The sequence below is a fragment of the Acinetobacter sp. TUM15071 genome (assembly GCF_008980925.1).
GTDB lineage: Bacteria > Pseudomonadota > Gammaproteobacteria > Pseudomonadales > Moraxellaceae > Acinetobacter > Acinetobacter dispersus.
In genome coordinates, this window is the sequence record NZ_BKGB01000001.1 from 403701 (window position 1) to 455616 (window position 51916).

Genomic DNA, 51916 nt, shown 5'->3' on the forward strand with positions numbered 1-51916 from the left:
AATGCACCAATCCAAAGTACTAACAGGCCTAAGCCAATCGCATCGATCCGCAGTTTTTCAGTTTTGGTTTCAGCAACCGATAACAAACGTATTGCCGCTAAAACACAGAAAATACCAACAGGAATATTGATAAAGAAAATCCAGTGCCAAGACAGATTATCACTGATGAGTCCGCCAAGAATCGGTCCGAGAATCGGCCCAATCACCGTAGTCATTGCCCAGAGCCCCATTGCCTGCGCATGTTTTTCAGGTGGGAAAATCCGCATCAATAGGGTTTGGCTAAGTGGCATGAGTGGCCCACCACACAGACCTTGTCCGATACGGAAAAATACCAACATTTCCAGCGAAGTCGCTAAACCACATAGGAAGGAAAAGATGGTAAAGCCAATCAGCCCAAAAACAAACACGCGTACTGTGCCAAAGCGGCCAGCGAGCCAACCCGTTAAAGGTACACAAATCGCTTCTGCAACGGCATAGGAGGTAATCACCCATGTCCCTTGTGAACTGGAAACCGCAAGGTTCCCAGTAATATGAGGCACAGACACGTTGGCAATGGTGGTATCCAGTACCACCATAAAATTTGAAAGGGCGATCACAAACGCGGCAAGTATTAAGCGCCCGCCACTCAGTTCTGCAAATGGATTTTGCGTTTTCATGGCTGATTACTTCGAAGCGAGATCAATATCCGCTTGCATCGACAACCCTACACGCAATGGATGTTCTGCAAGTTCTTTCGGATCAAGGCTGATACGCACAGGTAAACGCTGTACTACTTTAATCCAGTTCCCTGTGGCATTTTGTGCAGGAATCAAGGCAAACGCTGCTCCTGTTCCACCTGAGAAACCTTGTACCGTACCGTGATAAACCACGTCATCACCATATAAGTCAGAGCGTAAAGTCACTTTCTGCCCTGCTTTGACTTTCGCCAATTGGCTTTCTTTGTAGTTGGCATCGACATACAGTGCAGAGACAGGCACCACCGACATCATTACGGTTCCAGGCGCAACCCGTTGTCCAATCTGAATATTACGGCGGGCGATGACACCATCAACAGGCGCACGAATCACCGTACGCTCTAAATCCAATGCGGCTTGTTCCACATGTGCTTTCGCCACTAATACATCAGGCGTTGAGGCTTCATTCACCCCTTGAATCAAGGCTTCGTTTGCAGCAAAAGTACTTTCAGCCGCTTTACGGCTTGATGTTGCTTGCGCCAAACCTGCTTGAGCCAAATCCAGACTTGCTTTTGCTGTTGAAACCGCACTTTGTGCCTTGCTTAATTCCTCTTTAGAGATTGCACCCGATGCAGCCAGTTCATTACGACGATTCAATTCCAATGCAGCACGATCATAATCAGCTTGTGCTTTGGTCACTTGTGCCTGTTCGCTGGTGATTTCATCATTACGAACCACAACCTGAGAATTTAAAGAACTGCTATTGGCTTGGCTTTGTTTATATTGACGTTGCGCTTTAGCCAGTTCTGCCTGCGCTTGTGCCAATTGAATCTTGGCATCACGTTCATCAATACGTACCAATACATCGCCTTGTTTGACCTGTTGAGTCTCTTTGACCAAGACTTCAGCCACTTGCCCGCTGACCATTGAGGTAATTTGTGCAGTTTCTGCACCGACATAAGCATTATCGGTACTGACCGAATGATTAAAGAATAACACCCAAATGCCATACAGAATTGCAGCGAGAATGAGAATGAGTGCGAAAAATCCGAGGAATTTTTTACGTTTTGCTTTCATTGCATCATCTGATGCCGAATCTGAAGCAGCATCCTGTTGGTTGGCTTGAGCGTCAGTCATAAGTTATTCCTGAAAATTAAAGAGATTTTTAACTTTTGGTTTAATCAGCCGATCAGTTTAATTTTGAAAACTTAACTGAAGGTTAAAAAACCAAAAATGAAAAATAAGAACAAAAACCATTTCGCATTTTAACGATAAAAAATCACATGACGAGATTAAAAAAAATAACTGATGCGTTCAATTCTTATAAATTGATATTTTAACGATGATAAGAAACTTAAAGTTTGGGTTCTAAGCAAGAGATTTTCGTAATCCTCTCTGATACAGCAATGCTTAACATACCTATAAAGCATGAAGATATATGTGGAATAGGCTTGTGTATTTGGCTGGATTTGTTCTAATGAACTCAGGTGGAATAATGATTTTTTGCACAGCAACCCATTCTTCCACGCGAGAAAAACGCGGTCATTTATGGATCAGAATGGCATTTTTCTTGCTGCTAAAACAACAAACACTTAGCCAGGTGAAAGGACGATGACATCACTCAGCCGAAATATGGATCTTATCCATCATTCGCATCAGGCCGATTTTGCTCAAGATCTGATGTCAATGATCTGTGGTGAACACCGCTTGGATACCCTATGTCGAGAAACACTCGATTTTCATTATGACGGGATTCGTTTACCGCATAAAAAAATGGCGATCGGAACCATCAGTTATGGCGCCAATGTCGCCATCAATATTGCCAACCTGAAAGCCTATAGCATCAGCCTGCCCTTTCATGGCAAACAAACGCTGAGTATCCGTGGCGCAAAATACCAATCCGACGCACAAACGGGTTTGATTGTCTCCAATCAAGATTTACAGGACTTGGTTATTAATCAGGACTGTCAAAAATTTCAGGTGGTGATTCCTGAAAATAGCCTGCAACTGGTCCTGTCCGAACTGCTGAATCAACCGATTGAAGAAGCCATCGTATTTAATCCTGAAATTTCATTATCGATGACTGGCTTGATGCAGGCATGGTGGAACAATATTGAAAACTTTTTACAGTTAAAATCACACTATGCCGACTTTTCAGGTCTACCCATGTTTTCTGAGGACTATGAAAATTTTGTGATTAAAGCCCTGCTGCTATCTCAGGAAAATAATTATTCTGCAGCCTTACATGAACGTTGCAACCGAGGCGAGCCAGCATACCTGCGCAAAGTAAAAAACTTTATCATTCAGCATGCCCATGAAGCCCTCAATGCCGAAAGCTTACACACGTTGGCAGGTGTGTCTAAATCCAAACTCTATGCAGAGTTTCAGCAGCACTATGGTCTGAGTCCGATGGCCTATCTGCGTAAATATCGGTTACAACAAATTTATAAAATATTGAGTAATACCGCCAAACATCAAAAAATTTCCATCTCCAAACTGGCTTATGACTGGGGCTTTAATCATCTCAGCCGCTTCGCTCAGGAATATAAAGATGAATTTGGAGAAAAACCGAGCGAAACCCGAAATAAACATGAGTGAACATTCTTAAATAAAAAAAGCCCAGTCAACGTACTGGGCTTTTTTATCCATTAATTAACTGGTGCTTAACACTGGATTGGCTTTGTTGTTCTGACGCATGGCTTTTAAACTCAAGGCAATGAAAGCAATAAAGGTCGGCAAGGCCAGCAAATAGAAAATTCCGCCAAGGCTAATCTCGTAAGTAAAAATATAAGAACCAAAGAATGCCCCAAAGATGGCACCAACGCGACCAATCCCATGCATCCAAGATACCCCAACCGCACGACATTGCGACGGATAAAATAATGCTGCCAAAGGTAGCAATGATGATTGAGCGCCTGTCAGCAATGCCCCAATCAGGAAAATACTGATGCCAAGCAATAGGATGCTAGAACTGACGAAGCCTGCAACAATAAACATGATAAATGCAGTCAGGTAAGCATATTTAATCACCAGAGTTGGATTCAGTTTATCCATATACCAGCCCATGATGACAGCACCAATCACCCCACCAAAAGGGAAAATCGCGGCAATTAAACTAAACTGTTGTGTACTGAACCCTGCGGTTTTTAAAATGGTTGGCATCCAGCTGGTTAGCAGATAGAACACCAAAAGGCTCATAAAACAGCACAGCCATAACATCACAGAACCCCACAGATATTTGCCTAAAACTGTTTTGACTGGGCTTTCACTGCGATCTACATCAAGGTGTGGCAACTCGATTTTAACGGTGTCGGTAAATGCATGACCTTGAATCTTTGCCAAAATCTGTTGCGCTTTCGCTTGCTGCTCTCGTTTAATCAGATACGGGACTGATTCTGGCAATTTCAGTAATAACACCACCACGAGGAACAACGGAATAATGCCACCCAAAATCACCACTTTGGCCCACCCGAGATTTTCCAACAAATAGGCAGACAACAGACCACCACAGGAAATTCCCAACATAAATCCACAACCCGCCAAACCAGTCAGAAAGGCTTTGCGTTTCGCAGGCATATATTCAGAAACGATGGTACTGATGTTTGGCATCGCTGCACCCAAACCCACACCGGTAATAAAGCGGTAAATCATCAAGTCCTGCGTGGAAGAAGCAAAACCACACAAGATGGTAAATAAGGAAAATAATAAGGTCGTGAATACAATCACCCCTTTGCGTCCAAACCGATCTGCCAATGGCCCTGAAATAATTGCACCGATCGACATCCCCACCAGTGCCGCGCTGAGTACAGGTGCCAATTCAGGCTTGCTGATACCCCAATCATCCAATAAGGCGGGTGCGATAAAACCAATAATTCCTGTATCTAAACCATCGCAAAAAAACACCAAGAAACCCAGTGTAAATACCAGCCATTGCAATGGCGATAAGCGGTCACGATTGATTACTGTATTAACATCAACTGTCTTCATCTTTATTCCCTTAAAAGCAAATTCTGTTAAAACTTCTGTTGGTTGGATCAATTAAATATCTGCAGTCAATCTCCCCTTCAGAATTATCTGCATGCATCCCATATTTTTAATGTTGAGGATGATGTTTTTGATGAATGAAAAAAGGGATGGTCATTACGATGTTCCATCCCTTTCTCTATTAAGCATCAAGTGCAATACGTGCACTATTGCTTTGTAAAAACTTCTCGCTATAGAGACGGTAATTCGTTAATGCTTGCTCATCCAGCCAACTTTTGACCGCTTCGATCATCGGCGGTGGCCCGCATAAATACATATCAAAAGCCTGTTCTGCCAGTTGCTCCCGATTCAGATGCTGATGGATATAACCTGTTTTGCCTTTCCAAGTCTCTGAAGCTTGGGTGACGATGGGTTGATAGTTAAAATGTGGCATTCGTTCTGCATAGGCCTGTAAACGTGACTGTTCGCATAAGTCGGTTGCCTGATTGACGCCGTAATACAACTGAATCGCAGGTGCATCGGCTTGCTCGGCAATATTGTCTAGCATACCTAAAAAGGCGGATAGACCTGTGCCACCTGCAATAAACACCAATGGTCGTTGCACTTCACGCAAATAGAAACTGCCCAAAGGTGCTTCCATCATGATGGTCTGACCGACTTGGCAGCGTTCACGTAAATAATTACTCATCACCCCATCAGGCAATAAACGAATTAAAAATTGCAGTTGATTGTCTGGATTGGGGCGATTGGCAAAGGAATAAGAACGCCAATCCTCTGTTTCAGGAATCTGCAAACGCGCATATTGACCCGGCAGAAACTCAAGTTGCTTGGTATATGAACTGGCATCGACATGCAAGATGGCGGTAGTCTCAGACACCAGTTCAAGCTTAGTCACTTTGCTGGCAATTTTTAAGGTTTCACCTGCATGGCACATCTCGGAGCTATGATCAAAATAAAAGGCAGCATTGGATTTGACCCGTGTTTGGCAGGCCAGCATTTTACGCTCAGCCAAATCACGCTCGCTCAAGGCATCTTCATCGACATATTCCTGTTCATAGATACCAGTTTCGCATTGGCCCTGACAGGTCCCGCACACGCCTTCACGACAATCCAATGGTAAATTGATGCCCTGACGAATGGCAGCATTCAACAGTAACTCATCCTCTTGGACTGAAATAAAAAAGGTTTTGCCATCGGCAAAATTAAGTGCAACTGAATGTCCCATCATGATGCTCCCTTAAACATGATAAAAATCTAAGACCGAATCAATTTTGTCATTCAGCAAAATCGTGTGTTGACGGCGAATACGGAATCCTTCTGCCATAGGTCTTAACAGATAAGTGGCATGTCCATAGAAACAACCTTCCAGTCCTTGACGGTTATATAAAGTGCTCCAACCGACTTTGGCTTCAATCAAACCCTCTGGCAGAGTTTTGACCTGTACATTTTGAATACTGTGCTGGGTGCGTGGTAATGGTGTGGCCGATGCGGCTTTGCCGGTACGGATACGAAATACGCGGTCTTCCAGACCTGAGCGATCAGCATAATAGATATAAGACAAGCCCTGATTCGGATCTTCGACATATCGATGGTCATCAATCCATTGTGGAATGTGATATTCGCTATCTTCATCATACAATTCCAGATAGGCATCCCAATCATAGCGATCACACAGTTCAGACTTCTGATATAAAAATTGTGAAACAGCAAAATGTAATTCAGCAGTCATGGCTTAGACCTCCTCTGTCACAGTATCTAACTGGTAGGTAATATCCTGCATTTTTAAGGCCTTGCGATTTAAGCCATCCAGCATTAAGCGCTGCCATTGACCGTGCTGATTAACATACAAGCCTTCATGCGTCAGTTCACGACCCGTGATCACAGGTTGAATCCCGAGATCCTGTGCATTCTGCGTCAGCTCATAACACCATTTATGCTGTCCACGAGAAATATCACTCCAGCGCTCCAAACATGCTTGGAAGCCTTTTTGCTGTTCACGGAACTCCACTAGATCATCAGGCGTACCTAAGCCAGAAACATTGAAAAAGTCTTCAAACTGGCGAATGCGGTTACGACGTGCCTCAGTCGACTCGCCTTTTACTGCCAGACATTGACTAATCACTTCGGTTTTATTCCACGCCACAGGACGGACAATCCGCAGTTGAGAACTGATTTGATCCATAAAGAATAAGCTTGGATATAGGTTTAGATTTCTTAGTCGATGCATGGCCCATTCCGCACGCTTAGCACCATATTTTTCCAGAAGATAAGGCATCACCGTGTCATAACCAGGACGCACGGCTGGATTTGGCATGTCACTGAATAGGACACTGTGACCGTTTTTAAAACTGAACCAGCCATCATCGGTTTGGTTATCGCCCGCACCTAATTTGCTGTAATCCAAGGTATCCAGATCATCGCCTTTGGCCGCATTGACCTGTTGGCGATGTTGTACGGTTGAGACATAGTTATAGTGCACGGTACTGACGTGATAGCCATCCAGACCATTTTCATTTTGCAGCTTCCAGTTTCCTGCAAAGGTATAGGCAGACTTGCCTTGCAGGACTTCCAACTCACCTGTTGGCGACTGCTCCACCATTAAATCGAGGAATACTTTGGCATCCCCCAAAAAGTCTTCAAGGGTATCTGTGGCTTGTGTATCCAGACTGACAAAAACAAAACCACGGTAGCTGGCAATGCGTCCCTGTTTGAGACCACGACTCGACTTATCGAAATCTTCACAATATTCAGCAGGTGCTTTGACCTTGACCAGACGGCCATCAGACTTATAACACCACGCATGGAACGGACAGGTAAAGGTCGATTGATTGCCTTTGGCCACACGGGTTAAGGTTGCACCACGATGCTCACAGGCATTGACCATGGCATGCAGTTGACCTTGGCCATCGCGGCTAATAATCAGTGGTTGACGTCCAATTTGAACCGTTAAAAAGTCATGATTGTTGGGAATTTCACTTTCGTGACAGGCATAAATCCATACTTTTTCAAAGATCAACTCCATTTCCAAATCGAAAAGCTCAGCTTCTGTGAACATCTCGCGTGCGATACGGAATACACCCTCTTGCGGGCGAAAATCCAAACATCCTGTGATGAAATCTTGCCATTCTGCAATATTACGTGGAGCCATTTTTATCTCCTCCAATCCATAAAAACCTTTTCATGATTGAAGCCTGATTTATGGCTCAGCTCTATCCACTTTTTCCAGATCTCTATCCAGTTTGGGAATTATTTGGGGATTGCTCTATTGCAAGATAATGAAGCCAATTGAGGTGGAAATATTCCTACCTCAATCTGACTTATCGAATGATATTTTAGGGAAGATAGGCCGTTAATTTTTAATCGCCCGTGTTGCCAAAAAGGTTGGCATAAATTGATCCACTAAAAAGCGTGGTTGTGGTTGATCATCTTCATAAAAGCTTTGAATAAGAAAACCTGCGGCCAGTTGCCCCTGAATTAAATCCGTTAGGCTATGTCCAAACACCACTGCCTCACCTGCTTGCAGTTTGGCATTGAGTGCCTCTGCACCCAGATCTTGAAGATCGGAATAAGGTAATCTATAAATCGGGCGAATCAGCCCCTGTTTGGCATATTCAGGATTGCGATCTGCAATAAAAACCACAGGATTATAAAAACTGGCGATCAAAACCCCTTGCGGTTTGAGTACCCGATAGCATTCCCGCCATACCGCTTCAACATCGGCAACATACAGGTTTGAAATCGGCTGGATGATCAGATCAAATTCAGCATCCTGAAATGCCTGCAAATCACACATATCTCCCTGCACGGTCTTGAGCAAAAGCTCTTCCCGTTCCGCAACCATTCGGTCTTGCTGCAATTGTTGATCAGAAAGATCAAAGACCGTAACTTTCGCGCCCGCAGCCGCCAACACAGGTGCTTGTTGACCACCTGCAGAGGCTAAGCACAGAATTTTTTTTCCGACAATATCACCGAGCCATGCTTTGGATAATGGTCTTGAAGTGATATGTAGCTCCCAATCACCATGACGTGCTGCGCGAATCAGTTCATGACTGACGGGACGTGACCAAGCTTGCTGTTCTCTCGCCTGCTGATCCCAAGCTGCACGATTATGGCTGAGAAAATCGAAATGATGGATTGGCTTTGCCACAATGAAGCTCCCTTTTCTGACGCTTAAATCGTTCAAGATAGAAATACGATATCAATGCGAAAAAAGGAAGCGGAGTTCAGGACAGAAGCTACTGCCTAAAAGACAGCTGAGCTTGTGCCATCTAAATTAATAGGCATAAGACGCAATCGCGGTTGCAATCGCTTTACCTTCATCATTAACCATGGTCATGCGCATAGTGCATCCTTTACGTCCCAAACGTAAGGTTTCGGCACGCGCAATAAAATATTTACCACGCCCTGGCGCCAGATAATCCACCCGCATATCTACCGTGGCTAAGCGTGATACTTTTTTGATGGTATCAGGCAAATCTTCTGGTGAGGCGCGGCGATAGAGCTGCTCCATGGCTGCCACACCACCAATACTGTCCAGAATCGTGGCAGCCACGCCACCATGTAAAATCTGAAATGCCAGATTCCCGACCAGTTCTGGCTGCATCTCCACATAGGCTTCAATTTGATCATCGACCACTCGCATGACCATGCCACTGTATTTAAAAAATGGACAGGCATTGAATGCCTTACACAGCTGTTTCAAGACCACTTGGTGATCTGCCTTGGCACCTAGCTGAATATTCCCAGTCCAGTTTTTCTTTACATCATTCATACGCGGCCTACACTCAATGGAAAGAATAACTTTCCATTATTTTGCACAAATCTAAAAATATGGGGCTACAATAGCGGGGTTCTGTAATTGGGTAACAGCGCTAAGCTCTCCCTAGCCTGACTTAATACCTCAATTATTCCTATAGTGTAATACTGAACATCGAGATTGTTATGACTTATACGTTCAATCGTCCAGCTTTTCCTGCGACTCGCATGCGCCGTATCCGTAAAAATGACCAACTTCGTGCCATGGTCAGCGAAACTCATTTAACTGCGAATCATTTGATTTATCCAGTGTTTGTATTACCAGGACAGCAACAAACCCAAGACATTCCAAGCATGCCAAATGTGCAACGATTGTCAGCTGATTTATTACTTAAAAAAGCAGAAGCCTTGCTTGAACTCGGGGTCTCAAAACTTGCCTTATTCCCTGTCACACCACAACAAGATAAAAGCTTAACAGCGGAAGCCGCTTGGGATGACAATGGCTTGGTTCAGACGACCTGTCGCCTACTTAAAAAAGAATTACCAGAGATGGTCTTGATTACCGATGGTGCTCTTGATCCTTATACCACGCATGGTCAGGACGGTATTATTGATGACACGGGTTATGTACTTAATGATGAAACCGTTGAATGCTTAGTGAAACAAGCACTCAGTCATGCTGCGGCTGGTGCCGATGTAATTGCCCCGAGTGACATGATGGATGGTCGTATCGGTGCGATCCGCCAAGCACTAGAGCAAAACGATTTTATCTACACCAACATCATGGCCTATTCAGCAAAATATGCCTCAAGCTTCTACGGTCCTTTCCGTGATGCCGTTGGTTCTGCCAGCAACCTGAAAGGTGGCAATAAATACAATTACCAAATGGACGTAGGCAACCGTGCTGAAGCACTGCATGAAATTGCGCTGGATCTGCAAGAAGGTGCGGATATGGTGATTGTCAAACCGGGTATGCCTTATCTGGATGTGGTTCGTGAAGTTAAAGATACTTTTGGTGTGCCGACCTTTATCTATCAAGTCAGTGGTGAATACGCCATGCTTGCGGGCGCAATTCAAAACGGTTGGCTCTCTGACAGCGTGATTCTAGAATCGTTGATGTGCTGCCGTCGTGCAGGTGCAGATGGGATCTGGACGTATTTTGCGGAAGATGCAGCTCGTAAATTAAAAGAGATGAGATAGAAGTTATATTTCATCTATCTGAAAATGATAGTATCTACTCCAGAGTCTTGTTGAGCTCTCATCCTTATTTCTGGATTAGCCTTCGGCTCGACCTACTTTTCTTTCGGGAAAAGTAGGCAAAACCATTGTCATTCGCAAAACCTGTTCACTTCTTACATTTTTCTGATATTGGGGATGTATAACAGGACTTCTCTTAGCGTATATCACGCAGGTTGCGAATGACGTCTTCCGTGTAGCAAATTTCAAGATACGTTTTATCTTCGAAACCACTTAAATTAAAGTTATGCATATTGCCATCATTGGTGCGGGTATTAGTGGCTTAATGTCAGCATTGGAACTTGCTGAACAAGGCTGCTCTGTCGATATTTTTGACCAACAACTTGCAGGTCAAGCTGCCTCATGGGCGGGTGGAGGTATCCTCTCACCCATGTATCCTTGGCGTTATGCGCCCGAAGTCAATCAGCTGGCCCAATACGGCAAACAGCTCTACCAAACATGGAATGAAAAACTACTTCCCATCACTGGTATTGATTTTCAGATCCACGATACAGGCATGCTGATCTTTGATCAGGAAGATTTCGAGATCGGCTTAAATTATGCCTCTCGATACCAAGAACCGATGCAGCAATGCGAACTGCTCAATCGCCCCAAACTCGAAAAGATTAATCCCTATATTTCCCAGAAATTCCAACAAGCAATCTATTTCCCCCAACTGTCCAATGTTCGTAATCCACGTTTATTACAATCGTTAATTTGCTACTTAAAACAACACCCTGCGGTACGTTTTTTTGAGCAGTGCCCTATTGAAAAATTAATGATTCAAAATAAAAAAGTTCAAGGGATTGAAACCGAAGATGGCCAGAAATTTAGCGCAGATCATGTCGTAATTACGTCAGGGGCATGGAGTCAGCAATGGCAGCAACAAATCCAACGTAATATCCCCGTGCATCCCGTACAAGGACAAATGCTGTTATTTAAAACCCCTGAAAATTGGCTACCGACCATGTGCATGAATCAGGTGATGTATCTGATTCCACGTCAAGATGGTCACATCGTCTGTGGTTCAAGTATGGCAGAGACTGGTTTTAGTACTGCGGTGGATGAACACACTCAACAGGATATTCTCAATGCTTGTTTAGAGATGGTGCCTGAATTAGCGCAATTCCCGATTGTAAAACGCTGGGCAGGTTTACGCCCAAGCTCTCCACAGGGCATTCCCTATATCGGCGCAATGCCTGAACTAGAAAATCTTTGGGCCAATTTTGGACATTTCCGCAATGGTCTGTGTATGGGTCCTGGTTCAGCTCGTCTGCTACGTCAACTCATTTTAGGACAAGAGACGCTGGTTGATCCGAATGCTTACTCACCTTCGCGCTTAAAGCGACAAGATTTAATTTCTTGCTAAAATTTCAGTTAATGCCACATTTAAATCTGGATATTGAAATTGAAAGCCCTGTTCCAGCAAGGTCTTCGGCACGACATATTGACCATTTAAAATAAGCTGTGCTTGCTCGCCAAGCATCGATGTAAATACGCACTTAGGCATTCGCATAAAAGGTTTGCGCTTTAAAATGCGGGCAGCCGTTTGAGCAAATTGTTGTTGATTGATTTGTTCAGGTGCGACAAGGTTATACACCTTTTGACTGTGATTGGATTGCAATAGAAAAACCATGGCATTCAGTACATCTTGGATATGAATCCACACCATTGGTTGCTGCCCCGAGCCAATTTTTGCAACCGCATTCAATCGAATCGGTAACAGCATTTGTGGCAAAATCCCGCCCTGTCCAAAAACCACACCTAAACGAATGATCTTGGTATTTTGTTGACTAAATTTTAAAGCGGCTTGCTCCCACTTTTGACAAAGTTCAGACATAAAAATCGCTTGCGGTGGGGTATTTTCATCACAAATAAGCTTCCACTGTTCTTGTGGATCAATACCGTAATAACCAATCGCAGAACCAGAAATAATAGATTTCGGAAAAATTTGCCGTTGTTCCAGCCATTGATACAGTTGCTCTGTCACCGCAACACGGCTATGTACTAATTGCTGTCTACGTTGTTCCGTCCAACGTTTTGCACCAATATTTTCACCAGCCAGATTAATCACATAATCAATTTGTTGCGTTTCAATTTGATCAAGAACATTCACCCATCGTAGTGCTGAATGCTGAGAAACTCGATTTGGCTGTCTAGTCAGTGCAATGATTTGATATTGTTGTTCCAATAAAAAAGGCAACAAATGTGAGCCAATAAATCCACTTGCGCCTGTGATTAAAACCGTCTGTTTTTGCATTGCACCCTCATCCTGCATGATATTGATCAGCTCGATACCTCAGTCTTAGCAGAATGAAAGTGAATTACAAGTGAACTTTGTTCAACTAGTTGAACATTTTATTGGCCATTCTCTGTGCTTGCGGTCCATAAAACCAATAGGTAATTAAGAATAACGGTACAGCAATCACAAACCACATCGCCAACACCGTCAGCAAAAATTGGGGCTGTTTCAGATAGAGTAAAAAGTTCTGCCAAACTTCGGGATCTTTCCGTGCAAAAATAAACAGACCGAGAAGTAAGCCACATGCGTTATAGCCCCAAAAGATCAGACTAAAGCCGATACTTAAACGTTTCCGTTCCTGTGACGTCGGTGCACGGCGTTGTTGTTTGAGAAATTTGAATAAAATAACAATGATCGCAATTAAATAAGGAACCGCAGTCAACACGCCACCAATACTATTTGGTAAAATAGCGGCCAGTACGCCTGCCAACAATGTTGCAGTAAAACAAATTATAAAAAACCAGATATAGTACAAACGCAATGAAATCATAAAGATAAACCTAATTAGACTGGCTTTAGAAAATAATTATAAATTTTTTTCACTTTTTTTTCATTTTTATGTCAACCAATCCTCAACCAGTAGCGTTATATAAGGTACAAGGTCGCAGCAACCGATTGTACATTGCACGGCATCCGCAATGTTTTCGGTGACCTTTCATTATGACTCTCCATCTTTAACAATGGTTGTGTTAGCAGCCAGAACCATTGAAAAAGATTTTGACCGACGATTTATCATCACTCGAATCGTCGGTTTTTATTTGCCTGCAATTTGGGTTTGATTAGGTATTGGCTACATACATTTTAATCAGTCCCCCCTCCTCTTCAGTGACCGTGGTTAAAAATATCCAACCACACTTTTCATAAAAATCATCTAGGTCAGTCACTAAATAAAGCTTTTCAAATCCTAAACTTTTCATTTCTATACAGGCAAAATCCAGCAGCTGTTTGGCGATATTTTGCTTTCGATAAATTTCCTCAACAAACAAAGCACATAGGTTTGGACTGAGGTCTTTGCGCTCATGGAAATCATTATCGATCACCCCAGTGCCAGCAATGATGTGCTGATGTTCATTCAAAATCACATACCATTGCGGAATTCCGTCTGGCTGTTCAATCGAGGTTTGTATGCTGTCTCGATAGGCCTCAACAGGAATCCCCCATTTATCTGAAAACCACATTGCAGCCTGTTCTCGTAATTCAGGATGATTTGCTAATTTAATAATATTCATCAATACAGAATTAACCTCTTATATCTTGCTCAAATGTATTCAATGCGATTTTATGATCAAACCGCAAAATGCGCAGCTGCTTACATAAATCTCTCGTCTTTCAATTCCATATCTCTTTAGAATAATTATACGATTATAAAAATTAAGGACAGATTGAATGAACAACATTATTTATTTTGAAATTCAGTCATCAGATCCACAGCGTGACATTCACTTTTATCAATCCGTATTTGGCTGGAAATTTGAAAAAGTAGAAGGCCTATCCATTGAATATTATCGTATCGCAACCACAGGAATTCATGGCGGTTTATTACAACGTCCTGTAGCAACACCAGCAACAGGATGTGGAACCAATGCCTTTACCTGTAGTATAGAGGTGGCAAATTTCGATGAAACTGCAGCTAAAATTTTAAGTTTAGGTGGGATTATCGCCATGGATAAATTCGCGATTCCGAACCGCTGCTGGCAAGGCTATTTCATCGACCTCGATCATAATACCTTTGGGATTTGCGAAATCGATGAACAGGCGCAATAACTTGCTAAATTCAAGTTAAATTAAAATGATTACCGCCCCTTAAACTGCGGTGACCGTTTTTCTAACATGGCGCGAACCCCTTCTTGAGCATCTTCGGATACAAACAGCGGCATCAAATAATTGTTCATTTTTTCAAATGCAACTGTTTGGCCTTCCACGACTGCATCGGTAGCAGATGCCAATAAAGCTTGCACCGCCAACGGTGCGGCACTACAAATCTCTTTGGCAATTACCAAGGCACGTTCAAGTTGTTGCCCTGATTCCACCACTTCAGACAAGAGATTCAGCTCATAAGCCGTTTTGCTATTAAAAGTTTTACCCGTCAATAAATAAGGCATCGCTTTTTGCCAACCGGCAGCTTGTACAAAACGTACCGTTGCACCGCCAAAAGGCATAATCCCTCGTTGCACTTCGAGCTGACCAAATACTGTATTTTCACTGGCAATCACCACATCTGCATTCAGCATTAATTCGACTCCAGCGGTATAACAAATCCCTTGGACTGCCACCACCACAGGTTTGGTTCGATGTCGCCCGCCCGTTCCCCACGGATTAATCTGATCAGCCTCAAAATTAAAAATACCTTGTGAAATTTTGGACTGTAATTCCACTAGATCTAAGCCCGCAGTAAAGTGCTCACCATGCGCAAAAATCACGGCACAGCGCAGTTCAGGCTGATTTTCATATTCGGTTAAGGCTTGAGATAAATCATGAATCATATGGCTATCAAAAGCATTGCGTTTTTCCACACGATCCAGACCAATCAACATGATCTGATCCATGATTTCGCGGCTTACTTTACCTAAGCTCATTTTATCTTCCTTATTGTTAAAATAATGGCATTGAGATCAAACTAGAGCATCGTTGAAAAATGATCAAGGCACATCTTGTTGTGCTTTTCTGCTCATCAAGGCTCTCCCTTCCACCTGAATACGTGCTACCTTATTCTGGTTTATTTTATTTTTAGATTCATTTATGACCGTGCGTTTTTTTCATACGTCTGACTGGCATTTGGGGCAGTTTTTTTATAATCATTCCCGCCACTACGAACATGAACAATTTCTGGCATGGTTACTTGAGCAGATCAAAGCCAAACAACCGCATGCATTATTGATTGCGGGCGATATCTTTGATGTGATCAACCCGAGCTCACAGGCACAAAAACAACTCTATCAATTCCTGGCCGATGCACATGAGCTTGCCCCACATATGCAAACTTTGATGATTGCAGGCAATCACGACTCAGGCTATCGCATTGAACAAGTTGAACCCTTATTAGCAAAATACAATGCGAAAACGGTTGGTGTGATTCGTTGGAATCAAGATAAAACCCTCGATTTAGAACGTTTAATTTTGCCAATTTATGATGAACAAAAGCAGATTGTGGCATGGTGTATTGCCCTGCCATTCCTACGTTCAGCTGAAATCACAGGCTTTAATGAGCACACCACCAATAGCCAAAATGCAATTGCTTATCTACATCAGCAACTGATTGCTGAAGCCAAACGTCGTAAAACCGATGATCAGGCTCTGATTCTAATGTCACATGCACATATGCAAGGTGGAGAAACTTCGGACTCAGAACGTCCGATTATTATTGGCAATGAAGAAGCACTTTCTACCAGCCTGTTTGATGACAGTATCGATTATGTGGCGCTTGGACATCTGCATAAACCGCAAAAGGTACAGCATCCCCATATTCGTTATAGTGGTTCTCCAATTCCACTGTCATTTAGTGAAATCAACTATAAGCACCAAGTGGTCGAAGTCACCATTGACCCCACAAAAAGTGAAGACACGTTTAACTTTGAAGCTTTAGCGATACCACGAAGTATTCAACTGCATAAAATTAAAGATGAACTCACTGTAGTTATGCAACGCCTTCGTAATCTGCCAAATGAACCGATCGAAAATCTCGAGCATCGCGAATATGTCGATATCGAATATCATACCGCGACACCACCGCAGCCTAATCTACGACAACAATTTGAAGATGCCTTGCCCAAAGATCGGTATCGACTGGTGCGGATTTCCAGACAATATCTCTCCAATGAAAGTAATGCAGGGAGTAAGCAAACTATTAGCTTAGAACCACCGACACCCGAAAAACTATTTCAGCAAATTTGGGAGAAAAAGGGCTATCACGCCGATGATGAAGTCACTCAAGACTTTATGAGTTTGGTCGCAGAAGCGCAAAAGCAACTTGAAGATGATCAGACTGTTTAAGGACCTGCCATGAAAATTTTATCAATTCGACTGAAAAATTTGGCATCTCTGGCAGATGAGCATTTTATTGATTTTGAAACTGAGCCTTTAGCCAGTGCGGGACTGATTGCCATTGTCGGAAAAACTGGTGCGGGTAAATCTACGATTTTAGATGCCATGTGTCTGGCGTTATTTAATAAAATTCCCCGCCTCAAAGAAAGTGACGGCAAGTTGTTAGATGTCGATGGTTCTGAGCTACTCACCAACTCCCCTTTAACGGTTCTACGTCGCGGTACAGGACATGGTTTTGCTGAACTGTGTTTTGTAGCACAAGACCAGAAACATTACCTCGCACGTTGGGAAATTAAACGTGCCCGTGAAAATGCCAGTGGCAAACTGCAAAGTGTACAACGCTCGCTCAAATGCCTGACTGACGGTGTAGTGATTGCAGATAAAACCAAAGCGGTTGAAGCGCATATTCAACAAATTACTCAACTGAGTTTTGAGCAATTCACCCGTGCGGTATTGTTGGCACAGTCCGAGGTCACCGCTTTTTTAAAGGCACGAGATAATGAGCGTGGTGAATTACTCGAATATCTGACCAATTCCAGTATTTTTGCCAAAATTGGACAACTAGCTTATGCAAAGACCAAAGAAATCGCTGATCAGCGCAAGCAACTAGAAAATGTGCTCGGTCATATTGAAATCCGTTCAGATGAAGAAGTTGCCGAGTTACAAGTTCAATTCCAGCAAGTACAACAACAGGTTCAACAGTTGGAAGCCGACAAAGTTCAGCTCAATCAACAGCAACAATGGTTTGAACAGCAACAGAAACTCGAAACTGAAATCACACTGAAACAACAACAGCATGACATCCAAATTCAAGCACATCAGGCTTTAGCCGCAGATCGCAATCGACTCAACCAACTCGAAACCTTCTCAGGCATTCGTCCGATTGTGTTCCAACAGCAACAGCTAGAAAAAGCACTACAACAGCTTGAACCACAGATTCAACACAAGCAGCAGCACTTTACCGCTTTAAGTACCCAATTTGAGCAAGAAAAAGCGGCTTATACGCAGGCTGAAACGGCCTTACAGCAATTTCAGAGTTTTGAACAAAACCATCAGCATGAACTCACTCAAGTGCGCAAATATGTACAGGAACGTGAATACATTGCCAATGAATATAAAAAAACCAAAGTCCGCCTAAACCAAAACGAAGCGCAACAACAACCATTGCTTGAGCAACAGCAGCAATTTGAACAAAGTCGCCACAGTCTATACCTACAACAACAAAGCTGCTCTGAACAACTGCAAAAGAGTGCACAATTCTCCACTTTAGATAAAGGCTTGAATGCACATATTCAGCAGCTGCAGCAATTTATTCTGCAAAACCAAAAAGTCGAACAGAATTTAGGTTCGATTCAACAGGCTCAGTCCAAGCTTGAACAAGATCAGATCGTGTTGAATGAGCTCATTCAAAAATTTGGCACACCACAACAGATTGAAAGCCATCTTGAACAGAAACAAAAACTCAGAGAACAACAACAGGCCCGACTGAATCAACTGGATCTGATTCAACAAAAACTACAGCATTATTTTGAACTTAAAAAAGAACGTGATGAACTAAGCCATAAGCTCAGTAGCACGCAGCTACAACATCAGCAGCTGGACCAACAACTGCAAACTAGCCAAGGCGAATTCCAGTCTGCAAAAACTGAACGGGAAAAATTGCAGCAGATATTGCAACAACAGCGTTTATTACATGCTGAAAATATTGAACATCTCCGTGCAGAACTCAAACATGGTGAAGCCTGTCTGGTCTGTGGCAGCACCGAACACCCCTATCGTGATGATGCCAGTCAGCTCTCCAAAGCCTTGTATGAGCTGCAACAACAGCAAGAGCAACAGGCCATTCAACAGGAACAACAATTTTTCCAGCTTTGGCAAAATACACAACAGCAATTTACCCAGATTCGTACCGAACTGACGCAATTGCAATCCGCAGTGCAACAAGCAGATGACAAATTCAAGCTGCAACATCAGGAATTAGTCAAACATGCAGCACAGTTCGAGATCCTACTAGATTTAACTCAGTCGCATGCGGAAATCACTACAGTTCAACAGCAATACATCAATGAGGCAACCCAGTTCAAACAGCAGATTGAAATTGAATTACAGCAACTGCATCAGGCCAATAAAGACCACTATCACCTGACTCAAACGATTCAAAATATCCGCTATCAACTCGAAAGCGTACAGCAGTCACAGCAACAGATTCAACATGTCATGGAGTGCCTGAGCAGCGATGAACAAAGCTTATGGCAGCAGCAAACACTGAGCTACGCCCAACAGCTAGCACAACGTTTACAGCAACGCATTCAACAACTAGAACAAGCTGAAACACTCAGCAAACAGCAGCAGCAGCTTGAACAGCAACTGAATCTATTAAAGTCCAATTTAACAAGTTTGCTGACTCAACATGCCGAGTTTAATCAGCAACTCAAAGACATCGAGATCAAAGGTAAACAAAATACAGAATCAGCGCATCAATTAATTGTGGCAATGACAGGTTTAACTGAACTGAAAGCCAATGAATGGTTAAACCAACACGATCAGCAGCGTCAGCAACTCCAAAATCAATACCAGCAGATCAAGCAGCGTTTTGAACAGGCTCGTCAAAGCTTTGAACAGCAGAAAAATGAACTGGAACAGCTCAAAGCCCAACAGCAGCAGCAACAAGCTACCCTTGTCCAATCCAAGACTGAAATTCGAGCCTGGTTAGACCAGCATCCTGAATTTGAAGAACATCTATTAGCTGATTTACTTACTATTCGTACTGAACAAGAACAGCACATTCGAACATCGCTACAACATGCAGAACGTTTGCTCAATGAGGCCGCCTCTGCATTGAAAACGCTGCAACAGCAATTACAGACACATCAGCAGCAACAGCCTGAGATTCAACATGAACAATTGATCGAATTGATTCAGTTAAATCAGGAAAAACTACAACAGCAACTCGAACAACGTGATCAATATAAAGTTCAACTCGAATTACATCAGCAAAACCTTGCCAAGCAAAAACAATTTGCCGAGCAGATCCAGCAAATTCAGCAACAGGAACATCGCTGGAATAAGATTTCCAGTTTGATGGGCGATGCCAATGGCAAGAAATTCCGTGATTTGGCCCAACAATATAATCTGGATATTCTGCTTGAATATGCTAACCAACAACTCACAATGTTGTCACAGCGTTATACCTTAAAACGTTTGGATAATTCCCTCAGCCTAGCCATCATTGACCATGATATGGATGGAGAAACTCGTTCAGTGGCTTCTCTGTCTGGTGGTGAGTCCTTCCTCACTGCTCTTGCGATTTCCTTGGCAATTGCCAATATAGCGTCTGGTTCGATGAAAATAGAATCCCTATTCATTGATGAAGGTTTTGGGACGCTGGATGCCTCATCCTTGCACATGGTGATGAATGCGTTGGATCAATTGCAAAGTCAGGGTCGTAAAGTGATTTTAATTTCGCATATTCAGGAAATGCATGAACGGATTCCTGTACAGATTCAGGTACAACCTGTTGGATCAGGTTCGAGTCGGATTGAAGTAGTTGGTTAAAGCATTTTATGATGATTGAATAATCACAGTATTGAGATCTAATGAATCAGAAGAAAGCTGTTATCTTTGACCTTGATCAAACCTTACTGGATAGAACAACCTCCTTAAAAAAATTCTTAAGGTGGCAGATCAATTTTTTCCAATTAGTTCCTACTATGAAAAAGGAGTTCTTCATTCAGCGTTTTCTTGAACTGGATGATAATGGCAAAATTTGGAAAGATAGAGTTTATGAACAACTTATTCATGAGTTTTCAATTGATCGTGTTTCACGAGATACCCTATTAGCAAGCTATATTAATGATTTTAATAAATTTTCATGTTGCTTTGAGAGTGTAGAAAATACGATTATTAAATTGAAAGAACAAGGTTATCTGATTGGATTAATTTCTAATGGTAGAACACCCTTTCAAGAACATAATTTTTATGCCCTAGGTCTGACGGAGTTCTTTTCAAGCATTATTGTTTCTGAGGCCGTTGGACTTAGGAAACCAGACCCCGCAATTTTTCTCTTATCATGTCGGCAGCTTAACGTCAGTCCTCAAGATTGCACCTTTGTCGGCGATAATGAATTAGCAGATATACAAGGTGCAAAAGCTGTAGGAATGAAAACAATTTTCTTTCATCCTGATCCACGGATATCATCATTAATGGCTGATGCAAATTTACACGATTATGCAAGACTCATCGAAATTCTGGAAAACCTATAACCATACTTTCAAGTGAATATCAGCAAATAATCATTTTTAGCTTTTGACTGAATAATCCCTTGCACCAAACAATGCAGTTCCTATTCTTACCATCGTAGAACCCGCTGCAATCGCAGCGTCCAGATCAGCCGACATTCCCATACTCAAGGTATCCCAATCTTGCGGCTGTGTATGCTGGGATTTCACCTGATCAAATAGTGCTTTGGAATCTGCAAATGCAGCATGATTTTCAGGCGCTGGAATGACCATCAAACCACGTAAACGGATATTTGGAAGTTGGCTAATTTGCTGAACCAGTTCAGCAACCTCTGTAGGTCGACAACCATCTTTAGAATCTTGCCCATCAATATTGACTTGCAGACAAAGGTTTAAAGGTGTTTGCTGATCTAAACGTTGACTGGATAAGCGCTCTGCAATAATCAACCGATCGACGCCATGTACCCAATCAAATTTTTCTGCTAAATGTTTGGTTTTATTACGCTGCACATGTCCAATAAAATGCCATTCGATCTCTAATTCTTTTAATTCCTCAATTTTTTCTAGTGCTTCCTGTAAATAGTTTTCACCAAAACTGCGCTGCCCGACTCCATACATTTCGCGAAGGCTTGAAGCAGGATGGGTCTTGGAAACCGCCAACAACTGCACTGTTGCAGGATCACGTTGAACACGCTGACAGGCTTGTTCTATTTGATTTAAAACAGATTGGCGGGATTGTTGCGATTGATTCATTGACACAGTTCTCATTTACGAAATCTTTTTTTGCTTTCCATTCTTTAAGGTGTTGGTAAGCCCGAATGAAAGCCTTATATTATTCTACAAAATAATGAGACATTTTAGTTTGTTTCGGGGAAATTATGGATATTACAGAACTACTCGCCTTTTCGGTCAAAAACGGTGCTTCAGATCTACACCTTTCAGCGGGTATGCCTCCTATGATTCGTGTGGATGGTGAAGTTCGCCGTATTAACTTACCAGCACTTGAACATAAAGATGTACATCGCTTGGTGTACGACATTATGAATGATAAACAACGTCGTGACTTTGAAGAAGATTTAGAAACTGACTTCTCATTTGAAGTGCCGAATATTGCTCGTTTCCGTGTTAACGCATTCAACCAAAACCGTGGTGCAGGTGCGGTGTTCCGTACCATTCCATCTAAAGTTCTGACCATGGAAGATTTAGGACTCGGCACAATTTTCAAAGAAATCTGTGATTATCCACGTGGGATTGTGCTTGTGACAGGTCCAACGGGTTCTGGTAAATCCACTACACTTGCGGCGATGATCGACTATATTAACGAAAATCGTTATGACCATATTTTAACGGTCGAAGATCCAATTGAATTTGTACACCAATCGAAAAAATGCCTAATCAACCAACGTGAAGTACATCGCGATACCCATGGCTTTAATGCTGCACTTCGCTCAGCACTACGTGAAGACCCAGACATTATTCTAGTCGGTGAGATGCGTGACTTAGAAACCATTCGCTTGGCGCTTACAGCGGCAGAAACAGGTCACTTGGTGTTTGGTACACTACATACCACCTCTGCTGCTAAAACCATTGACCGTGTCATCGATGTATTCCCTGCAGAAGAAAAAGACATGGTACGTGCCATGCTCTCTGAATCTCTACAAGCTGTGATTTCTCAAACACTATTGAAAAAGAATGGTGGTGGTCGTGTGGCTGCTCATGAAATCATGATCGGTATTCCTGCGATCCGTAACCTTGTACGTGAAAACAAAGTCGCACAAATGTATTCTGCGATCCAAACAGGTGCCAACTACGGTATGACCACTTTGGATCAAAGCCTGAAAACACTGGTGTCTAAAGGCTTAATTAGCCCACAAACTGCTCGTACTGTTGCAAAACAACCCGAATCATTCCTATAAGAATAAATGGATTAGAGAAATATCATGGATTTTAATGATTTACTCAACTTGATGATTCAACAAAATGCATCGGACTTATTTGTCACTGCGGATGTTGAACCTTCAATGAAAATTAACGGGCAGATCGTGCCTGTCTCTAAATCGAAACTTTCGGGGGAAATTGTAGGTCAACTGGTTCAATCCATTATGACCGACAAACAACGTAAAGAATTTGCAGAGACACGTGAATGTAACTTCGCGATCATGAACCGTGAAAAGACTGCGCGTTTCCGTGTCAGTGCTTTTCAGCAACGTGATATGCCAGGCATGGTACTGCGTAAGATTGAAACGCATATTCCAAGCATGGACGACTTGAAGCTACCTGAAGTGCTGAAAGAATTGGCGATGACCAAACGTGGCATCATCATCTTTGTTGGTGCAACAGGGACAGGTAAATCGACCTCTTTGGCATCGATGATTGGTTTCCGTAATCAAAACTCGAAAGGTCATATCATCACCATTGAAGACCCGATCGAATTTGTGCATCAACATGCAGGCTGTATTGTGACGCAGCGTGAAGTCGGGATTGATACAGATTCATTTGAAGTGGCATTGAAAAATACGCTACGTCAGGCACCAGATGTGATCTTGATTGGTGAGATTCGTTCGCGTGAAACTATGGACTATGCGATTGCTTTCGCAGAAACTGGTCACTTGGTACTCGCTACCTTGCACGCCAACAATGCCAACCAAGCCTTAGACCGTATTATTCACTTCTTTGAAGCTGACCGTCATAGTCAGCTGTACATGGACTTGTCACTCAACTTAAAAGCACTCGTCGCACAACAATTGATTCCAACCCCAGACGGTAATTCACGTCGTGCTGCCATTGAGATTTTGATTAATACACCGCTTTTAGCTGACTATATCCGTAAGGGTGAAATTCATGAGATTAAAGATCTGATGAAACGTTCACGCGAATTGGGAATGCAAACCTTTGACCAAGCTCTATTCGACCTTTATAAGGCAGGACAGATCACCTATAAAGATGCTTTAAAACATGCGGATTCGCCAAACGACTTACGCCTCACCATCAAACTGTCAGAAGAAGGTGCAGACCAGTTATTGAGTGCCAGCCGCAACATCACCTTTGATGGTCAGTAATTCAAATTAAGCCATTAAAAAAGGGAAGGTTTTTGTAACCTTCCCTTTTTTATTTGTTCAATTTTCGTGAACACTTAGATTTTTTACTCAATACAACTTATTTTTTACGATAAGCCTCTTGGCATTCTGCATCACTACAGTAGCCATATAGATTCAAAGAGTGTCCAGTTAAGGCAAAACCATGTTGGTCTGCAACTGAATGTTGCTCTTTCTCGATAATATCATTTGTAAATTCAATAACTTTATTACAGTTTAAGCAAACAAGGTGATCGTGATGATCTTCCTGCATGATTTCGAAAACAGAGTGATTGTTTTCAAAATGATGACGCTGAATAATGCCCGCAGCTTCGAATTGTGTTAATACACGGTAAACTGTCGCTAAGCCAACATCTTCACCTTGTTCAAGCAAAGTTTTATAAATATCTTCAGCACTCAAATGATGTTGTTTTGAATTTTCTAATAATTCCAAAATCTTAATACGAGGAAGGGTAACTTTAAGTCCAGCTTTGCGTAAGTCTTGATTAGAAATCGGCATAAAAAAAGGTCTCTCAACAAATCTTAAGTTGGAATAGGCAATAGAGTTTAGATGCAGTATGATCTATCCTTGAATCAAATGCATCATCATTTATCAGGATAGTGTAGCAAAATGCAAAAAATCATGCTGGCGTTGTTCGTCACTACAGTACTTAGCGGTTGTTCAGTCTTTGGTGTTTATAAAGTTGATATTCCACAGGGAACACCATTAACCAAAGCACAAGCTTCTCAAGTACAAGTGGGCATGAGCTTTCAGCAAGTCCGTTTCTTGCTTGGTAGTCCAACAGTGACAGATCCACTGAACCCGCAACGTTGGGACTACATCTACAACTATATCCCAGGCACTTATGCGAAAAAAGCAAAAATACCTGCGGCGCACGGTCAACATTTAAAAGTTTATTTTGATGCGAATGGTAACGTAGAACGCTTAGAAGGTTTAGATACGATTCCAGAATCACAACCTGGTTTACCGGCATCAAAAGAAGCTATTTTGACTGCGCCACCACTATAACGGCTTTCCAGTAAAAAGAAACCCCTCATCGAGTCAATCATGAGGGGTTTTACTTATCAGCTTTATGCCTTAAAGCGATTACCTTTGATAAATCGCCCAACGGGGTTCTTTGCTGCCCGCTTACGCCGAATATCATTCGGGTTAATGGTAAGTGCCCGATAGATTTCAACACGGTCACCTGCTTGCAGGACTGTATCCGCGTCAATTCTGCTACCAAATACACCTAACTGTAAAACTTCTGGTAGTGCCGCCTGTGCTGCTAAGCCACTGGCATCAATTGCCTGTTGGGCCGTCATTCCCTCGCTAAAGCTGACAGCAATATGGAATTGCTGTTCAGGACTTGAGAAAGCGACCCATACTTGTTTAGCCTGCTCCATTACAGCACTTGTCCAATCACAGCAATGATTGCTACGACAATTGAAAGTGGTAACACGATACGGATGGCAATACGCCAAATGTTATAAAACAGCTCATTGCTAAAACCCATTGCTTTACGCAGATGACTAATCTTCATAATCCAGCCAGCGAATACTGCATAAATCAAGCAAATCAGTAATCCCCAAAGCATGAGCAGGCTATTAAAGATTTGTTCTACTTGTGGTACAGCCCAAACAGCAATAGCTGCAAGCAAAATCACCCATTGAATCACGATCGCAAGCTGACGCTGTGCTAACTGTTCTTTTGCAAATTGAATTAAGAGTGCAGCTGACATGATGGCAGCAAACACCCATGCCAATGCAGGTAGCTGTGCTTGCACAGAGAAGAAGCCAAAGGCAATCACAGCAAGTAATTGCGCCACCCAAATTGGCAAGGCTGTACTTGTTGCGGCTTCCTGTTTTTTCACAGCAACTAAACTACTTTGCCAGTACAATCCAAGCCCTAAACCACTTGCAACTAAAGCAAGGACTGTTGCATTGCCCCACTCTTTAAACTCGATTCCGGTCCAATGCCAAGCCGTTAGATGTGTTCCCATGACATTGGCAAGAATAAATGCGGCAATCACACCAATTGTTGTCAAAGCAATTAAAAATTGGCGAGGAATAAAAGACAATCCAAGTGCAACAATAGCAAGAGCTGAAAAAACAATCTGATCTGATACAGCAAGCGCTAGCTGTTGGCTCACGACATGGGTTGCGGCAGTCAATACACTACCTGCAAAGAATGGAACAAATATAACAGCCAACCAGCCTACAATACGCCATCTCGGTGAAGCATCTGCATCACGTGTTAAGCTTGAAAGTGCTTGTAATGCTGTGGTCTGCGAACGCTTTGCTAAAGCAATTTCAAGATAACCGATGGGTAATGCCAACAGAATCATTGTGCCTAACCAAAGCAACCAGAAATCGAATTGACGATCGATTTGAATTCCAACAGTAGGTGCCAATGTCGTAATCATGACAAAAGATAGGCAAAACGCCATCACTGGCGCAAGCCAGCGTGACAGAGTTGTGTCCTGCATAATGCATTCCTTGAAAAATCTTTGAACTCATTGCACTTTATGGAGCTTGCAATGAAATATTCAATCTATTTTGCCTTCCTCAAGCCTGAAAATCAAAACAAAAGATCTCGAAAGAAAGAAGCAAATCACCTTACGGTGATTTGCTGCGCACGAATTATTATATTATTAAGTGGATCCCTTATGTATCACTCATACCACACTTATTATTATTTATCATAAGGGATCTTTTATTATTGTCTTATTATTATGAGAAGAAACGAGAAAACCAGTTTTTCCCTTTTTTCTTTTCATTTTCTTTAATGATTCCGATCATATTTTCTTTTACTGCGCCGACATAATCAGCATCATCATGTCGAATATGGTTAATTAACCATTTTGAGAGTGCTTCATGCAGCTCGCTATCAATTTCTTGCCCAAGTTCAAAACGCTGACGATAAGTCTCTATCTTTTTGATAAATAAGTCATGTACACGCTTATGTGGTACACGATATTTATAGTTTGCTTCTTCTTGCAAGCTTTCTTCAAAGGTAAAATGAGACTGGGTATAATCAATGATATTATCCAAAATACCTTTTAATTTTGCCCGATCATCACCCTCATTTAATTCATCAATTTCATTAATATAATCTAGAATACGACGATGCTGATCATCGATCACCTCGATTCCTGTATTATATTCGACAGACCATTTCATACCCATATCGAACCCCAAACCATATTTGATTTATTGAATAAGAATATAATATCGACAAATGAATTAAATAAAAACACAGCGTTTTTGTCAGAATTTAAATATTTTCAAAGAAATAAATTAACCCATTGTTTTGTATTTATTTTAATATTTATACCAATCAAAACACTCAAGTATTTTTTAACCAACAAGAAAAATTATCTATCTAATTTTATTGATATAACTAGAAAAAAATACACACAGACTCCACTAAGTAAAATCCTGCCAAATATATATTCCAGTTATATCTTATATATTAATACTGATCAGCTTTTGTTACTCGTTTTAATGCCGGATTTTCTGCCTCACGGATTAAACGCTCAACTCGAGTCAATGCATGCTGAATTGGTTTACCATGCTGGAATAAAATCATTTCCCCTGCATGATATGCAGTCCATGCTTCATTATGCGTTAACGGCTCAGTCGTGATCACTGCAACACGATCTTCTGGTGTAGTGATCTGACTAAAATCGACTTCCACGTCGAGATCAATTAAATGTGCAGGTTGAAATGGATACTCACGCACGAGCCAATGCAACTTCGTCGTTGCATAGCTAAATAATGCTTTACCATTGGAAAGACAAAAATTAAAGGTGCCATGCTCTGCAATTTGTGGCGAAATACGTTCCAACAGTGAGAAAATCTCTTCTAAACTTGGTTCTGTATAGCCAAATGCTTCAACCATCTGATCCAGTAAATAACAAAATGCTAGTTCACTGTCGGTATTACCTACAGGCTCAAATCGCCCACTTAGTTCAGGTTTGAAGTCATGCAAATCACCATTATGTGCAAAAATCCAATGTCTCCCCCATAGCTCACGCAAAAAGGGATGTGAGTTTTCGAGGTTGATTTTACCTTGTGTCGCTTTACGAATATGTGCAATGACGTTGCGAGACTTAATTGGATAATTACGAATCAGGTCAGCAATAGGAGATTCGACTGCAGATTGATTATCCACAAATAAGCGGCAAGCTTTATCTTCAAAAAAAGCGATCCCAAAACCATCACAATGATCAGAGGTTACCCCTGCACGTTGTGAAAACCCACGAAAAGAAAAAGTAATATCTGTCGGGGTGGCGCAATTCATTCCTAATAGCTGGCACATATCTTTAAACTATCAAACATCTACGCCTATTGTGCATGAGGGATAGATGGCTTGTAAATCTCAATATGTGCTCACTATTAGATTAAGAATGATAAGAGGTTCTGTTGATATTACACAGATGCTTGCGGCAGAGGGTATTTTTGGCTGATACGAGGCAGGGCTTGTAAAATTTAGTGACTCTAAATGAACAAGACATAACGACGTAGCGGCAAAAAATATCCCTGTCCCGTAGGGTTATGGCTAAAACAGCTCAAACGTCGGTATGAAACTTGATAAGGACCATCATAGTAGGTATTTCATGCATTGATTATGTTGTTTTAGCTCATAACGCAATGCATGGTTGAAGTATCAACAAAACCTTACTAACGTTGCACCATTTTGTTCATCACAAAAGAGGTCGCAATCTTATTCACTTCAAGGAAAACAAAATAATCCAAGCATTTAAAATCTTCATCATAAAATGCTTGTTTTGACAATTTCGATTGCATTCCCAGATAGGTCTGAAACAGTTTTGGCATGCGTTCATCTTGCGGGAAACTATAGTCAGGACGTTCTGGTTCAAAGCTACGTTTTGAGCGGATATCTATGGTTTGATGATCACCCAACTGTTGGATCTGACGGTGGGTGTAATAGGCACGTGCCAAGTTATCATCCAAATGGATACTGACACAGCCCATTAAGTATTTAGCACGCATTGACCAAAGTACTTTAGGGGTCAAGTTCAACCATAGCATGGATAGTGCTTTACCCGAGCGAAATTTAGGGTGTACACAAGTACGTCCAATCTCTAACACACTTGGTAAATGAGATAAATGCGGGACAATTTCAAACTCTTGAGCACTGTAACTCTGCCCGATTTCATAGCCTTGGAATAATTTAAGACGGGTATAAGCGACAATTTCACCTGTCCATTTTTCACGTAATACTGCATGCTCACAACCAAAATCATAAAGATCTTGATCTAAACCGTCTTCAAAACGCATCCCAAATTGATGGCTAAATTGCGTTGCTCTAAAGCGTTGTACTTCTTGTAATTCTTTTAAATTATCCACCCATTCAAAACGGAATTGATTTTGAGCTGGCTTGTGGCGTAAGGGTAAAGTCAATGTCTGGCGATATTGATTTAATTTTTCTAGCATAATGAAAGCTCCTTATGACTAGACCTACCTTAAATTGCTTAAATGACATTGCGATGACTAAAACATGAACAGGTCATGACAAAAAAGAGACCTGCTTGAGGTCTCTTTTCAAATCAATAGGATGAATTAATGTTTGGCACGATTGGTAATGAGTGTACCGACACCATGATCGGTGAAGATCTCTAATAAACTTGCATGAGGTACGCGACCATCAACAATATGCGCACTCACAACACCACCTTTAACAGCATCTAATGCACAACCCACCTTCGGAATCATGCCACCGTAAATCACACCCGTTTCGATCAAGCGATCGACTTCTTGTGTGCTTAAGCCTGTTAATAAGTTTTTATTTTCATCCAATACCCCTGTGATATTGGTGAGTAGAATCAACTTCTCTGCGCCTAGCGCTTCTGCAACTTTTCCAGCCACAAGATCTGCATTGATATTATAGGTATTACCTTCTTCATCCACACCCAATGGTGCAATCACTGGAATGAAATCACTTTGGGTAAACATTTCCAGTACATCAGTTTTTACACCAGTCACTTCACCGACCATGCCCAAATCAATTTGCGAAATAGAGCCGTCAGCTTCCTGTTTTTCCATCAATAATTTACGTGCACGCAGTAAATTACCATCTTTACCCGTTAAACCGATGGCACGACCGCCATGTTTATTAATCAGGTTCACGATCGATTTATTGACACTACCACCCAACACCATTTCGACCACTTCCATGGTCGCTTGGTCGGTCACGCGCATACCATCAATACGATCAGACTCTTGTCCTAAGCGTTTTAGCAATGAATCCACTTGTGGACCACCACCATGCACAACGATTGGGTTTAAACCCACTGTTTTTAACAACACGATGTCACGAGCAAATGAACTTTCCAATTCTGGATCAGTCATCGCATTACCACCATATTTTACAACCAACGTTTTTCCTGCAAATCGTTGGATATACGGCAAAGCTTCAATCAAAATTTTTGCTTTATCAATGCCGATATGCTCGTGTGGCATGCGTCTTCTCTCCTGTTTAGGCCTGTGCGAGTTCTTGTGCAATCTGTGGATATTGGTCTTGCAACATAGAAACAAACTTCTGACGAATTTCAATTAATCGATTCTGATTATCAGCGTCAAAACGGACGGTAAAATATTCACCAGTATTTGATGCTCGAATAATGCCAAATCCATCGTCAAAATCAAGTCTTACACCATCAATTTTACTTAAACGAGCGCCTAAACGATGACTTAAAATTTCAATATCATTTAAAACCTGCTTAGGATCAGCATCATGTGTCCCAATATAGGTATCTTCTGTGCAATAACGTTCTGGATAAGCTGCCAATAACTCAGACAGCGTCGCTGCATTGGATTGGGTTAAATACTCCATCACACGTAGTGCAGCATATAGACCATCGTCATAGCCAAAGCCACGTCCATCGTTAAAAACGTAGTGACCTGCATATTCACCACCAAATACAGCACTTCCTTTCGATTGAGACAGATATGCACGCAGGAAACTACTGCCTGTGCGAATCATTTTCGCCTGTCCATCTAAACGTTGTACAGTATCTGCTACCATCCGAGAACACTTCACATCAAAGACAATTTCTTTATGTGGATGTTGCTGTAAGCAGATTTGAGCAAACAATGATAGTAAACGGTCAGGACTAATAATATGTGCCTGTTCATCCAGTAAAACCAAGCGATCCCCATCCCCATCCAGTGCAATACCAAGATCCGCTTTTTCAGCAACAATAGCGGCTTGTAACTTTACTAAATGTTCTGCATGAGACGGGTCTGGTGCATGATCAGGAAAATGTCCATTTGCTTCGCAGCGTAAAGCAATCACCTCACAACCCAGTTTTTCTAAAACCAGTTTGGCACAACGCCCTGCGGAACCATGTAATCCGTCTAGAACAATTTTTAATGGTCGCGCTAACTGAATGTCACTGATCAATGCCTGCTGATACTGCAAGCAATATTTGGGAACAATATGATGCTCGGTATTCTTTGAATGTAGAATATCTTCAAGATTTGGGATAGAAATTTGTGCGAACTGGCCTACCTGTTGGATGGTTTCTGGCGTAGGCGGTTCACCTTTTAAAATCCATTTAATGCCATTGTCCGATTTAGGGTTATGGCTTGCTGTGACCATCACTCCATTACCACCAAAATCACGGGCAATGTAATACATCATTGGGGATGAACAACAACCAATATTGGTGACTTGTAAACCTTGTTGCTCAAATATATGTTGAAGAATATTGGCATAAGTAGGACTAGTTAAACGCGCGTCATAACCAATCACAACATGCGTTTGCTCAGCATTTTTATATTGCGATGCCAAAGCATAGGCAATAGAACAAATAATATTCGGTGTTAAATTACTTAACTTTCCGCGAATATCATAGGCGCGGAAAATATTCAGAGGAAATGTATGTTTTATATTCACTGTAAGCCCCTATTTTTATAATCTTTTGATCCATAAAAAAAGCAGAAACTATTAAGAAATTAATTAACCCTTATTCAGAAAAATTAAAGTAATCAGTCAGCTGCTTTGTAATATATATCGAGGCAACAATCAATATAGAAAATGCAACGTTTTTCAGCAAAACATTGCATTTAAAGTGATAATTACTGAAAAACTTATTGTTTTCCAGTATGACCAAAACCACCTGCTCCACGCTCAGTCGCAACAAATTCGTCCACTTGTTCAAACTCTGCCTGTACCACAGGAACCAGTACATATTGTGCTAAGCGCTCACCTGGCTCTAAACGGAAGCTGTTTTTGCCGCGGTTCCAAACCGATACCATCAGTTCACCTTGATAATCTGAATCAATTAAGCCTACCAGGTTGCCTAATACAATACCGTGTTTATGACCTAGGCCTGAACGCGGTAAAATTAAACCAGCAAAGTTTGGATCTTCAATGTAAATCGCCAAACCTGTCTTTACTAAAACAGTCTCACCAGCAGCAATATCAATCGCTTCATCTAAGCACGCACGTAAATCTAAACCTGCTGAACCTGTCGTCGCATAAGAAGGCAAAGCCCACTCTTGACCTAAACGCGCATCTAATACTTTAACTTGAACTTTCATTAAATTTCCTACTTACAATTTTTTAACGTTTCAACAATGCTTTTAAATTAGCGAGGTACTGCTGAGCCTGTTCTTTCGGATCAACATTGGGCGCCAGTTTCTTTTTACGACCATGCCATTCCAAATCATCTTGTGGCATCTCATCCAAGAAACGGCTTGGCGTCATTTGACGCATTTGTCCACCATTCTTACGCTGCTCGGCAAGAGTCAGTGTTAAACCTTGACGTGCACGGGTAATCCCCACATACATCAAACGGCGTTCTTCTTCGACGGTTTCCGATGCAATCGAGTTCTTATGTGGCAATAACTCTTCTTCCAGACCGATCATATACACATAAGGAAATTCCAAACCTTTTGCCGCATGTAGCGTCAACAAGTTCACCTTATCCGTATCTTCCTCTTCTTGTTGCTGCTCAAGCATATCCAACAGCACCAATTTACGGATCACACTTTCAATATTCTTCTCATCTACATCATCGGTACGATTCAATAGATTTTGAATACTGCTATACAAGCTTTCAATACTGTCGAGTTTGGTCTTCTCTTGTGCAGGTGTCGCAGCCTGTTCACGAATATAATCGATATAACCTGCTTCGTTGATCATCTGACGAACCTTTGGCATCGGTTCATCATCATCTAACAACTCGCGTGTAAATGTCGCAATAAAATCAGCGAACTCATGTAATTGAGTCGCAGCTTTTTTCGGCAATACCATGCTTAAGCGTTGGTCTGATGACGCAGTCAGCAAAGACAGTGTATTTTCCTGAGCAAATAAACCTAATTTCTCTAAAGTCACAGGACCAATGGCACGTTTTGGCGTATTAATAATACGTAAGAATGCACTGTCATCTTCAGGATTAATGATGAGACGTAAATAGCTCATCACATCTTTAATTTCGGCACGTGCGAAGAAGGATTGCCCACCCGACAATTTATAAGGGATCTGCATCTGACGCAGTTGGGTTTCAATCACACGGGCCTGAAAGTTACCGCGATACAGCACGGCATAATCTTTCCAGTTCTTACCATTCATCAGCTTATGTGTGATCAAGTCTTTCACCACACGTTCTGCTTCATCATCATCATTTAAACAAGTGATGACACGAATGGTTTCACCGTGACCTTTATCACTCCACAATTTTTTATCGAAAATATGTGGGTTATTTTCAATCACGGCATTGGCCGCTTTTAAGATACGGCTGGTCGAGCGATAATTCTGCTCCAGCTTAATCACTTTGAGATTATGGAAATCATCTTTCAATAAGGCCATATTTTCAGGCTTTGCACCACGCCAAGCATAGATGGATTGGTCATCGTCACCTACAGCGGTAAACTGCCCCATCACACCCACTAAAAGCTTAACCAAGGTATATTGGGCGGTGTTGGTATCCTGATATTCATCCACCAATAAATAGCGAACACGATTCTGCCATTTGTCACGGACTTCAGCATTTTCCTGAAGTAAACGCGTTGGCATTACGATCAAATCATCAAAATCAACTGCATTATAAGCACGTAAATTACGCTCATAGAGCTGATAAAGATGTGCAAATTGCACGTCTTCGACCGTTTCACAAGTTGAATGTGCTTGTTCTGGAACGATCAGATCGTTTTTCCAATCTGAAATTTTCTTCATTGCCTTAGCAAGCAGTTCTTTACTCTCTGCACCCGACAAATTGTCCCGCTGCATCAAATCCATCAAAATTCGTTTGCAGTCATCGGCATCTAAAATCGAGAAATTGTTTTTAAGCGGCAGATGTTTTAATTCTAAGCGGAGTAAATTTAAACCAAAAGTATGGAAAGTCGAAACCGAAAGTCCTTTTGCTTCTTCACGTGAAAGCAACTTTCCGACACGTTCTTTCATTTCACGTGCAGCTTTATTGGTAAAGGTCATTGCGGTAATACGATAGGCAGGAATACCGCACTGCTGCACCAAAAATGCAACTTTTCGGGTAATTACAGAAGTTTTACCTGAACCTGCACCTGCAAGTACCAGCAATGGCCCCTGAACATATTTCATGGCTTCAAGTTGCTTGTCATTGAGTTGACTGGCAGATGACATGGGACGTACCTCTCTCGTTTCCGAGCCTGTTTTTTCGAGCACAATTATAGACATCTCTGTTTTAGAATCCCAATAGTAAATCTAGGGATATGTATAAATTATGATGCCTTACACAAATACTACGCCATAGCTTGTCGTCTATATTTATATGCAATAAAAAAACCACCCGAAGGTGGTTTTTTTAAATTAGTAAAAAATTACTGTTTTGCATAAATGCTGATTTCAACACGACGGTTTTGCTCTTTACCAGAAGCAGTTGTGTTTGAAGCGATTGGGTTAGCTGAACCTAAACCTTGCGCATCAATACGGCTACCTGCAATACCTTGACCAGCTAAATAGTTTTTAACTGATTGAGCACGTGCTTGAGATAATGGGATATTGATTGAGTCATTACCCGTGTTATCTGTATAACCTGTTACAAGGATCGCACTCTTGTTATCTTCACCTAAAGTTTGCGCTACTTTATTCAAAGTACCGTAGAAGTTAGGTTTGATATTTGATTTGTTAGTATCAAACGTAATGCTACCTGGCATGATCAATTGTACAGAACCATCTGGGTTACGGCCTACTTCTACACCAGTACCCGCCATTTGCTCACGTAATTTTTTCTCTTTGTTGTCGAGGTATAAACCACCTGCACCACCAAGAATCGCACCAATTGCTGCAGCACGGTTGTTTTGCTTGCTTGAGTTTGCGTTACCCTTAGATACACCATAACCCGCAGCTGCACCAATTAATGCACCTAAAGCAGATTTGTCATACTCAACGCCGCCAATGTTATTACCTGTTGTTTGGCAACCAGAAAGTACCAATCCAGCCCCTACGAGTGTTGAAATTACTAATGCACGCATCGCGTAGCTCCTGTCTATGTATTTTGTTGTCTGGACAAATAATGAATGAGAAAATTAAGCTAGACCATTGATATTTTGTTAATAATAAACACTTTATTTATATTTTTGTAATATTTTGATGCATTTTACTTGAACAAAGCCACACAATCCCTTCATTGTTGTTGTTTTTAACATAAAAAATATTTTTAGAGACATTTGTCACAAAATACAATTTTACATTTTTTGGTTATCCAACAGAGAAAAATTCATAACTTTAGTTGAAAAAACAACCTAAACCACCTAAATATATAAAATTTGTCAGATCAGCCAAATATACAGTTGTATTTCAACTTCTGTTGTTTATAGTTGAACCATCTCTTTTCCAAATATCTGCACTCAAGGTTTGATTTATGTCTAACGCCAATAAAAAAGCGTCCTTATTGCAAAAAGTCAGTAAAGGATTAACCGTTAGTTCAGTCATCACAGGAAGTACATTTTTTCATGGCCCACCTGTACTGGCATTAGGTTTAACCAAATTATTTAAAAAATCTGCAAAAGTAGACGAAACCAATATTCAGATTACCAACAGTTGGTTAGGGGTAAATAACTGGTTAATTGACAATGTATTGCCAGATTTACACTGGGATATCAGTATTGATAAAAACCTCGATCTTAATTTACAAGGTCGATATCTCATGATGTGTAATCATCAAAGTTGGGTCGATACGACAGTGAATCAATACTTTGGCTTAACCCGTATGCCACTGACCCGCTTTTTCACCAAATGGGAACTTATTTTTATTCCTTTTGTGGGGCAAGCTTTCAAAATTTTGGGCTTCCCGATGATGAAGCGACATACCAAAGAACAAATTGCCAAAAATCCAGAACTTAAATCACGCGATATGCTTGAAGCACGTAAGGCGTGTGAACAATTACTTAGCCAGCCTTTTACTTTATTGAACTATTTAGAAGGCACACGTTTTACCCCAGAAAAGCATGCAAAACAACAATCACCTTATCAAAACCTGCTTAAACCCAAAGCTGGTGGTTTGGCTTTAGCATTGAATATTCTCGGTAATCAAATTGATGCTTTTGTAGATATGACCATTGTTTATCCTGATGGTGCTCCTGGTTACGGCGAGTTTTGGTTGGGAGACGTATCACGTATTGCTGTGGATTTACGTAAAATAGATATTCCAGAGTGGACACTCAATGGTAATTATGAAGATGACCCAGTTTATCGTGAATGCTTCCAAAAATGGGTGGATCAGATCTGGACTGAAAAAGATCAGTTAATCACACAAATGAAATCCAAGTATCACCAATAATCTCCTTAGGGATTGAGCACAAACATGACCCAGCAGGACTCAGGAAAAAACTCTAAATATAGCTATGTCAATCCGAGCAGTAAGTTCTTCAAGCTGTTCCTTGTCTATGACATTTTCATGGTGTTTATTATTGTTTTTAATTTGTTCTGCTTAGGCATGAACTTTTTCTTGATGAGTAATATTGGTGCATGGTTTTTTAATACCATTCACCTTGCAAATGTACTTGAATTTTATCGTACTTATTTACACCCCTGGGTCATTACCACCGAAGCTTGGTTTATCATCTTTTTGATTACGGAACTATCTATTCGCTGGTTTCTATCAATCGTACAAAAGCATCATGCACGTTGGTGGTTCTTTCCCTTTATTCATTGGTACGAAATCATTGCGATTATTCCCCATTTCCGTTTTCTACGACTATTTCGTGCAGGAATTATCGCCTACCGACTGCATGAGCTAGGCTATAAGGTCGTACCAGATGGTATTCGAGTCAAAGCTCTGTTTTACTATCGTGTCGTGATGGAGGAACTTTCTGATCGAGTTGTCATTACGGTCATTGATGGCATTCGACATGAACTTGAAACCAGTTCAAGTCATAAAAAAATTATCCATGATTTGGTTGATCATCATCGACAATTGTTTACTGTAACGCTTTCTTCAATGTTGCAGGAATCTTTAGCGACTGCTTTACAGCAACAACAACCAGTGATTACTCAAAAAGTAGGTGTCATTGTCAATCAAGCCATTGAAGATACGCCTGAACTGACGCAATTATTGCGCTTGATTCCAATTGTTGGTGGCCGAATCGAACAACAAATACAAAGTATTGGACAACGTTTAGGTGAAAATATTAGTGCAGGCTTAATTGAACCCTTTACTTCAGGTTCATCTCAAAGACCCAATGAAAATTATCAATTCATTGCAGAAAAAGTCAGCGAACTGAATATTGATAATCAGTACTTAGAAGAATTGGTCGAATCAGTGGTATTTGAAAGCCTTGAAGCGATTCGAAAACAAGTAAAAGTAAAGCAATGGCAGCAAACTTTGCAAGAATATGATCAATTGGATAAAAAAGCAGAGTGATTACAAGAAAAATTACCAATCAAGCTAGAGAATTCGTGTAATTTGTTCTAGCATTTGCTTTTATTTACAACTGCTTTAACACAATAGAGCGCTTAAAAAGCCCTGAAGGATAAATTATGGCTGATATACGGATTACGGGCAGAATGGTGAATTTTAGTCGACTGACTTTCGACACAAATGACCATAATGCAATCCGACAGCAACTTACCAGCACGCTGAATGAAGGTTCTTATCTCGGAACATTAGTCATTATAGACAGTACCGTTGAGCAAGAGCTCATTGCATTAATTCAGCTCTTAATCGATTTAGGTTTACAACCCATGGCTGTGATTGATGGCATTTTGGGTGATGAAGCGCGTGCGATTCAATTCCCTGTTCTTCCTACAGATCAACCGTTACAACGGATCAAAGCATCAAAAGAACAAGTGGTTGATCATGCTCCTACAAAAGCAGCCGATGATTCAGCAATACAAACACCACAAAAAAATACATCGAATGCGTATATCACCTCTTATCATGATGAGATTTTGCGGACAGGCCAATGTTTGGTACAAGATCAGGGCGATATTATCTTAAATGCTGGCATGAATAGTGGATCAGAAGTGATTGCATCTGGAAATATTCACATTTATGGTAATGCTCGTGGTAGAGTCATTGCAGGTGCAGGTGGACAAGCTGCGGCGCGTATTTTCTGCCATTCGCTCGAAGCAGAATTAATCTCTATTGCGGGGACCTATTGTGTAGCAGATGATATTCCTAAAGATATGATCAAAAAGCCTGTACATATTTATTTAAATAACAAGCAAGAACTTGAATTTGAAGCCTTGCAGTTTTAATTTAACGAAAGAAGTTTTAAAAGCACCAATAAGCCCTTTTAGGGGCGTATGACCATAAATAGGAGTGGATTCGGTGGCCAAAATTGTTGTCGTAACGTCAGGCAAAGGTGGTGTAGGTAAAACTACAACAAGTGCATCTTTTGCAACAGGTTTAGCCCTACGTGGTCATAAAACTGTTGTGATTGATTTCGATGTGGGTTTACGTAATCTTGATTTAATCATGGGCTGCGAACGCCGCGTAGTGTATGACTTTGTCAATGTCATTAATAATGAAGCACGCCTACAACAAGCACTCATCCGTGATAAAGAGATTGAGAACTTATACATTCTCCCAGCATCACAAACGCGTGATAAAGATGCCTTGAGCGATGAAGGTGTTGCACGTGTGATTGATGAACTTTCTCAAGAGTTCGATTACATCATCTGTGACTCACCTGCTGGTATCGAGCGCGGTGCAATTTTAGCAATGTATCATGCTGATGAAGCAATCATTGTAACAAACCCTGAAATTTCATCAGTACGTGACTCAGACCGTATTATTGGTATGCTGGACAGCAAGACCAAAAAAGTTGAACAAAACGAAGGTCGTATTCGTAAGCACTTATGTATTACACGTTTTAACCCAGAGCGTGCTGATAAACAAGAAATGCTTACGATCGATGATATTTCGAAAGATATTTTACGTGTGCCAACTTTGGGTGTCATCCCTGAGTGTCCGAGCGTACTTCAAGCATCAAACGAAGGTAAACCAGTGATTCTGTATACAGAAGAAAAAGCTGGACAAGCTTATGATGACTTAGTGGCTCGCTTCCTTGGCGAAGACCGTCCTTATCGACACATTGCAGTACAGCCAAAAGGTTGGTTAGCTAGACTATTTGGAGCGTAATTATGGCAGGATTCTGGAGTAAACTTTTTAGCAGTGATGAAAAACCATCAAGTGCACAAACTGCCAAAGATCGTTTAAAGGTAATTGTTGCCTCTGAACAAGGTTTAGGCCGTCGCCTAGGCCAAGACAAAATCGACCAGATGAAAAAAGAAATCATGCAGGTTGTGAGTCGTTATGTTCGTGGTGTGGATGAACAGCATATTCAAATGCAGGTTCGTTCAGAAGCAAATATCGAAATGTTAGAAATGAATATCAATTTACCTGAAGATCGATAGAAGTTTTTTCATTAGCGATTTTTCGCAAATAAAGGCAGAATACGCGGGTGGATTTGGAAAGTAGAACTTTCCCCACTTCAAGTATTTTGCCTTTATTATTTTATAAGACTGAGGAGATTGTCATGGCATTATCACAGCCAGCAACTTTCAATGAAGAATGGTCAGATGAGCGTGTGTTTGCCTACCTTAACCAACTTCCTCCAACTGGCGTAAATGCTGACTTTCATGTGCTCTATCATGCATTCAAACATATGCGTCCAAATGACTATGAACGCTTAATCATCCAGTTTTTGGCTGATGGTCGTGATCTCAATGCAACCAATCCAGAAGGTCAACGCATTCACGATGTGATTGCACAGTTCCCACGCCAAAAAGATGGTTTCTTGGAAGTCTTGGCAAAATTTGCCTAATTGCTTTCCCCAATAATGCCATATGATTTATCTGTGCTATCGCTATCAGATCTTAATGATGTGGCATTATCTAAAACCACCATGTCACCAATTTGTTGTAATTTATTAAAATAAAACCAAAACAATTCTATTTTCAAAGAAAGACAATGACAGACACGAACAATCATTTAATTGAATCACCTCCAATAAAATACCATGTTGCTGATCTAAAAATTATCAGCATGAAACGATTTATTATTTTATCCATCACTTCTTTTGGCTTATATCAAATTTGGTGGATGTTTAAAGCATGGCGTTTTTTTGCGATTAAAGATAATTTAAATATTATGCCTGCGCTACGTGCCATTTTTTCAATCTTCTTCTTATACGCACTGTTTAATAGGATTCAAGGCTATGCCCAAGAAAATGGTTATACACGATCATTCTCAGCCGCATGGATGTTCGCTGGCTACCTAGTGGTGACATTTGCCTCCCATCTGCCCGATCCTTATTGGTTGATTGCCCTATTCAATTTCATTTTCTTGATTCCTGCTTTTGTCACATTGAATTATGCCAAAACACACGCTGATCAAGTGAATAGCGTCATCCAAGAAAAGTTAAGTACTGCGCATCTAGTGATCATCATTTTTGGTTCGCTATGGTGGTTGCTCGTACTTGCAGGTTTAGTTATGGGGATTAGATAAAATCCCTTCGCCTCATATAAGACAAATAAAAAAGCCTCTATTGACTAGAGGCTTTTTAGCAAAGAGTTTTGATTAAACCAGAATATCACGCTTACCATTGGCGCCCATTGAGCTGACAATGCCATTCTCTTCCATTTGGTCAATAATACGAGCGGCACGGTTATAGCCGAGACTAAATTTACGCTGTAATGATGATGTTGATGCTTTACGTGTTTCTAGGACGAAGGAGACACATTGATCGTAAAGTGCATCACGACTTGGATCGCCATCGCCATCTTCAAAACCACGAGATGTTGGTTCTTCATCAAATGGCGTGAGAATTTCATCGACATAATCAGGCTCACCACGTTCGCGCCAAGCATCACAAATACGGTTGACCTCATCATCACTAATAAAGGCACCATGCACACGCTCAGGCTCGATTTTACCCGGTCCTAGGAACAGCATATCACCATGACCGAGTAAGTCTTCAGCACCACCTGCATCGAGAATGGTACGCGAGTCAATTTTACTGTTGACACGTAATGCAACACGGGTTGGGATATTGGCTTTAATCAAACCTGTAATTACATCGACCGAAGGACGTTGGGTTGCAAGTAATAGATGGATACCTGCTGCACGCGATTTCTGTGCCAAACGCGTAATCATTTCTTCCGCTTTTTTACCGACTTGCATGATCATATCAGCGAACTCATCGGCAACAATTACAATTGATGGTAATGGCGCTAAACGCGGTGCTCGCTCTCCCACAACTGAATCACTGGCTTTCCATGTTGGATCAATAAGATCTTCACCATTGGCAATCGCTTCTTCGACCTTACGGTTATAGTCGCTCAACTTACGAATTTTCAGGAATGACATCAGTTTATAACGGCGTTCCATTTCATTTACACACCAATTTAGCGCGCTGACGGCATCTTTCATATCCGTCACAACAGGCGTTAACAAATGTGGAATATCGTTATAGTTAGCTAACTCTAGCTGCTTTGGATCGATCAAAATTAAGCGTAACTGATCAGGTGTGTATTTCAGCAACATCGAAAGAATCATCGAGTTGACTGCAACTGATTTACCCGAACCTGTGGTTCCTGCAACCAGCATATGCGGTGCTTTGCCGAGGTCAGTAATTACTGGATTGCCTGAAATGTCTTTACCCATCGCCATAGAGAGCAAACCCGCAGGGTCTTCAAAAGCTGGCGTTTTCAATAACTCAATCAAGCGTACCATTTCACGGCTGCTATTCGGTACTTCAATTCCAATATACGGTTTACCCGGAATTACCTCAACCACACGAACAGAAGCCATCGACATAGAGCGGGCTAAATCACGGGAAATATTAGTGACTTTAGATGCTTTCACCCCTGGTGCAAGATCCAGTTCAAAACGTGTGACTACAGGACCTGGTTGCGCCTCTACCACCTGTGCTTTCACATTAAATTCTTGTAATTTAATTTCTAAAAGTTCAGAAAGACGTGACAATTGTTCAGCAGTGAAATTGACCTTTTTATTTGGATCCACATTATCAAGCAGCTCTAGGCCCGGCAAGGTTGGCAAATCAAGACGTTTTTTCGCCACTTGCATCGCACGCGACATCGGACGACCAAATGCATCTGTTAACGGTGCATCTAGGTCAAAATCATCTTCAATCTCTAAATCAGATTCAGGCTCTGCCTTACCTGCAGTTTCTTGCCAAGCTTCAATGAAAGCTTCTTTAGACAAGGTTTCTTTTGGTGCTGACTTAACTTCAATAGGTGCCTTCACGAAAGCAGAAGATTGTGCATAGCTTGTGGTTCGCGGACTGCTATTTTCATGCTCATCTTCCACGAGAAGATCATTAAAATCATCTCGTTCTTCATTAACGCTATTGTGGGTTTCATCTTGAGTTGGAGATGAATATGACTGCGTTGTTATTTCTGTTGATCGTGCAGACTCAGTAATTAGAGCTTCGATATCCGCTTCAAATTCAGCTTCAGGCACATGATGATTTGGTGCTGCTACAGGCTCTTGGGTAAATGGCGTATGTAAATCTGTTGCTGTCTTACTATTCGGTACCGCAGCCAACAACTCATCAAAGATTTGATCATCATTCCAATCTAAATTGCCTGTATTTGCTTGTTGTGTTAACGAATCTGTACGCGCTGCAGGCGCATAATGCGTAGCAGCATTGGCCGAATCATCTGCAGCTCTTAATAATGCATCAATCTCTTGTTTATGGCTCGCATCGTCATGTTGCAATGCACGCCATACCTCACCCGTTTGCACTAAACGTTGACTTTCTGTCTCAAACTGATGAGCTCGCTGTAGTGTCTGTTCAAAATCTTCAACCTGCTCTACAGCTTGTGGTTGGGAATTGTGCTGTTGCTCTTTCGCAACCACATCGGCAAATAATTTTTCAGCCATTAATTGATGATGTGAATCATCAATTTTAATCAGTTTTGCCTGAACTTGATTCGCTTTAGCGTCATTGGTCTCTGCTACAGGAGCAGACTCAGTTTGTACTTTATTCTTAATTGCTGGTGTATCGGCTGCGGCTAATTGCTCAGTCAGGTCATATGCAGACTCATGCTGTGGCACATTTTTATAGAATAAATCTTGTAAATAGGCCGGTGTATTTTTCAGAGTGATCCAGGTCTTGTTCCACTGAATCCCAAAAGCCAACGTAAGCAATAAAATACTGAATGCCAGTAAGAAAAGGGTTGCACCATAAATCGTTAATAATTGAGATAAACTCTGCCCCAACTCATAACCAATGATACCGCCTGCTGCATTGTCCAAGGTATCCGCTGGTGTATTCCAATGTAAATACAACAAACTTGAAATTGAAAGAATCAAGAAGAATTGGGCAGCATAACGAAATGGACGGTTTAAAAAGCTTCTTGGCCACCAGACCTGAATAGCCTCAATGAATAAGAACAGTGGAATGAGCAAACTCGCCCAGCCCAAAAATCCAAACAGTAAATCTGCGATCCAAGCACCTGCTACACCACTTGCATTTGAGACCTGCTGGGTATCACTGGAAATATGCATCCAGCCCGGATCAAATGGTGTATAAGTCACTGTGGCAAGAAATAAATAAATGCCAAAAGAAATCAAAAATAATGTCATTAAAAAGCGTTGTGCATAAACACTTGACACCGCAGTCATATACAGTCCTGTAACCCAATTCGTTATTTGTTAGTATCTTTTAAGGTCTAAATTACCTTAATCAATAAGTTTTATATTATGCACTCGTTCTTACAAAAAAGATGCACGATTGTTTACTGTTGTTGTTAACATCCTGCTCGGATATAGCTCAATTCGATTGAGTTAATCAGTATTATCCCGATGGATTTAGCCCACTCCCCTTCGGATTCACGTATAATTTTAGCAGTTTTGATATAAAAAGGATGTTCTTTAATGAGCGCTCGTCACTCACGGTTAATTATTTTGGGTTCTGGTCCTGCAGGTTATAGCGCAGCAGTCTATGCAGCACGTGCTAACCTTAAGCCAACACTGATTGCGGGTTTACAATTAGGTGGTCAATTAACAACGACTACTGAAGTTGATAACTGGCCAGGTGACCCAGAAGGATTAACTGGTCCTGTACTTATGGAGCGTATGCAGGCTCATGCAGAACGCTTTGGTACAGAAATTGTCTACGATCATATTAATGAAGTAGATCTTCAAACTCGTCCGTTCGTGCTCAAAGGCGATATGGAAGAGTACACATGTGATGCGTTGATTATTGCAACAGGCGCGACTGCACAATATTTAGGTCTTGAATCTGAAGCTGTATTTATGGGTCAAGGCGTGAGCGCATGTGCAACCTGTGATGGTTTCTTCTATAAGAACCAAAATGTCATGGTTGTTGGTGGTGGTAACACTGCGGTTGAAGAAGCACTCTATCTTTCAAATATCGCAGCACATGTAACACTGGTTCACCGTCGTGACAGCTTGCGTTCTGAAAAGATCTTACAAGACCATCTTTTTGCCAAAGAAAAAGAAGGCAAAATCAGCATTATCTGGAACCACCAAGTGGATGAAGTCTTGGGTGACAAAACTGGTGTAACCGCAGTTCGTATTCAATCAACTCAAGATGCAAGTACACAAGATATTCAAGTTCAAGGCTTGTTTGTTGCAATCGGACATAAACCGAATACGGGTATGTTTGATGGCCAACTTAACTTACGTGATGGCTATATCCAAGTACATAGCGGTACTGCGGGCAATGCAACAGCTGCATCAATTGAAGGTGTATTTGCTGCGGGTGACGTTGCAGATAGTATCTATCGCCAAGCGATTACCTCTGCAGGTTCAGGCTGTATGGCAGCATTAGATGCAGAGAAATATCTCGATAATTTAAACTAATCGGGCCAAAATTTAAAAACCACCAGACATTGGTGGTTTTTTTATGCCTGCATCCCTACAATCAAAAAATGATGACTTTTTGAATGTAAATTTTTTAGATAATTGATAGGGTAAATAAATGACAACAACATGGACCAATGGCTACCAAACTGAAGTAAATTATACCTACGGTTATTATCGAGACCTCAGCCCGAATTTCCAAAAGTTTTGCTTATTACTCAATGGTATTGATAGTCCCGACTTTCAGGAAAATCAAACACATTGTGAACTTGGTTTTGGTCAAGGTGTCAGCATCAATATTCATGCAACCTGTAACGAAGCAAAGTTTTACGGCACAGACTTCAATCCTGCTCATGCAGCACATGCTAACCAATTAGCAGAACACAGTAAGACTGAGCATTATTTTTATGATGATAGCTTTGAAGAGTTGCTGAATCGCCAAGATTTGCCCATGTTTGACTCGATCAGTTTGCACGGCATCTGGAGCTGGATCAGCTATGAGAACCAGCACATTATTTTAAAATTTATCCGTAAATTCTTAAAACCGAATGGTATTGTCTATATCAGCTATAACTGTGTCACAGGTTGGGCTGCCAATATGCCAATCCGTGAGCTGTTCCATAGCCACTTCAAGTTCAATAGCAAAAGTACCAATCCCCTACAAAAGGTCAGTGAAGCCCTCAGCGTCAGTGAAGACCTACTTAAACAAAATCCAATTTTTGCACAGCGTAATCCCAATGCCGTACAAAAAGTCGCGGATTTAAAACAGCAAAATCCGAATTATTTGATTCATGAATATTTAAATCAAGATTGGCAATGTTTTTCTTTCCAGCAAATTGTGAGGATTTTAGATGAAATCAAACTATCTTATGCAGGTTCAACCGATCTAAGTACTCACTTAGATAACATCAATTTTTCAGAACAACACCAAGCTTTTTTGAATGCGATTGAACACCCAATTTTCAAAGAACAATGCCGCGACTATTTTGCCAACACGCAATTTAGACGTGACCTATTTATTCGCGGTAAAAACAATTTAACCCCATTACAGGTACAAGAGCGACTGCGTAACACAGCTTTTGTATTGCTCACAGCTAAGGAACAACTGCCAACCAATATCAATGGCTTATTAGGCACCTTTAATTTAATCGAGGAAATCTACACACCAATTGGTGATAAATTCGCACAGGAAAACTATCGACCGCTGACGATTGCCGAATTAGAACAAAGTTTCCCACAATTAAATTATGCAAAGATCCTCAATGCACTAGTAATTTTGTCTCACTTAGGCTTGGCTCAACCTTGTCAAAGATTAGAACCCAAACAAGAAACATTGCAACAGTGTCATCGCTTAAATCATTATTTACTCAAACAAGCTAGTTTTCATCAGAATTATAGTGTTTTGATTAGTCCACTTACCGGTATTGGTATTCCAACTGAGCATTTCCATCAATTGTTCTATCGTGCACATTTTATTGATGGCTTAGCGTCAGCGAGTGACTTTGCACAATATGTTCAAGATGTCATCATTCAACTGAATTGGTTGGTCTTGGACAGTGACGGAAAAACCGTTACTGATCGAGAAAAAAGTCTCGAAATTATTCAAGCCAAAGCGCAGCTTTTCTTGGATAGTAACAAACTACAAATTGCTAAACAGCTACGCTTATTTAATTAAACTCACAAAGGGAATGACAATGCCAAAGATTGCCATTCCCTACAACTTCAGTTAGCTTAGAATCATTCTTATTTGCTTTTTCTGATCATGCAACAGCTTCCATCCTCGCAATATATCTTCCCCAATCCAATTGAAGCAGATCCAGAAGGTCAAGGATTTATCTGCATCGGCGCAGACCTTTCACCCTCAACTTTATTTGAAGCCTATACGCATGGCTTATTTCCTTGGTTTAATGAAGACGAGCCAATTTGCTGGTGGAGTCCTGAACCACGTTGCATTATCGAACCACATGCTTACAAACCAAGTAAATCTTTAATTCGAAATATGAAAAAGCATGATTATCGAATTACCATTAACCATGCTTTTGAAGACGTGATTCGTTCTTGTTCATTGCCGCGTAGCTATGCCAATGAAACATGGATTAGTGAAGATATCATTGCAGGCTATTGCGCCTTGTTCCAAGCAGGATATGCGTACAGTGTTGAAGTCTGGCAGCAAGATAACTTGGTTGGCGGACTCTATGGTGTCAGTATCGGCAAAGGCTGCTTTGGAGAGTCCATGTTTAGTACTGAAACCGATGTTTCTAAAATGGCTTTCTATACTTTAATGCTGATTGGGCAAGAAAATCAGTTGCCGTGGATTGATTGCCAATTGGTCAATGATCACCTTTTAAGCCTCGGTGCGAGTACACTTTCTCGCCAAGCCTACCTTAAATCGTTACAAGATGTAATTATTGCCCCCTCTATCAATTGGAAAAGTTATCAAGAACGTGTATTTTCAAGTAAAACAATAGCAGTTTTTGCAAAATTAGACGGTTAACGGATGAACACCTTGGAGGGACAGATTAATGAAATCATATCAACCCAAGTCCCTTTTAAATGACTTACAGTACTATATTACGCCACCGCACGACTGCAGTTATCTTGATAACAAATCAGCGCGAATGGTATTCCTTGATCCAATTCACCGTATCGATGTGGTGACTTTGTCAGAACTTTCTCGTGTTGGTTTTCGTCGTAGCGGTGATTTTGTCTATCGTCCTGAATGTCACTTATGTCGCCAATGCTTATCTTGCCGTGTTCCTGTGCAAGAATTTAAAATGAACAGTAGCCAAAAAAAAGCATGGAAGCGCAATCAAGATTTGCAAATGAGTATTTTGCCGACCTCGCAAGCCACTCAACAACACTACGACTTATATGAACGTTATATCAATGAACGTCACTCAGATGGTGATATGTATCCTGCCAGTCTGGATCAGTTTGAAAAATTTCTGGTGCATAGCTGCACAGAAAGTTTCTTTATTGAACTATGGAAAGACCAAAAACTGATTGGTGTTTCAACCTGTGATTTGATGGATGACGGACTGTCAGCCGTTTATACCTTCTTTGATCCAGATGAACAACGTCGGTCTTTAGGTGTGTTTGCGATCCTTAAACAAATCGAATATGTACGTACATTGAACCTAGACTATTTATATCTAGGCTACTGGGTGCCGCATTCACCCAAAATGAATTATAAATCGCAATATACGCCACTCGAATTATTACTTGATGGGCAATGGCGTCGACTCAATCGTCCACTCTCTGAAAATGAAATCCATCAACTTGGAAATTCATTGATGAGTACGCTACCTTCTGAATGGAATAATTTAATTATTAAATAACGCTGCAAAATCATCAGTGCATGTTTTGACCATAATCACAGCATGCTCTCTTGAACCATCGGGGTTTGGATAATAATTTTTACGCAAATCTATTTGGTGAAAACCTGACTTTTCATACAAACGAATTGCGGCTGTATTGCTCTCACGAACTTCCAGAAAAATCTGGATCGGATTATTTTTTAATTGCTGTATTGAACTTTCTAATAATTCATAACCCAGTCCTTTGCCCTGTTGGCTTGGGTGAATCGCCATCAACAATAAATTCGCTTCGTCCAAAACTGGCTGCAAAATACAGAAACCCACCACTTGATTGGCTTGCTCATACACCGTACATTGATAAGAGGCGAAAGATTCCTGAAACTGCTGCTTCGACCATGGATGTGTTTGAACTAAAGCTTCAATTGCAGAAACACGATCTAAATCTTTTTCTTGCATCAATCGAATCACGATCTGCTACTCTATAAAATACTGCTGCAGATTATCAGCAATTTAAAGCAAAATTTGAATAAAAAAATGGGCAGTTTTGACTGCCCATTGAAGTTAACTTAGATTAAAACCCAACTCAGCACGCCATTTATTCAGCAACGCAGTCGTATCTTGATCGTTTGGATGAAATTTCGGTCTTAAAAAATCCAATAAGGTTGGGATTTGGCGAGTCATAAAGCCTTTATAGCCATACATGAATTTGATCATGTATTTGGTATCACGCCATGTTAATTTGCCATCAGTTCGCAAAAGTTTTGCCGTGAAATAAGATTGAGTGATAAAGATCAAACCCATCGCAATGACTAAAGCCAATGAACGCATAAAATACGCTTTAGGGCCTTGTCCATACATCGCTTCATAGACATCAAAGGCGACTGCCTTATGTTCATTTTCTTCTACTGCGTGCCACATCCATAAGTGATACATAGTTTGATCCATAAACATCGCTTGGATGTCTGGATTACTTAATAGTTCTTCTGCAATGGTAGAAGTAAAGTGCTCTAAGGCACACGTTCCAGTAAGCCCAATCATCTCTTTACTAAAACCAAATGGCTTTAGTACTTTTGAAGCAACACCTATAGTGCGATTAATCAAACGTCCAGTTTGAGCTTCTAACTCACGAACATCATAACCATAAGCTTGAGCCGAAGCATTAAAAGCCAAATGCTCTTTGGAATGCATCGCTTCTTGACCAATAAAGGCACTAATCTCTTTCTGCAGTCGCTGATCTGCCAATTTAGGGTCATTACGTACTGCACGGGTACTATTTACAAAGAATTGCTCACCTTCAGGAAATAGTGCCGAAAGTGCAGTCATAAAATGTGTAAGTGCAGCATCACCATTGGCCCAATAACGTGGCACTTCACCAAATTCAAAATCCATTCGGCGTACGGGAAAGCTGGCACCAGCACGGTTTGAAATATTAACTTTAGCATTCATACCTTGTTCTCCTATACGATGAATACGCTTTATTGATTATTTTATATACTTTATTTATACGCCCTTTTCAGCTCATCCAATAAGTGCAGATAAGGTCAGAAAAGCATCATCTGAGGACATGTCGCCTTGCTCAAAATCCTGTATGAAATGAAAGATTAAAATAAAAAAGGGACAAAATTAATTGTCCCCTTTTCAGGAATTTCGAGGCAAGAATAGGGAGAATTTACAAGCCTAATTTTGCCTTCCAATCTTGCAATAATTGCACAGTATCTAAGTCATTAGGATGGAAACCAGGCTTGAAGTACGCCAACATTTCACCCGCCATTCCAGAAATAATTCCTTTCGATGGACTATAGGCATATTGATAAATCATGCCTAGCTCTTTGAGGTTTAATTTTCCATCATCTTTCAATAATTTCAATACGAATGAAGATTGAGTCAAGAAAATTGCAACCATCGAAACAACCAGTGCAGTATTACGTAACGCGTAGGCCTTTACGCCACGACCAAAAATTTCTTCATACACATCATAAGCAACTGCCTTATGTTCATTTTCTTCTACCGCATGCCATAACCACATATATTCCATGGTCTTGTCTTGCATTAATTCTTGAATATGCGGATTACGCAATAATTCTGAAGCAATGGTTGCAGTAAAATGTTCGAGTGCTGTAGTTGCAGTCAAATCCACCATTTCTTGTGTCATGCCAAATGGCTTAACCAATTTAGCAAATAGTTTACGGCCTGTTTGAATCACGACACCTGTTCTTCGTTCAAGTGTCTCGACATCATGACCATACTTCTGAGCTGAAGCATTAAAGTTGACATGCTCTTGAGTATGCATCGCCTCTTGCCCAATAAAAGCACTAATTTCTTTTTGCAGCTTTTCATTGTCTTTAATGGCTGGGTGGTAACGTACAGCACGCACTGAGTCGATAAATAGCTTTTCACCATCTGGAAATAGCGCAGATAAACCTGTCATAAAATGAGTTAATCCAGCAGAACCACTGACCCAATATTCAGGAACTTCATTAAAATCAAAATTCATACGACGTACTGGGAAACTTGCACCTGCACGATTCGAAACATTCACTTTAGCATTCATGCTGCCTACTCCTTTTCAGTGGAATATCTCCACTGAGCACTTTTGTTCGTTTTCTTGAGTTTTATATTACGTTTTTATACGAATCAATTAAGTGCAGTTTAGGACAGCGTGGTATCAGTTTAGGACATGAGGAGGAAATTTTAATTAATTATTAAAATTTCCGACGCAAGAGAAAAAGAAAACCAATGAAACTACTTTTCTGACGTAAAGGAAAAATTTAATTGAATATTTGATTTTAGATATAAGAAAACCACAGACATAAAAAAACACCCCAGAGGGGTGTTTTTTTATCACTCTAAGCGATTATGCAGTTACTTTAGCAACAACACCAGCGCCTACAGTACGACCACCTTCACGGATCGCAAAACGTAGACCTGGGTCCATTGCGATCGGGTGAATTAATTCTACTGACATCTCAACGTTGTCACCA

General features: G+C 41.1%; 49 protein-coding genes and 1 pseudogene (1 of these 50 running past the window's edge). 21 read left to right on the forward strand and 29 right to left on the reverse strand.

Going from position 1 to position 51916, the window contains the following annotated elements; translation table 11 throughout:
* Both GBI66_RS01800 and GBI66_RS01805 read right to left on the reverse strand, forming a co-directional pair.
* Positions 1-656 carry the beginning of a DHA2 family efflux MFS transporter permease subunit gene (locus GBI66_RS01800; protein WP_151714965.1) on the reverse strand. The gene continues 871 nt to the left of window position 1, outside the view, so the window shows 656 of its 1527 coding nt (coding positions 1-656); its start codon is at positions 654-656; the stop codon falls past the left edge of the window.
* A gap of 6 nt (positions 657-662) precedes the next feature.
* Positions 663-1811 (reverse strand): HlyD family efflux transporter periplasmic adaptor subunit, encoded by a 1149-nt coding sequence (locus tag GBI66_RS01805; protein WP_151714966.1) that lies wholly within the window; start codon positions 1809-1811, stop codon positions 663-665.
* A gap of 474 nt (positions 1812-2285) precedes the next feature.
* On the opposite strand from GBI66_RS01805, the gene GBI66_RS01810 reads away from it, so the two are divergent.
* On the forward strand, positions 2286-3272 hold the full coding sequence (locus GBI66_RS01810) for an AraC family transcriptional regulator (RefSeq protein ID WP_151714967.1): 987 nt from the start codon (positions 2286-2288) through the stop codon (positions 3270-3272).
* A 54-nt stretch (positions 3273-3326) separates the two neighbouring features.
* On the opposite strand, the gene GBI66_RS01815 is transcribed toward GBI66_RS01810, so the two are convergent.
* From GBI66_RS01815 to GBI66_RS01840, 6 genes are all read right to left on the reverse strand, one after another.
* Positions 3327-4661, reverse strand: a complete 1335-nt coding sequence (locus GBI66_RS01815) for an MFS transporter (RefSeq protein WP_151714968.1) — start codon at positions 4659-4661, stop codon at positions 3327-3329.
* 178 nt (positions 4662-4839) lie between these two features.
* On the reverse strand, positions 4840-5889 hold the full coding sequence (gene antC / locus GBI66_RS01820) for an anthranilate 1,2-dioxygenase electron transfer component AntC (RefSeq protein WP_171494248.1): 1050 nt from the start codon (positions 5887-5889) through the stop codon (positions 4840-4842).
* A gap of 6 nt (positions 5890-5895) precedes the next feature.
* Positions 5896-6387 (reverse strand): anthranilate 1,2-dioxygenase small subunit, encoded by a 492-nt coding sequence (gene antB, locus GBI66_RS01825; protein ID WP_151714969.1) that lies wholly within the window; start codon positions 6385-6387, stop codon positions 5896-5898.
* Between the two features lie 3 nt (positions 6388-6390).
* On the reverse strand, positions 6391-7806 hold the full coding sequence (antA, locus tag GBI66_RS01830) for an anthranilate 1,2-dioxygenase large subunit (RefSeq protein ID WP_151714970.1): 1416 nt from the start codon (positions 7804-7806) through the stop codon (positions 6391-6393).
* Positions 7807-8007: 201 nt separating this feature from the next.
* Positions 8008-8805: a class I SAM-dependent methyltransferase gene (locus GBI66_RS01835; protein WP_151714971.1), complete on the reverse strand. Its 798-nt coding sequence runs from the start codon at positions 8803-8805 to the stop codon at positions 8008-8010.
* Between the two features lie 126 nt (positions 8806-8931).
* Positions 8932-9429 (reverse strand): thioesterase family protein, encoded by a 498-nt coding sequence (locus GBI66_RS01840; RefSeq protein ID WP_151714972.1) that lies wholly within the window; start codon positions 9427-9429, stop codon positions 8932-8934.
* A 170-nt stretch (positions 9430-9599) separates the two neighbouring features.
* Here GBI66_RS01840 and hemB point away from each other — a divergent pair, with 170 nt between their 5' ends.
* Together hemB and thiO are read left to right on the forward strand one after the other, a co-directional pair.
* Positions 9600-10613, forward strand: a complete 1014-nt coding sequence (gene hemB / locus GBI66_RS01845; RefSeq protein WP_151714973.1) for a porphobilinogen synthase — start codon at positions 9600-9602, stop codon at positions 10611-10613.
* A gap of 283 nt (positions 10614-10896) precedes the next feature.
* Entirely contained in the window at positions 10897-12018 is a 1122-nt protein-coding gene (gene thiO, locus GBI66_RS01850) for a glycine oxidase ThiO (RefSeq protein WP_151714974.1), read from the forward strand.
* Here thiO and GBI66_RS01855 read toward each other — a convergent pair.
* From GBI66_RS01855 to GBI66_RS01870, 3 genes are all read right to left on the reverse strand, one after another.
* Entirely contained in the window at positions 12004-12909 is a 906-nt protein-coding gene (locus GBI66_RS01855) for a TIGR01777 family oxidoreductase (protein ID WP_151714975.1), read from the reverse strand. The two genes, thiO and GBI66_RS01855, sit on opposite strands and share 15 nt — an antisense overlap.
* Before the next feature lie 85 nt (positions 12910-12994).
* Positions 12995-13441, reverse strand: a complete 447-nt coding sequence (locus tag GBI66_RS01860) for an ABZJ_00895 family protein (RefSeq protein ID WP_151714976.1) — start codon at positions 13439-13441, stop codon at positions 12995-12997.
* 289 nt (positions 13442-13730) lie between these two features.
* Positions 13731-14180 (reverse strand): GNAT family N-acetyltransferase, encoded by a 450-nt coding sequence (locus tag GBI66_RS01870; protein WP_151714977.1) that lies wholly within the window; start codon positions 14178-14180, stop codon positions 13731-13733.
* A 157-nt stretch (positions 14181-14337) separates the two neighbouring features.
* On the opposite strand from GBI66_RS01870, the gene GBI66_RS01875 reads away from it, so the two are divergent.
* Positions 14338-14715 carry a VOC family protein gene (locus tag GBI66_RS01875; RefSeq protein ID WP_151714978.1) on the forward strand — a complete coding sequence of 126 codons (378 nt, stop codon included), beginning with the start codon at positions 14338-14340 and terminating at the stop codon, positions 14713-14715.
* Between the two features lie 29 nt (positions 14716-14744).
* On the opposite strand, the gene GBI66_RS01880 is transcribed toward GBI66_RS01875, so the two are convergent.
* Complete coding sequence (locus tag GBI66_RS01880; protein WP_151714979.1) at positions 14745-15527, reverse strand: crotonase/enoyl-CoA hydratase family protein; 783 nt, start codon at positions 15525-15527, stop codon at positions 14745-14747.
* Positions 15528-15690: 163 nt separating this feature from the next.
* Between GBI66_RS01880 and GBI66_RS01885 the strand changes: the two genes are divergently transcribed.
* From GBI66_RS01885 to GBI66_RS01895, 3 genes are read left to right on the forward strand one after another with little or no spacing between them, the layout of a single operon-like run.
* The gene (locus tag GBI66_RS01885; protein ID WP_151714980.1) at positions 15691-16941 is read left to right on the forward strand and encodes an exonuclease SbcCD subunit D; all 1251 of its coding nucleotides are present in this window, start codon (positions 15691-15693) and stop codon (positions 16939-16941) included.
* 9 nt (positions 16942-16950) lie between these two features.
* Entirely contained in the window at positions 16951-20547 is a 3597-nt protein-coding gene (locus GBI66_RS01890) for an AAA family ATPase (RefSeq protein ID WP_151714981.1), read from the forward strand.
* A gap of 41 nt (positions 20548-20588) precedes the next feature.
* A complete protein-coding gene (locus GBI66_RS01895; protein ID WP_151714982.1) occupies positions 20589-21254 on the forward strand; it encodes an HAD family hydrolase in 666 nt (221 codons plus the stop codon).
* Positions 21255-21290: 36 nt separating this feature from the next.
* Here the strand turns inward: GBI66_RS01895 and GBI66_RS01900 are convergent, their stop codons facing one another.
* Positions 21291-21983: a YggS family pyridoxal phosphate-dependent enzyme gene (locus GBI66_RS01900; RefSeq protein ID WP_151714983.1), complete on the reverse strand. Its 693-nt coding sequence runs from the start codon at positions 21981-21983 to the stop codon at positions 21291-21293.
* A 125-nt stretch (positions 21984-22108) separates the two neighbouring features.
* On the opposite strand from GBI66_RS01900, the gene GBI66_RS01905 reads away from it, so the two are divergent.
* The gene (locus tag GBI66_RS01905) at positions 22109-23146 is read left to right on the forward strand and encodes a type IV pilus twitching motility protein PilT (RefSeq protein WP_004770978.1); all 1038 of its coding nucleotides are present in this window, start codon (positions 22109-22111) and stop codon (positions 23144-23146) included.
* Positions 23147-23170: 24 nt separating this feature from the next.
* Positions 23171-24289 (forward strand): PilT/PilU family type 4a pilus ATPase, encoded by a 1119-nt coding sequence (locus GBI66_RS01910; RefSeq protein ID WP_033134346.1) that lies wholly within the window; start codon positions 23171-23173, stop codon positions 24287-24289.
* A 97-nt stretch (positions 24290-24386) separates the two neighbouring features.
* On the opposite strand, the gene fur is transcribed toward GBI66_RS01910, so the two are convergent.
* Positions 24387-24824 (reverse strand): ferric iron uptake transcriptional regulator, encoded by a 438-nt coding sequence (fur, locus tag GBI66_RS01915; protein WP_004655147.1) that lies wholly within the window; start codon positions 24822-24824, stop codon positions 24387-24389.
* A gap of 111 nt (positions 24825-24935) precedes the next feature.
* Here fur and GBI66_RS01920 point away from each other — a divergent pair, with 111 nt between their 5' ends.
* Complete coding sequence (locus tag GBI66_RS01920; RefSeq protein ID WP_004805189.1) at positions 24936-25334, forward strand: outer membrane protein assembly factor BamE; 399 nt, start codon at positions 24936-24938, stop codon at positions 25332-25334.
* 62 nt (positions 25335-25396) lie between these two features.
* Here the strand turns inward: GBI66_RS01920 and GBI66_RS01925 are convergent, their stop codons facing one another.
* The 10 genes from GBI66_RS01925 to GBI66_RS01975 all read right to left on the reverse strand — a co-directional run bounded on the left by GBI66_RS01925 (position 25397) and on the right by GBI66_RS01975 (position 35791).
* Positions 25397-25711, reverse strand: coding sequence for an RnfH family protein (locus GBI66_RS01925; protein ID WP_004805187.1), 315 nt, complete (start codon positions 25709-25711; stop codon positions 25397-25399).
* Positions 25711-26793 (reverse strand): hypothetical protein, encoded by a 1083-nt coding sequence (locus GBI66_RS01930; RefSeq protein ID WP_151714984.1) that lies wholly within the window; start codon positions 26791-26793, stop codon positions 25711-25713. The genes GBI66_RS01925 and GBI66_RS01930 overlap by 1 nt, the downstream gene beginning before the upstream one ends.
* Positions 26794-27037: 244 nt before the next feature.
* Positions 27038-27493: a bacteriohemerythrin gene (locus GBI66_RS01940; protein WP_004655155.1), complete on the reverse strand. Its 456-nt coding sequence runs from the start codon at positions 27491-27493 to the stop codon at positions 27038-27040.
* Positions 27494-27779: 286 nt separating this feature from the next.
* Complete coding sequence (locus GBI66_RS01945) at positions 27780-28628, reverse strand: class II glutamine amidotransferase (protein ID WP_151714985.1); 849 nt, start codon at positions 28626-28628, stop codon at positions 27780-27782.
* A gap of 362 nt (positions 28629-28990) precedes the next feature.
* Positions 28991-29767: a GNAT family N-acetyltransferase gene (locus tag GBI66_RS01950; RefSeq protein ID WP_004805180.1), complete on the reverse strand. Its 777-nt coding sequence runs from the start codon at positions 29765-29767 to the stop codon at positions 28991-28993.
* A gap of 126 nt (positions 29768-29893) precedes the next feature.
* Positions 29894-30793: an acetylglutamate kinase gene (gene argB, locus GBI66_RS01955; protein WP_004655163.1), complete on the reverse strand. Its 900-nt coding sequence runs from the start codon at positions 30791-30793 to the stop codon at positions 29894-29896.
* Positions 30794-30809: 16 nt separating this feature from the next.
* Positions 30810-32231: a phosphomannomutase/phosphoglucomutase gene (locus GBI66_RS01960; protein WP_151714986.1), complete on the reverse strand. Its 1422-nt coding sequence runs from the start codon at positions 32229-32231 to the stop codon at positions 30810-30812.
* A gap of 194 nt (positions 32232-32425) precedes the next feature.
* A complete protein-coding gene (gene dut / locus GBI66_RS01965) occupies positions 32426-32878 on the reverse strand; it encodes a dUTP diphosphatase (protein WP_151714987.1) in 453 nt (150 codons plus the stop codon).
* A 22-nt stretch (positions 32879-32900) separates the two neighbouring features.
* Entirely contained in the window at positions 32901-34940 is a 2040-nt protein-coding gene (gene rep, locus GBI66_RS01970) for a DNA helicase Rep (RefSeq protein ID WP_004805171.1), read from the reverse strand.
* Positions 34941-35137: 197 nt separating this feature from the next.
* On the reverse strand, positions 35138-35791 hold the full coding sequence (locus GBI66_RS01975) for an OmpA family protein (protein ID WP_005150975.1): 654 nt from the start codon (positions 35789-35791) through the stop codon (positions 35138-35140).
* Positions 35792-36180: 389 nt separating this feature from the next.
* Here GBI66_RS01975 and GBI66_RS01980 point away from each other — a divergent pair, with 389 nt between their 5' ends.
* The 7 genes from GBI66_RS01980 to GBI66_RS02010 all read left to right on the forward strand — a co-directional run bounded on the left by GBI66_RS01980 (position 36181) and on the right by GBI66_RS02010 (position 41271).
* Positions 36181-37098 (forward strand): acyltransferase, encoded by a 918-nt coding sequence (locus GBI66_RS01980; protein ID WP_151714988.1) that lies wholly within the window; start codon positions 36181-36183, stop codon positions 37096-37098.
* A gap of 24 nt (positions 37099-37122) precedes the next feature.
* Positions 37123-38181, forward strand: a complete 1059-nt coding sequence (locus tag GBI66_RS01985) for a preprotein translocase subunit SecA (RefSeq protein ID WP_151714989.1) — start codon at positions 37123-37125, stop codon at positions 38179-38181.
* Positions 38182-38297: 116 nt separating this feature from the next.
* Positions 38298-39017 carry a septum site-determining protein MinC gene (minC, locus tag GBI66_RS01990; protein ID WP_151714990.1) on the forward strand — a complete coding sequence of 240 codons (720 nt, stop codon included), beginning with the start codon at positions 38298-38300 and terminating at the stop codon, positions 39015-39017.
* A gap of 73 nt (positions 39018-39090) precedes the next feature.
* A complete protein-coding gene (minD, locus tag GBI66_RS01995) occupies positions 39091-39903 on the forward strand; it encodes a septum site-determining protein MinD (protein WP_004805162.1) in 813 nt (270 codons plus the stop codon).
* A gap of 2 nt (positions 39904-39905) precedes the next feature.
* Positions 39906-40178 carry a cell division topological specificity factor MinE gene (minE, locus tag GBI66_RS02000; RefSeq protein WP_004655180.1) on the forward strand — a complete coding sequence of 91 codons (273 nt, stop codon included), beginning with the start codon at positions 39906-39908 and terminating at the stop codon, positions 40176-40178.
* A gap of 122 nt (positions 40179-40300) precedes the next feature.
* Entirely contained in the window at positions 40301-40588 is a 288-nt protein-coding gene (locus tag GBI66_RS02005; RefSeq protein WP_004805161.1) for a PA4642 family protein, read from the forward strand.
* A 146-nt stretch (positions 40589-40734) separates the two neighbouring features.
* The gene (locus tag GBI66_RS02010; protein ID WP_151714991.1) at positions 40735-41271 is read left to right on the forward strand and encodes a hypothetical protein; all 537 of its coding nucleotides are present in this window, start codon (positions 40735-40737) and stop codon (positions 41269-41271) included.
* 72 nt (positions 41272-41343) lie between these two features.
* Here the strand turns inward: GBI66_RS02010 and GBI66_RS02015 are convergent, their stop codons facing one another.
* Positions 41344-44415, reverse strand: a complete 3072-nt coding sequence (locus tag GBI66_RS02015; RefSeq protein ID WP_151714992.1) for a DNA translocase FtsK — start codon at positions 44413-44415, stop codon at positions 41344-41346.
* Positions 44416-44667: 252 nt separating this feature from the next.
* Between GBI66_RS02015 and trxB the strand changes: the two genes are divergently transcribed.
* From trxB to GBI66_RS02035, 4 genes are all read left to right on the forward strand, one after another.
* Positions 44668-45618 carry a thioredoxin-disulfide reductase gene (gene trxB / locus GBI66_RS02020; protein ID WP_151714993.1) on the forward strand — a complete coding sequence of 317 codons (951 nt, stop codon included), beginning with the start codon at positions 44668-44670 and terminating at the stop codon, positions 45616-45618.
* A 118-nt stretch (positions 45619-45736) separates the two neighbouring features.
* Positions 45737-47293, forward strand: a complete 1557-nt coding sequence (locus GBI66_RS02025; RefSeq protein WP_151714994.1) for a class I SAM-dependent methyltransferase — start codon at positions 45737-45739, stop codon at positions 47291-47293.
* A gap of 87 nt (positions 47294-47380) precedes the next feature.
* Positions 47381-48112, forward strand: coding sequence for a leucyl/phenylalanyl-tRNA--protein transferase (aat, locus tag GBI66_RS02030; RefSeq protein WP_151714995.1), 732 nt, complete (start codon positions 47381-47383; stop codon positions 48110-48112).
* A 28-nt stretch (positions 48113-48140) separates the two neighbouring features.
* Complete coding sequence (locus GBI66_RS02035) at positions 48141-48956, forward strand: arginyltransferase (RefSeq protein WP_004805148.1); 816 nt, start codon at positions 48141-48143, stop codon at positions 48954-48956.
* Here GBI66_RS02035 and rimI read toward each other — a convergent pair.
* From rimI to GBI66_RS02055, 4 genes and pseudogenes are all read right to left on the reverse strand, one after another.
* Positions 48942-49403 (reverse strand): ribosomal protein S18-alanine N-acetyltransferase, encoded by a 462-nt coding sequence (rimI, locus tag GBI66_RS02040; protein WP_212749405.1) that lies wholly within the window; start codon positions 49401-49403, stop codon positions 48942-48944. The two genes, GBI66_RS02035 and rimI, sit on opposite strands and share 15 nt — an antisense overlap.
* A gap of 93 nt (positions 49404-49496) precedes the next feature.
* A complete protein-coding gene (locus GBI66_RS02045; RefSeq protein ID WP_151714996.1) occupies positions 49497-50381 on the reverse strand; it encodes a metal-dependent hydrolase in 885 nt (294 codons plus the stop codon).
* 223 nt (positions 50382-50604) lie between these two features.
* Positions 50605-51486, reverse strand: a complete 882-nt coding sequence (locus GBI66_RS02050) for a metal-dependent hydrolase (RefSeq protein WP_005210941.1) — start codon at positions 51484-51486, stop codon at positions 50605-50607.
* Between the two features lie 303 nt (positions 51487-51789).
* A pseudogene (locus GBI66_RS02055) lies at positions 51790-51916 on the reverse strand (elongation factor Tu); the annotation flags it as partial.

What these genes read in the sequence shown, in the direction of transcription:
- rep (WP_004805171.1), bottom strand. Translation starts at nt 34,940, where the DNA reads ATGTCATCTGCCAGTCAACTCAATGACAAGCAACTTGAAGCCATGAAA.
- GBI66_RS01840 (WP_151714972.1), bottom strand. Translation starts at nt 9,429, where the DNA reads ATGAATGATGTAAAGAAAAACTGGACTGGGAATATTCAGCTAGGTGCC.
- GBI66_RS01885 (WP_151714980.1), top strand. Translation starts at nt 15,691, where the DNA reads ATGACCGTGCGTTTTTTTCATACGTCTGACTGGCATTTGGGGCAGTTT.
- GBI66_RS01855 (WP_151714975.1), bottom strand. Translation starts at nt 12,909, where the DNA reads ATGCAAAAACAGACGGTTTTAATCACAGGCGCAAGTGGATTTATTGGC.
- GBI66_RS01900 (WP_151714983.1), bottom strand. Translation starts at nt 21,983, where the DNA reads ATGAATCAATCGCAACAATCCCGCCAATCTGTTTTAAATCAAATAGAA.
- minC (WP_151714990.1), top strand. Translation starts at nt 38,298, where the DNA reads ATGGCTGATATACGGATTACGGGCAGAATGGTGAATTTTAGTCGACTG.
- GBI66_RS02045 (WP_151714996.1), bottom strand. Translation starts at nt 50,381, where the DNA reads ATGAATGCTAAAGTTAATATTTCAAACCGTGCTGGTGCCAGCTTTCCC.
- GBI66_RS01985 (WP_151714989.1), top strand. Translation starts at nt 37,123, where the DNA reads ATGACCCAGCAGGACTCAGGAAAAAACTCTAAATATAGCTATGTCAAT.
- GBI66_RS01895 (WP_151714982.1), top strand. Translation starts at nt 20,589, where the DNA reads ATGAATCAGAAGAAAGCTGTTATCTTTGACCTTGATCAAACCTTACTG.
- GBI66_RS02025 (WP_151714994.1), top strand. Translation starts at nt 45,737, where the DNA reads ATGACAACAACATGGACCAATGGCTACCAAACTGAAGTAAATTATACC.
- GBI66_RS01880 (WP_151714979.1), bottom strand. Translation starts at nt 15,527, where the DNA reads ATGAGCTTAGGTAAAGTAAGCCGCGAAATCATGGATCAGATCATGTTG.
- trxB (WP_151714993.1), top strand. Translation starts at nt 44,668, where the DNA reads ATGAGCGCTCGTCACTCACGGTTAATTATTTTGGGTTCTGGTCCTGCA.
- GBI66_RS01945 (WP_151714985.1), bottom strand. Translation starts at nt 28,628, where the DNA reads ATGTGCCAGCTATTAGGAATGAATTGCGCCACCCCGACAGATATTACT.
- aat (WP_151714995.1), top strand. Translation starts at nt 47,381, where the DNA reads ATGCAACAGCTTCCATCCTCGCAATATATCTTCCCCAATCCAATTGAA.
- GBI66_RS01910 (WP_033134346.1), top strand. Translation starts at nt 23,171, where the DNA reads ATGGATTTTAATGATTTACTCAACTTGATGATTCAACAAAATGCATCG.
- antA (WP_151714970.1), bottom strand. Translation starts at nt 7,806, where the DNA reads ATGGCTCCACGTAATATTGCAGAATGGCAAGATTTCATCACAGGATGT.
- GBI66_RS01815 (WP_151714968.1), bottom strand. Translation starts at nt 4,661, where the DNA reads ATGAAGACAGTTGATGTTAATACAGTAATCAATCGTGACCGCTTATCG.
- GBI66_RS01890 (WP_151714981.1), top strand. Translation starts at nt 16,951, where the DNA reads ATGAAAATTTTATCAATTCGACTGAAAAATTTGGCATCTCTGGCAGAT.
- minE (WP_004655180.1), top strand. Translation starts at nt 39,906, where the DNA reads ATGGCAGGATTCTGGAGTAAACTTTTTAGCAGTGATGAAAAACCATCA.
- GBI66_RS01860 (WP_151714976.1), bottom strand. Translation starts at nt 13,441, where the DNA reads ATGATTTCATTGCGTTTGTACTATATCTGGTTTTTTATAATTTGTTTT.
- GBI66_RS01870 (WP_151714977.1), bottom strand. Translation starts at nt 14,180, where the DNA reads ATGAATATTATTAAATTAGCAAATCATCCTGAATTACGAGAACAGGCT.
- GBI66_RS01810 (WP_151714967.1), top strand. Translation starts at nt 2,286, where the DNA reads ATGACATCACTCAGCCGAAATATGGATCTTATCCATCATTCGCATCAG.
- GBI66_RS02050 (WP_005210941.1), bottom strand. Translation starts at nt 51,486, where the DNA reads ATGAATGCTAAAGTGAATGTTTCGAATCGTGCAGGTGCAAGTTTCCCA.
- GBI66_RS01925 (WP_004805187.1), bottom strand. Translation starts at nt 25,711, where the DNA reads ATGGAGCAGGCTAAACAAGTATGGGTCGCTTTCTCAAGTCCTGAACAG.
- thiO (WP_151714974.1), top strand. Translation starts at nt 10,897, where the DNA reads ATGCATATTGCCATCATTGGTGCGGGTATTAGTGGCTTAATGTCAGCA.
- GBI66_RS01920 (WP_004805189.1), top strand. Translation starts at nt 24,936, where the DNA reads ATGCAAAAAATCATGCTGGCGTTGTTCGTCACTACAGTACTTAGCGGT.
- antB (WP_151714969.1), bottom strand. Translation starts at nt 6,387, where the DNA reads ATGACTGCTGAATTACATTTTGCTGTTTCACAATTTTTATATCAGAAG.
- GBI66_RS02035 (WP_004805148.1), top strand. Translation starts at nt 48,141, where the DNA reads ATGAAATCATATCAACCCAAGTCCCTTTTAAATGACTTACAGTACTAT.
- dut (WP_151714987.1), bottom strand. Translation starts at nt 32,878, where the DNA reads ATGAAAGTTCAAGTTAAAGTATTAGATGCGCGTTTAGGTCAAGAGTGG.
- GBI66_RS01940 (WP_004655155.1), bottom strand. Translation starts at nt 27,493, where the DNA reads ATGGGTATGAAATGGTCTGTCGAATATAATACAGGAATCGAGGTGATC.
- GBI66_RS01980 (WP_151714988.1), top strand. Translation starts at nt 36,181, where the DNA reads ATGTCTAACGCCAATAAAAAAGCGTCCTTATTGCAAAAAGTCAGTAAA.
- argB (WP_004655163.1), bottom strand. Translation starts at nt 30,793, where the DNA reads ATGCCACACGAGCATATCGGCATTGATAAAGCAAAAATTTTGATTGAA.
- hemB (WP_151714973.1), top strand. Translation starts at nt 9,600, where the DNA reads ATGACTTATACGTTCAATCGTCCAGCTTTTCCTGCGACTCGCATGCGC.
- GBI66_RS01950 (WP_004805180.1), bottom strand. Translation starts at nt 29,767, where the DNA reads ATGCTAGAAAAATTAAATCAATATCGCCAGACATTGACTTTACCCTTA.
- GBI66_RS02010 (WP_151714991.1), top strand. Translation starts at nt 40,735, where the DNA reads ATGACAGACACGAACAATCATTTAATTGAATCACCTCCAATAAAATAC.
- GBI66_RS02015 (WP_151714992.1), bottom strand. Translation starts at nt 44,415, where the DNA reads ATGACTGCGGTGTCAAGTGTTTATGCACAACGCTTTTTAATGACATTA.
- GBI66_RS01930 (WP_151714984.1), bottom strand. Translation starts at nt 26,793, where the DNA reads ATGCAGGACACAACTCTGTCACGCTGGCTTGCGCCAGTGATGGCGTTT.
- GBI66_RS01805 (WP_151714966.1), bottom strand. Translation starts at nt 1,811, where the DNA reads ATGACTGACGCTCAAGCCAACCAACAGGATGCTGCTTCAGATTCGGCA.
- GBI66_RS01975 (WP_005150975.1), bottom strand. Translation starts at nt 35,791, where the DNA reads ATGCGTGCATTAGTAATTTCAACACTCGTAGGGGCTGGATTGGTACTT.
- fur (WP_004655147.1), bottom strand. Translation starts at nt 24,824, where the DNA reads ATGCCGATTTCTAATCAAGACTTACGCAAAGCTGGACTTAAAGTTACC.
- GBI66_RS02005 (WP_004805161.1), top strand. Translation starts at nt 40,301, where the DNA reads ATGGCATTATCACAGCCAGCAACTTTCAATGAAGAATGGTCAGATGAG.
- GBI66_RS01875 (WP_151714978.1), top strand. Translation starts at nt 14,338, where the DNA reads ATGAACAACATTATTTATTTTGAAATTCAGTCATCAGATCCACAGCGT.
- GBI66_RS01905 (WP_004770978.1), top strand. Translation starts at nt 22,109, where the DNA reads ATGGATATTACAGAACTACTCGCCTTTTCGGTCAAAAACGGTGCTTCA.